Origin of the sequence: Marivirga sp., from assembly GCF_035704835.1 — a bacterium.
Classification (GTDB): Bacteria; Bacteroidota; Bacteroidia; order Cytophagales; family Cyclobacteriaceae; genus Marivirga.
On record NZ_DASSWQ010000049.1, the window covers coordinates 1 to 57,671 of the forward strand.

General features: G+C 33.4%; 44 protein-coding genes (1 of these 44 running past the window's edge). 27 read left to right on the forward strand and 17 right to left on the reverse strand.

What is annotated here, in order from left to right:
- Positions 1-218 precede the first annotated feature (218 nt).
- The 3 genes from VFM92_RS07570 (at position 219) to VFM92_RS07580 (ending at position 2,040) form a co-directional block, all read left to right on the forward strand.
- Positions 219-413, forward strand: a complete 195-nt coding sequence (locus VFM92_RS07570) for a hypothetical protein (protein ID WP_325121596.1) — start codon at positions 219-221, stop codon at positions 411-413.
- A gap of 66 nt (positions 414-479) precedes the next feature.
- Positions 480-1,634, forward strand: a complete 1,155-nt coding sequence (locus tag VFM92_RS07575) for a DUF4221 family protein (RefSeq protein ID WP_325121597.1) — start codon at positions 480-482, stop codon at positions 1,632-1,634.
- On the forward strand, positions 1,621-2,040 hold the full coding sequence (locus VFM92_RS07580) for a hypothetical protein (RefSeq protein ID WP_325121598.1): 420 nt from the start codon (positions 1,621-1,623) through the stop codon (positions 2,038-2,040). The genes VFM92_RS07575 and VFM92_RS07580 overlap by 14 nt, the downstream gene beginning before the upstream one ends.
- Here the strand turns inward: VFM92_RS07580 and VFM92_RS07585 are convergent.
- The 3 genes from VFM92_RS07585 to VFM92_RS07595 all read right to left on the reverse strand — a co-directional run bounded on the left by VFM92_RS07585 (position 2,037) and on the right by VFM92_RS07595 (position 7,689).
- Complete coding sequence (locus VFM92_RS07585; protein WP_325121599.1) at positions 2,037-6,056, reverse strand: DEAD/DEAH box helicase; 4,020 nt, start codon at positions 6,054-6,056, stop codon at positions 2,037-2,039. The two genes, VFM92_RS07580 and VFM92_RS07585, sit on opposite strands and share 4 nt — an antisense overlap.
- 67 nt (positions 6,057-6,123) lie before the next feature.
- Positions 6,124-6,990: a helix-hairpin-helix domain-containing protein gene (locus tag VFM92_RS07590; RefSeq protein WP_325121600.1), complete on the reverse strand. Its 867-nt coding sequence runs from the start codon at positions 6,988-6,990 to the stop codon at positions 6,124-6,126.
- A gap of 156 nt (positions 6,991-7,146) precedes the next feature.
- Complete coding sequence (locus VFM92_RS07595; RefSeq protein ID WP_325121601.1) at positions 7,147-7,689, reverse strand: 2'-5' RNA ligase family protein; 543 nt, start codon at positions 7,687-7,689, stop codon at positions 7,147-7,149.
- A 68-nt stretch (positions 7,690-7,757) separates the two neighbouring features.
- Here VFM92_RS07595 and VFM92_RS07600 point away from each other — a divergent pair, with 68 nt between their 5' ends.
- The 5 genes from VFM92_RS07600 to purE all read left to right on the forward strand — a co-directional run bounded on the left by VFM92_RS07600 (position 7,758) and on the right by purE (position 13,288).
- Positions 7,758-9,332: a hypothetical protein gene (locus tag VFM92_RS07600; protein WP_325121602.1), complete on the forward strand. Its 1,575-nt coding sequence runs from the start codon at positions 7,758-7,760 to the stop codon at positions 9,330-9,332.
- Positions 9,333-9,349: 17 nt separating this feature from the next.
- Complete coding sequence (locus VFM92_RS07605) at positions 9,350-10,777, forward strand: DUF5723 family protein (RefSeq protein WP_325121603.1); 1,428 nt, start codon at positions 9,350-9,352, stop codon at positions 10,775-10,777.
- A gap of 75 nt (positions 10,778-10,852) precedes the next feature.
- A complete protein-coding gene (locus tag VFM92_RS07610) occupies positions 10,853-11,461 on the forward strand; it encodes a SiaB family protein kinase (RefSeq protein WP_325121604.1) in 609 nt (202 codons plus the stop codon).
- 172 nt (positions 11,462-11,633) lie between these two features.
- Positions 11,634-12,770: a 5-(carboxyamino)imidazole ribonucleotide synthase gene (locus VFM92_RS07615; protein ID WP_325121605.1), complete on the forward strand. Its 1,137-nt coding sequence runs from the start codon at positions 11,634-11,636 to the stop codon at positions 12,768-12,770.
- The gene (gene purE / locus VFM92_RS07620) at positions 12,767-13,288 is read left to right on the forward strand and encodes a 5-(carboxyamino)imidazole ribonucleotide mutase (RefSeq protein WP_325121606.1); all 522 of its coding nucleotides are present in this window, start codon (positions 12,767-12,769) and stop codon (positions 13,286-13,288) included. Before VFM92_RS07615 ends, purE begins: the two co-directional genes overlap by 4 nt.
- Here the strand turns inward: purE and VFM92_RS07625 are convergent, their stop codons facing one another.
- Positions 13,289-15,322 (reverse strand): tetratricopeptide repeat-containing sensor histidine kinase, encoded by a 2,034-nt coding sequence (locus VFM92_RS07625; RefSeq protein WP_325121607.1) that lies wholly within the window; start codon positions 15,320-15,322, stop codon positions 13,289-13,291. It abuts the gene before it with no gap.
- A gap of 152 nt (positions 15,323-15,474) precedes the next feature.
- On the opposite strand from VFM92_RS07625, the gene VFM92_RS07630 reads away from it, so the two are divergent.
- Positions 15,475-16,044, forward strand: coding sequence for a hypothetical protein (locus VFM92_RS07630; protein ID WP_325121608.1), 570 nt, complete (start codon positions 15,475-15,477; stop codon positions 16,042-16,044).
- 29 nt (positions 16,045-16,073) lie between these two features.
- Here VFM92_RS07630 and VFM92_RS07635 read toward each other — a convergent pair whose 3' ends face one another.
- The 6 genes from VFM92_RS07635 to mutY all read right to left on the reverse strand — a co-directional run bounded on the left by VFM92_RS07635 (position 16,074) and on the right by mutY (position 23,084).
- Positions 16,074-16,844, reverse strand: coding sequence for a S1/P1 nuclease (locus tag VFM92_RS07635; RefSeq protein ID WP_325121609.1), 771 nt, complete (start codon positions 16,842-16,844; stop codon positions 16,074-16,076).
- A gap of 146 nt (positions 16,845-16,990) precedes the next feature.
- Positions 16,991-19,015: an excinuclease ABC subunit UvrB gene (uvrB, locus tag VFM92_RS07640; protein WP_325121610.1), complete on the reverse strand. Its 2,025-nt coding sequence runs from the start codon at positions 19,013-19,015 to the stop codon at positions 16,991-16,993.
- Between the two features lie 112 nt (positions 19,016-19,127).
- On the reverse strand, positions 19,128-20,102 hold the full coding sequence (locus tag VFM92_RS07645; protein ID WP_325121611.1) for a CNNM domain-containing protein: 975 nt from the start codon (positions 20,100-20,102) through the stop codon (positions 19,128-19,130).
- Between the two features lie 36 nt (positions 20,103-20,138).
- A complete protein-coding gene (gldE, locus tag VFM92_RS07650) occupies positions 20,139-21,461 on the reverse strand; it encodes a gliding motility-associated protein GldE (protein WP_325121612.1) in 1,323 nt (440 codons plus the stop codon).
- A gap of 17 nt (positions 21,462-21,478) precedes the next feature.
- A complete protein-coding gene (gene ssb / locus VFM92_RS07655; RefSeq protein ID WP_325121613.1) occupies positions 21,479-21,934 on the reverse strand; it encodes a single-stranded DNA-binding protein in 456 nt (151 codons plus the stop codon).
- A gap of 103 nt (positions 21,935-22,037) precedes the next feature.
- A complete protein-coding gene (mutY, locus tag VFM92_RS07660; protein ID WP_325121614.1) occupies positions 22,038-23,084 on the reverse strand; it encodes an A/G-specific adenine glycosylase in 1,047 nt (348 codons plus the stop codon).
- 235 nt (positions 23,085-23,319) lie between these two features.
- Between mutY and VFM92_RS07665 the strand changes: the two genes are divergently transcribed.
- The 4 genes from VFM92_RS07665 to VFM92_RS07680 all read left to right on the forward strand — a co-directional run bounded on the left by VFM92_RS07665 (position 23,320) and on the right by VFM92_RS07680 (position 28,608).
- A complete protein-coding gene (locus VFM92_RS07665; protein WP_325121615.1) occupies positions 23,320-23,619 on the forward strand; it encodes an HU family DNA-binding protein in 300 nt (99 codons plus the stop codon).
- An 8-nt stretch (positions 23,620-23,627) separates the two neighbouring features.
- Positions 23,628-24,467, forward strand: coding sequence for a tetratricopeptide repeat protein (locus VFM92_RS07670; protein WP_325121616.1), 840 nt, complete (start codon positions 23,628-23,630; stop codon positions 24,465-24,467).
- Between the two features lie 184 nt (positions 24,468-24,651).
- Positions 24,652-26,205 carry an Rne/Rng family ribonuclease gene (locus tag VFM92_RS07675; RefSeq protein WP_325121617.1) on the forward strand — a complete coding sequence of 518 codons (1,554 nt, stop codon included), beginning with the start codon at positions 24,652-24,654 and terminating at the stop codon, positions 26,203-26,205.
- 351 nt (positions 26,206-26,556) lie between these two features.
- On the forward strand, positions 26,557-28,608 hold the full coding sequence (locus VFM92_RS07680) for an ATP-binding protein (protein ID WP_325121618.1): 2,052 nt from the start codon (positions 26,557-26,559) through the stop codon (positions 28,606-28,608).
- On the opposite strand, the gene VFM92_RS07685 is transcribed toward VFM92_RS07680, so the two are convergent.
- The 3 genes from VFM92_RS07685 to VFM92_RS07695 form a co-directional block, all read right to left on the reverse strand.
- Positions 28,605-30,158, reverse strand: coding sequence for a tetratricopeptide repeat protein (locus tag VFM92_RS07685; protein WP_325121619.1), 1,554 nt, complete (start codon positions 30,156-30,158; stop codon positions 28,605-28,607). The genes VFM92_RS07680 and VFM92_RS07685 overlap by 4 nt on opposite strands.
- A 56-nt stretch (positions 30,159-30,214) precedes the next feature.
- Entirely contained in the window at positions 30,215-31,243 is a 1,029-nt protein-coding gene (hemH, locus tag VFM92_RS07690) for a ferrochelatase (protein WP_325121620.1), read from the reverse strand.
- Between the two features lie 111 nt (positions 31,244-31,354).
- Entirely contained in the window at positions 31,355-33,583 is a 2,229-nt protein-coding gene (locus tag VFM92_RS07695) for a GAF domain-containing protein (RefSeq protein ID WP_325121621.1), read from the reverse strand.
- 111 nt (positions 33,584-33,694) lie between these two features.
- Here VFM92_RS07695 and VFM92_RS07700 point away from each other — a divergent pair, with 111 nt between their 5' ends.
- From VFM92_RS07700 to VFM92_RS07720, 5 genes are all read left to right on the forward strand, one after another.
- On the forward strand, positions 33,695-35,122 hold the full coding sequence (locus VFM92_RS07700; RefSeq protein WP_325121622.1) for a DASH family cryptochrome: 1,428 nt from the start codon (positions 33,695-33,697) through the stop codon (positions 35,120-35,122).
- Between the two features lie 99 nt (positions 35,123-35,221).
- Positions 35,222-35,983, forward strand: coding sequence for a triose-phosphate isomerase (tpiA, locus tag VFM92_RS07705; RefSeq protein ID WP_325121623.1), 762 nt, complete (start codon positions 35,222-35,224; stop codon positions 35,981-35,983).
- A gap of 166 nt (positions 35,984-36,149) precedes the next feature.
- Positions 36,150-36,998, forward strand: coding sequence for a 50S ribosomal protein L11 methyltransferase (gene prmA / locus VFM92_RS07710; protein WP_325121624.1), 849 nt, complete (start codon positions 36,150-36,152; stop codon positions 36,996-36,998).
- Positions 36,995-41,782: a hypothetical protein gene (locus VFM92_RS07715; RefSeq protein WP_325121625.1), complete on the forward strand. Its 4,788-nt coding sequence runs from the start codon at positions 36,995-36,997 to the stop codon at positions 41,780-41,782. The genes prmA and VFM92_RS07715 overlap by 4 nt, the downstream gene beginning before the upstream one ends.
- 31 nt (positions 41,783-41,813) lie before the next feature.
- On the forward strand, positions 41,814-43,196 hold the full coding sequence (locus tag VFM92_RS07720) for a dipeptidase (RefSeq protein ID WP_325121626.1): 1,383 nt from the start codon (positions 41,814-41,816) through the stop codon (positions 43,194-43,196).
- Between the two features lie 56 nt (positions 43,197-43,252).
- Here VFM92_RS07720 and VFM92_RS07725 read toward each other — a convergent pair whose 3' ends face one another.
- Positions 43,253-44,293, reverse strand: a complete 1,041-nt coding sequence (locus VFM92_RS07725) for a sodium:calcium antiporter (protein ID WP_325121627.1) — start codon at positions 44,291-44,293, stop codon at positions 43,253-43,255.
- A 109-nt stretch (positions 44,294-44,402) separates the two neighbouring features.
- Positions 44,403-45,776, reverse strand: a complete 1,374-nt coding sequence (locus tag VFM92_RS07730; protein WP_325121628.1) for a hypothetical protein — start codon at positions 45,774-45,776, stop codon at positions 44,403-44,405.
- Positions 45,777-45,926: 150 nt separating this feature from the next.
- Between VFM92_RS07730 and rbfA the strand changes: the two genes are divergently transcribed.
- The 7 genes from rbfA to VFM92_RS07765 all read left to right on the forward strand — a co-directional run bounded on the left by rbfA (position 45,927) and on the right by VFM92_RS07765 (position 54,048).
- Positions 45,927-46,322: a 30S ribosome-binding factor RbfA gene (gene rbfA / locus VFM92_RS07735; protein ID WP_325121629.1), complete on the forward strand. Its 396-nt coding sequence runs from the start codon at positions 45,927-45,929 to the stop codon at positions 46,320-46,322.
- An 18-nt stretch (positions 46,323-46,340) separates the two neighbouring features.
- Positions 46,341-47,567 (forward strand): ABC transporter permease, encoded by a 1,227-nt coding sequence (locus VFM92_RS07740; RefSeq protein ID WP_325121630.1) that lies wholly within the window; start codon positions 46,341-46,343, stop codon positions 47,565-47,567.
- Positions 47,568-47,672: 105 nt separating this feature from the next.
- Positions 47,673-50,603 (forward strand): DEAD/DEAH box helicase, encoded by a 2,931-nt coding sequence (locus VFM92_RS07745; protein WP_325121631.1) that lies wholly within the window; start codon positions 47,673-47,675, stop codon positions 50,601-50,603.
- A 78-nt stretch (positions 50,604-50,681) separates the two neighbouring features.
- Positions 50,682-52,046 carry a DNA repair protein RadA gene (gene radA / locus VFM92_RS07750; RefSeq protein ID WP_325121632.1) on the forward strand — a complete coding sequence of 455 codons (1,365 nt, stop codon included), beginning with the start codon at positions 50,682-50,684 and terminating at the stop codon, positions 52,044-52,046.
- 104 nt (positions 52,047-52,150) lie between these two features.
- On the forward strand, positions 52,151-52,753 hold the full coding sequence (locus VFM92_RS07755) for a DUF2179 domain-containing protein (RefSeq protein WP_325121633.1): 603 nt from the start codon (positions 52,151-52,153) through the stop codon (positions 52,751-52,753).
- Between the two features lie 197 nt (positions 52,754-52,950).
- Complete coding sequence (locus tag VFM92_RS07760; protein ID WP_325121634.1) at positions 52,951-53,355, forward strand: DUF4783 domain-containing protein; 405 nt, start codon at positions 52,951-52,953, stop codon at positions 53,353-53,355.
- Positions 53,356-53,643: 288 nt separating this feature from the next.
- Positions 53,644-54,048 (forward strand): DUF4783 domain-containing protein, encoded by a 405-nt coding sequence (locus tag VFM92_RS07765; protein WP_325121635.1) that lies wholly within the window; start codon positions 53,644-53,646, stop codon positions 54,046-54,048.
- Between the two features lie 6 nt (positions 54,049-54,054).
- Here VFM92_RS07765 and VFM92_RS07770 read toward each other — a convergent pair whose 3' ends face one another.
- Complete coding sequence (locus VFM92_RS07770) at positions 54,055-54,258, reverse strand: PspC domain-containing protein (protein WP_325121636.1); 204 nt, start codon at positions 54,256-54,258, stop codon at positions 54,055-54,057.
- A 174-nt stretch (positions 54,259-54,432) separates the two neighbouring features.
- On the opposite strand from VFM92_RS07770, the gene VFM92_RS07775 reads away from it, so the two are divergent.
- Positions 54,433-55,740, forward strand: a complete 1,308-nt coding sequence (locus tag VFM92_RS07775) for a 1-acyl-sn-glycerol-3-phosphate acyltransferase (RefSeq protein ID WP_325121637.1) — start codon at positions 54,433-54,435, stop codon at positions 55,738-55,740.
- A gap of 165 nt (positions 55,741-55,905) precedes the next feature.
- Here the strand turns inward: VFM92_RS07775 and VFM92_RS07780 are convergent, their stop codons facing one another.
- The gene (locus tag VFM92_RS07780; RefSeq protein WP_325121638.1) at positions 55,906-57,342 is read right to left on the reverse strand and encodes an SLC13 family permease; all 1,437 of its coding nucleotides are present in this window, start codon (positions 57,340-57,342) and stop codon (positions 55,906-55,908) included.
- Between the two features lie 223 nt (positions 57,343-57,565).
- Between VFM92_RS07780 and VFM92_RS07785 the strand changes: the two genes are divergently transcribed.
- A protein-coding gene (locus tag VFM92_RS07785; RefSeq protein ID WP_325121639.1) for a hypothetical protein crosses the window boundary here: on the forward strand, positions 57,566-57,671 show its start. The gene runs 599 nt beyond the window's last position; the window shows 106 of its 705 coding nt (coding positions 1-106); its start codon is at positions 57,566-57,568; its stop codon lies off the right edge, out of view.

Here is a 57,671-nt window from a genome sequence, read left to right on the forward strand (position 1 = left end):
TTTTTTAATGGGTTTCATGCATCAATATTTGCAAGGTTTCTGTCAGGAAAATACGAAAACTTGCAAAAAAATCAAAGCTTTTTATTAATTAAATAATTGATAATCAATGTATTAAATAGTTTTTAAGGGTCGACTAATTAAGTAAATCCTTTTTTTTTTAATACATATGTTTACGTTTGAATCAACTAAATTATTTTTAACAAATAATTTTAATTCTTATGAAAAAGAAAACCTTAACATTAGCCATGACAATCCTTTTTATGGCTGGATTGTCTTCAATTAATTTGAATGCACAAACAGCAGAACCAACTGGAACCTACAGCGATGACGGATGTGGTAATAGGTCTTGTGATGGTCAAGCTTGCGATTGCAGGACAGTTATTGTTATCATTCAAGAAGATTGTTTAGCATAAATTTATTTTCGAGAAGCTACATATCCGGCAGCTTCTTATTTTTTAATTTAAAGTTAACTCTTTCAAATGAAATCGGCATTTCTATTTTTTATAATATTAGGACTTTACCTAACTGGTTGCCAAAATCAATCTATAGAAAACACAAATAAAAATAAGGATCAAAGTAGTTTAATATTTGATTCCTCGGTTTCCTCATTTATAGTGGATTCATTTAAGATTAAGCTAGATCCAACAACTCCTATCAAATCTCCCAATATTCAGTATCTTGAGGGTAAGAATCAATTGGCCATGATGAATGCTTCCATGAATGAGATTAACTTCTATGATTTGGAGACGACTAAATTAGAAAAAAAAGTTAAGTTAGAAGAAGAAGGTCCCAATGGTGTAGGTAAAGTTAGAATGTTTAGAATTTATGAGGATAAACTTTATGTATTAAATTCTAATCAATTCAAATTTTATGAGCTAGATTTCTCTGGCAATGTAATTAAAAAGTATGATTTAAATAGAGACAATGCACCAAAACCTTATGCCACGACCTGGCAACCGATTATCATTGAATTGCCCTTTGCTTATATGGCCAGTACTCCTTATAGGGATTATAATTCCAAATCATTTTATGAGGCAAATGATTTAATGACTAGATTAAATCTTGAAACGGAAGAAATTGCTTATTCAATCACCTATCCTGATAAAATTAAAGGTAATCTTTGGGGGCCGAATTTATCTGACAAATTTTATACTTATAATTCAGAGCAAAAGAAATTCGTAATTAGCTGGCCACCCATTTCAGATTTAACTGTTGGTGATTTTAATGGTACGAAGCTTATTTCAGCTCCTAGTAAGTATACTATTAAACCAGAACCGGTAGATGAGGTGCCAAGAGATTTTAAAAAGAGTCATGCAATATTTACTACGAATCCACAATATGGTAGAATTTATTATAATAAATATAAAAACGAATATTACCGAATTGTAGAGCAAAGGGTTCCAGAAAGGTATATAGATAGTCAAGATTATGATGAGAAGAACTTAAAACCATTTTCATTAATGGTTTTAGACTCAGATTTAAATGTGAAAAAAGAGATCGAGTTTCCGCATTTGAAATATTATCATTTCATGGTATTTCTAACAAAAAAAGGATTGTATATGGCAAAAATTCCTGAAAATGAAGATGAATTAGTTTTTGATTGTTTCCAATTTGATGATAATGAGAAAGTTTGATTTAGTAGTTGTTATTTGTTTAGTGTTTTTTACTTTCTCTTGTTCAGAAAAAGCTAAAGTACCAAAGTTGATTGAACAAAAAATCAAAAACTATGAGAGAGTTGTTTTTATACCTCATCAAGGATGTCTTGGATGTTCAAGAGAGGCTTTAGAATTATTGGAAAACTATTATAATTATCCCAAAACGCTTTTTGTCATTACTAAAATAGATGAACTAAGAGCTGTGAAGATTGAGTTAAATAGCTCATTTAATTTAAATAAAGCGACAAATGTGATTCTTGATGAAGAAAATGAAATAGTTTCAGAAATTGAGATAGATATTTACCCTACTATTTATAATATCGAAGAGAATAAACTATTTTTTCTAAAAGAAGCTAAAAATGGAATTCAACAATATTTGAATTAATTCCTTTTCACAAATTGCACTACTCTTTCCATCAGTTCTTCTTTATCGTTCCAGAAATTTCGGCTTTTGATTTGAATGTAGGGCCAATTCATTTTGGATAATAGGAAAGGAGTATAAGCAAAAATATCTTTTACTGATGGGTTATCATAAAACAGATTATCATCCGTAAGTAATAATCCTTTGTATTGGTCTTTGTCTTTAAAGCTTAAATCAGCAAATGGTAATTCCTCTTCAGCTTTAATGCTTTTCACAGTGGATTCTAATTCTCCCCTTACTTTAGTTTTCAAGTACCAGCTACCTTGGAAATTATTTGAAGGTTTCGGTTTAGGCTTGAAGTTTCCTTTTGAAACGTCCAAGGCATATTGTAAATATGATTTCAATAATTTCGGGCCATTATTTTTGGCGTCATCTACTTTCAATTGATCAGGATAAAGACTACTTACAATGACCACCTTCTCACGAGCTCTTGTGATTGCTACATTCAATCTGTTTTCTCCTTTTGGGGCATTGATACTGCCAAATTGCATTTTTAATCTGCCCGATTTGTCAGGAGCGTATCCTGTGCTGAAAATGATAATATCTTTCTCATCACCTTGTACATTCTCAATGTTTTTGACAAAAAATTTATCTGGCAATGTTAAATTTCCTTGCGCAATTTGATCTTCCAAAATATCCCAAATTAAGCCTTGCTGAGGGGCATTGAACGTCACAACTCCTATTTCTTTTTCTGGTTCATTGTGTAGGTACTCTTTTATTATATCCACCACATTAAGGGCTTCGATTTCATTGGCGTTTTGCTCCCATATGCCATCTACTTTTATGTAATCAATGCCAGGGTCTGCAGCATTGATATAATGAAAATCGGGTAAAAGTCTTAACCGATCTTTATAAAAATGATGATTGGAAAATTCAATTAGGTCTAAAGATTTACTTCTGTAGTGGCCAGCAAGCTGCAAATTCATTACATATTTATTGGCTAGATCTAGAAGTGAGTCAATTTCCAGATCAGGATGATCCACTTCTTCTTCCTCCCATCTTACTTTATAGAGGTCATTCGGACTCAATTGTTTGTCATCACCCGCCACCACTACTTGTCTGCCCCTATACATGGCCGGAATCCCTTTTTCGACAAAACATTGAGAGGCTTCATCAAAAATGACCAAATCAAAAATTTCCTCCATAGGGAAAATAGCAGAAACCGATTCGGGGCTTGCCATCCAGCATGGAACAAGATCAAATAACTCCTCTTGAAACTCCTGAATTACTTTTCGAATCGGCCAAATTTGACGCTTTTTAGTAACTTGGTGACTTAGGTCTCGATATGAAATTCTGTTATTTAATCGATTGTATTCGACATTAGCAAATGTTTTCTCCCTTAATTTGAGATTTAAAATTTCATTGCTCAGATTTAATTTACCTTCAATGGCTGATTGAAGTTCCTCAGTTTGATTATCAAATTTACGGGTGGAAACTTCTCTTAAAATTGGGTGTTTAGTTTCAATATGATCGATCCACTCTAGGTAAATACTATTTTGAAAAATAGCTTTGATGTTGGTATGGTCAATTGAAATATCGCTATCATTCAAAAGTTTTACAACTTCTCTTTCATAGTCTTCTAGGCTTTCATAAAGCTGATCGAAATGAACAAGCTCGTCAAAATATCTTTGAAATGTTTTGATGTAGCTTGCAGGCAATCTTTCCTGTTCTAATTGGTCTATTTGTTTTCTAGTCAGATATTTTTTCCACTTATTTTTTTCATTTATTGTATTTTCAGAAAGGGAAATAAGTGCTTTAATTTTCGCTAAAAAGTCACCCAGTCTATTACCTTCTGTCAATGAAAACACCTTGAAATTTGTAAAGGATATAATAATTTCTTTTGCTTTAATCGCTTGAATTTGCTCTTGAAACCATTGATTTAAAGCGATTTGATTTTTTGTATCCGGAATTTCTTTGAGCCAAGTTTCTTTTTTAAGTTTAGTAAGATTGTGCTCGAAGTTCAATCTATTATCTAATCTTTTTTCCAATTCTTTTACCCCACCATTATTTACGGGCAAACTGTTGGCTAACAACACCTTTTTCAAAAAATATTTTTCCTTTGCGAAAAGAAGCCAGCGAATCCATTTTGTTGGCTGTTGCCTAGATTGTCTTCTAAGCTGGATGACTTTTTGTAATGTTCCCAGTTCTTTGGATGGCAAACTACTTTCTATTCCACCATCTTTAAAGCAATTATTTATAACCCGTTGTGTATTGCTTAGCCATAGGGCATTGGTGTTATCATCCGAATAATTCAGCATGTGCAAAAAATATTCGTAAGAAGCTGAATCCAGTAATGTTTCTAAAGATTTTAATTTTTTCTTATGTTGAACAACATCCTCAAATTCTTTCAATGACATAGAAGACCCCACTAATTCATTTGATTTAGTGGCAGTTTCTTGAAAATAAGATGGGATTTTTTGTAATAGTGCTACTATTTCACTTTTATCATTTAAACCAAAATCTTTGAAATTTACTCGATCTTGCCAGATGAAATCATCCGTACTAAAATCATCGACATAAGATTGGAAATGAATAAGTTTTGAAGCGAATTCTTCAATTTGCTTTTTATGAAAGTGTCTATGAATCTGTTTTAAACCAATCTTAGGTTGGTTGAAATCACAATTTAGATATAATTCTTTAGCAGAAATACCACATTCTGATTCATCGAATAGAGCCATTCGATATTCCTCTTTTTGCTCAACAATTTGGTCTATTATTCTGCTTAATTTTAAGAATTCTCGTTGAATTTGAACAGAATCTAAGCCATTATTTTTGGATTCATATTCCTCCAGTCTATCAATTTGATTTTGTATTTGTTCAAAAATGGATTTTCTATCATTTTTAAAATCATGAACTAAAGCTGTAAAAGGATGAATGTCGATAGATTTCAATCTATCATAAATCACATCAAGCGCAGCTCTTTTTTGGCATACTACTAAAACTCTCTTACCTCTTGCGATAAAATCAGTGACCAAGTTGCTGATAAGCTGAGATTTTCCTGTTCCTGGAGGCCCTTGAACTACCAAAGAATTTCCTTTTTTAACAGCTTTCAATGCATTTTCTTGATAAGCATCCATTGGGAAAACTGAAAATGTTTCTTCTTCTTTCACGCTCTCAATAAAACGATAGCGTTGAGCATAGTCTGAAGGATCTTCCGATTCTTTATCAGGATTTCTGCTTAGAAAAAACTCCTCAATATCCTGCACTTGCTGCTCTTTTTCAAGCAAATAGGAATAATCAGGTACTAAGTAGGAACCGCTTTGAGGGAAAATCCCTAAAACTGCTTCTGGGAAAAGCTTTAATTCACCTTCCTTTTCATGCTCTTCAAAGTCCGACTTCTTAAAATTTTTAAATGGTCGTAAAACATCCAAGAATGTATCTTGATTAAAATTTATTTCGATGGGACTCTCTTTAAAGATTTGATATAAATCTGTTCTGAAAACCCGGCTATCCGGATCATAAATTTCGAATACTTTTTCTATTAAATCATCGCTAATTTTAACTCCATGAAAATGGGCATAAGCCAAAAGAAAGGATTTGTTAAATGTGATATTAACATCTTCTCTTAATTCCACCACCCATTGGTCATTAACTTCTTTAATCTCAATAGGAAAAAAAATAAGCGGGCAGCGAACAGATGTACCACCATGGAATTTTCCTCTTACAAAAGGCCAGCCTACATACAAATCTTTCGCTCCTCTTTCATCATAAATGAATTTTTCAATTCTTTTTAATTTTTTCAATTTTTGGCTCATGATGTTATTCTGCTCGAGCCGAGAATCAGAAATAGCGGCTAACGGGATGTGTTTTTTTCGTGCAATAAGATCTTCTATTAAAGAAAAAGAGCTTTTATTCAGCAAAAAATCAAAATCATGCAAATCTAAGGTCTGATCAGAAATCAATCGAAGAAGCAATAGTGAGCGGTTACTTCCCGAAAGATTGGTGAGTCTTTTTAAATAGTACCTTAAGATATCATGCATACATTTGTATTTAGCAAAGAATCAATTTATGAAATTATTACATCATTTGTTCATGTTTGGCAAATGCTTAATCAAATGAAAGGTAGGGTGTCACTTTTTTTACCCAATTGCTGTCTAAAACTTTGATTTCATAGAGCTCTTCAGCTGAACTATACGATCCATGTTGATTTCTATAATTAACAATCAAATTTGCTTCTTTGTAGGAAATATAAGGATGTTGTACCAAACTATCGGCTTTAAGTGTATTAACTTTTAGTTTCTTTACATTTAATTTTTCATCAAGAAAAATATACTTTTTCAAAGAATCGATATTTTCTTTTTTCAGTCCGTATACTTCTTCAAGTTGCTGCAAAGAATAAAAACCTCCTAAATACTCTCTATACTTTATTATCCGACTGGAGTAAGCTGGCCCAATACCATATATTTTTCGAAGCTGAAAACTGTCAGCTTCATTTATATTAAAAGGCTGCAGCTTTTCTTTCTTCTTTACTTCAACAAAATCATCACTTGACCTCTGATAATCATTCGAATATTCTTTCTCGGTCTTAATAGTAGTTTTGGGTAATGGCTTTTTTTCCACTTTACTTATTCTAATAAACGGTTCAAGCTTTTGGTAAAGTGCGCTATCAAGACCATAAATCTTTAATAAATCGGTTTTAGAATAAAAAGGGGTTACTTTTTCTCTGAATTTAACTATCCTTTCAGCAAGATATTTTGGAATACCAGCGCTTGCTAACTGTTTTGAGTTATCTTTATTCAAATCGAAGATATTATAACTTGTAGTTTCTGAAGGCATAGTTTTTACTTCAATTTTTGAAGAAATCTCCTCTAACAATAAGCTAAGTTTTCTTTGGTCTTCTTTGGAGCTAAGTTTTTTATCTTGAAGAAGTAATATTTTTTTATTGATAAAAGGCGCAAATAGAATAAGCACCATGAGTATAAGAAGAATGATAAATCCGTTGGATTCTGTTCTCGAAAATCCGAAAAAATTGCGAAGCCAGATAAACAGCTTTTGCATGTTATAACAAGCGTTAGGTTGAAATAAAATTTTATAACTCAATTTAGTAGAGAAAATTCAATAAATAAAATGCTACTGCAATGAAATTTCTTTATAAATATCCCAGCTTACGCCATTATGCTTGAAAATCGTAATTGTATCAGCTCTAAAACTTTTTTTAAATTGAACATTTTCGACTTCATCCCAAATCTTATAAAAGGTTGTTTTTTTTAAATCTCTAAAGGCTACGGTAATATGAGGATGAAATCCATTGTTTTTATGTGTACTCCCAAAAATTTGAAATTTCTTCATGAAATGCGCGAGTGATTTTTGAATAGCATCTAATCTGGGGTTATCAACAACATTTATAAAAATCACCCTAGGTTCAAATTTACCAAAACCATCCAGCTGTATTTCAAATGATTTCATTCCACCAAAAAAATCTTCCAAGCTTTGGATCAATGTTGACTCTTTATTTTGTGAGAATTTAAAGGGCATTTGTAGTGTAATATGGGCTTTTGAACGTAAAGCGCCTTTGGTTTCATGTTTTTGATGAAACGACTCTTTTATTCCATGAATCTCATCAGAAATAGGATGAGATGGGCAAATTCCAATGAAAAACAATGACGATTTCATATTTTTTTATTGCTATATTTTATTAATATCATTCAATTATTAATAGTTTTGGGTATAATTATTGAAATATGAAAAAGATTTCTCGAAAGTATAGGCATTTTATTGCTTTATTTCTGACCATGTCTATGGCAGGCTGCTATTCTGAATTGCAAGATTTAGAGCTAGGCGAAGGGTTTCAGTGGAGCCCTGAATTAGGAGTTCCTTTAGTAGATTCTGAATTTACGTTAAAGGATATTTTAGAAACTGAAGCAGCGGGTATTAATTTTAATACTGATGAAAGGAACACGATTGTTATTAACATCACTGAAGATAGTCTTTTTAGCCAGTCGGCCTCTGATTATTTTTCATTGAATGATGAAACCATAGTTGTTCCGCCATTGATTTTAACTCAAGAGCAGATTGATTTATTCAATGCTAACGGTTCTGTAATCGTTATTCAAGAGGTATTTGTTGATTATCCACAACCAAGTGGTCTTTCTGAAATTGTAATTGATAGAGGTAATTTAGTTTCGCAGGTTGAAGAGAACTTTCCAGCAGATATCGATTTATCGTATTCGTTGGAAGATCCATTTAATAATCCAATTCCAGGCTACAGTAACTTTTTTAATTACAATGTTGGAGAAGATCCAATCTCTACTGCTCAATCAGCAAGTGAATTTAGAAATATAAATTTTCAGTTTGGAGAGGATTCTACTTTATCTAAAGTGAAGGTTTCATTTGAAATAGAAATTACCAGGGTAGATCAGGATTTGGTATTTGGGGAAAATAGTATTGATTTAACTATTAGTTTCCGAGATATGGATTACGGAGCTCTATATGGTGATTTGCCTTCGCAAGATATCAGCACAGAGGAGAATACGATCAATACAGACTTTTTTAATCAGGATGAATTATTAGGTGATATTGAATATTATTTAAATAACCCTCAATTTAAGTTGACTCTTAAAAATTCAATGGGTTTACCCGTTCGATTCGATGTAAATAATTTTACGACCTACAATGATGGTCGGCCATCTCCAGAGCCTATTAACAGTGCTATTTTATTGCCACAGGCAGAAGAAGGTTCTGTTGCAGAATCTGAAACAGATTTTGATTCACAATTTAAAGAGATCGTTAATTCATTACCAGATTCAGTTTCCTTACAGATTGATGGATTAATAGATCCAAATAATTCTCCTCGCAATTATGTAACACGAGATTCTTATATACAAGTGGGGTATGAAGTCAATATCCCTTTAGAATTAAGATTGAGTGGTTTAGAAATAAATGAATCTTTCTCTATTGATGGAATTGATGCTCAAGATACCGAATACGCATATTTCAAATTTACCTCTACCAACTCACTTCCGCTTGATTTAGTATTAACAGCAGATTTATTAGATGAAGATAGTATGGTGGTTAGAAATTTGTTCGATGGAGTGGAGCTTTTAAAAGGAGGCTCTACTACTTCGCCTGAAGCCATCAGCAATATCATTAAATTAGAAGGTAATCTTGAGGATTTGCAGAGAGTTAGAAGGGTCGGAATTAGAGCAACCTTGGCTACAAGTACTCCAACACCGCCTGATGATTTTGTTAGAATCTCTGCTGATGCAGCCGTAAAATTTAACTTAGCTGTTCAAGCTCAATATACTGTAGAGTTTTGATTTAAGAACTTACTATTATGAAAAAAATTATATACACACTACTTTTAATCTCCTTTAGCCTTACAAATACTAAGGTTTTTGGTCAGTCTGACATGATCTCCTACGGATTGATTAAGACTTTACCTCAGGCTAATAATTTGAATCCAGCTATTCTACCGGATTATAAATTTTCAATGGGATTTCCTGGCTTATCAGGCTTTCATACTAATACTGCACAGAATTTCACCAACATGGCAATCCTTTTCTCTAAAGATGCAGAAGGAAATGTTGATACTGATAATATCTTCAATAATTTGAGAAGGAATAATCGTATTTCAACAGGAAATACTGTCAATATTTTTCATTTGGGAGTTAGAGGTACTACTAGTTATACGGCCTTCAGTATTAATACTAAATTTTCCTCCAGGTTTAGTTTACCTCGAGAATTATTTGCTTTACCACTATATGGAAATGCCTCAGGTCAATTAGAGGATGGCTTAGCGGATTTAAGTAGGTTATCTACCAAAACAATGGGGTATACTGAAGTTGGACTTTCTCATGGGCGCGAAATATTAGCAGGAAAAATGACAATAGGTGTTCGAATAAAATATTTGGCTGGTCATGCTTATGCTGATTTAAATTCATTTGATGCAAGCTTGAGAACATTTGGAAACGATGATTTTAGAGGTGATTCTATTCAGGTGAATAGCAATTCCTTTGATATTAGAACTGCGGGAATAGTTGGAGCTTTAGTAAATGAGGATAATGATCAAGAAGATATTATTGGTTCATTATTGGCAAACAGAGGTTTTGGATTGGATTTGGGAGCAACTTATGATTTCACTAAGAAAATTAAATTCTTTGCCAGTTTGAATGATGTTGGTTTTATTAAATGGGGATCCAATTATACGAATCGATTAAATGTTCCTGAATTTCAATATACTTTTAAAGGAGCAGATATAGTTGAACTTATAAATGGAGAAGATTTATCTGTGATAGATGAAATAGATAGCGCAATTAGTGATTTAGACATTCAGAGTATTAAAAATGAGTCATTTTCTACGGCTTTAACAGCAAAGCTTTATGCTGGTGCTTCGTATGAATTAAGTGAAAGACAAACAGCTTCGGCAATTCTCTATTCTGAATTTTTCAAAGGTGCTATTATTCCTGCTTTTACAGCCATGTATAATTTTCAGGGAGGTACTTTCTTTAATTTTGGATTATCGGCTACAGTGATGAATGGAAGAGTAAATAACTTCGGGACTGGTATGACACTTAATTTAATTCCATTTCAGTTAGTACTTGCAACCAATGATTTGGGATCAATTATTAATCCTATTAAAGGGCGTGGAGTAGATTTTAGATTTGGAATCAACCATACCTTCGGAAACGTAAATAAAAGTAAATCCCGAGCTAAAAAGAATAGTGAAAATACAATTGACACAATTGATTTAGGAATAGACTGATATTTCAAAAAAAATCCCCTATTTTGAGGAAAATTTGTATTTCAAGTTGATCCAAAGTATAAAAAATAATTATTGATGATAGATAACACAAATGGAAATAAGATGGATTTAAATGTAAACTTCATCAAATCGGTGCTTAGTCTTTTTTCTGAAATGCAAGGGAATGGTATATCCCTAGTTTATTTGGGAGAATTTAATCACGAAATTACTAAGATGTTTACTTCTATGGCTGAGTCAGACATGGAACGTAAAAAAGAGGATAGATATGTAAAGAAAAGAGTTTATCATGTGATGGTGGAGACACTTCAAAACATGAATAAACACTCAGATGAAATTACTGATGCTCAAATTGGTAATGGATTATTCGTTATTGGAAACAAGGAGGATATCTATTATGTAATCACCAGCAATAAGGTTGCAAGAGATAAAGTGGAAGATTTAAGAAGTGCTATTGATGAAGTAAACGCTGCTAGTGCTGAAGAATTGAAAAAAATGTATATGCAACAAATCAAGCACGGCAAGCTTTCTGATAAAGGTGGAGCAGGTCTTGGGTTAATTGATATTGCAAGAAAAACAGGAGAGAAGTTAGTTTATAAATTCCTTCCTATTGATGAAGAATTTGACCTTTTCATATTGAAAGTCGAAATTAATGCGGATAAAATTAAGGATGATAAGAGCAAATAAATACTTCTGATATTATAAATAATGTTTAGCCCTTTCAATAAGAAAGGGCTTTTTTTATATCCTTATTTTATTGAATTTCTTATTTGCTCGATTTCGCTTTTTCGCAATGATTCTATTTACAGATACCCATTAATTAATATTATATTTGTCAGGTAAATATTCACAATACTATATGAGTTTTAATACAGAATTAAAAGTAGGCGTATTAGGAGGAGGTCAACTAGGGAGAATGTTACTTCAAAGTGCCATCAACATTAATATTGAGTTGAGTATGATGGATGCTGACCCTAATGCACCCTGTTCTAAATTAGTTTCTGATTTTAAGGTTGGTGACTTAGAGGATTTCAAAGCTGTTTACGAGTTCGGTAAGAACTGCGATATTCTGACTATCGAAATCGAAAAAGTAAATATTGAAGCCATGAAAAAGCTTCAGTCAGAAGGAGTAAAGGTTTATCCTCAACCAGAAATCATTGAAATGATTCAGGATAAAAGAGTTCAAAAACAATTTTACAAAGACCATAATATTCCTACTGCTCCTTTTATTCTTACAGATAATAGAGCGGATTTAGAGAAGTTAATTGATAAGTTTCCTGCAGTTCATAAAATTGGAAAAGGAGGTTATGACGGACGAGGTGTGCAAATTATCAGATCCAAAGAAGACATAGCTAAAGGTTTTGACGCCCCCTCTTTATTGGAAGATTTTGTACCATTCAAGAAGGAGTTGGCAGTAATAGTCAGTCGGAATGAACAGGGTGAGGTTAATGCTTTTCCAGTGGTAGAAATGGTTTTTCACCCTGAACATAATTTAGTTGAGTATCTTTTATCTCCTGCAATAATAGATAAATCAGAAGAAGAGAAAGCTAAACAAGTAGCCATAGATATTATTGAGAAATTGGAAATGGTTGGTATTCTAGCTGTAGAAATGTTCCTTACTAAAGAGAATGAAATTATAGTCAATGAAATTGCTCCAAGACCACATAATAGCGGTCACCAAAGTATCGAAGGGAATTTTGTGTCGCAGTATGATCAACATTTAAGAGCTATTTTAAACTTGCCATTAGGAAATACTTCCACTAAGGTAAGCTCTGCTATGGTAAATATTCTGGGGGAAGATGGCTTTACAGGCGATGCAAAATATGAAGGAATGGAGGAAGTTATGAGAATTTCTGGAGCATCAGTTCATTTATATGGAAAAAAATTAACAAAACCTTTTAGAAAAATGGGTCATGTTACTATTACAGATCCTAGTTTAACTTCCTTAAAAAGAAAAATAGAAATTGTTAAATCGACTTTAAAAGTAAAAGCATGAGTAAAGGGAAAATAGCTATAATAATGGGAAGTCAGTCTGATTTGAGAGTAATGAGTGAGGCGGCTAAAGTATTGGAAGAGTTGGAAGTGAATTATGAGTTAACAATTGTTTCAGCTCATAGGACACCAGAAAGAATGATGGATTTTGCTAAATCAGCTCGTAAAAATGGATTTCATGCTATTATTGCGGGTGCAGGTGGAGCAGCTCATTTGCCGGGTATGGTTGCAGCATTCACTACTTTGCCAGTTATTGGAGTGCCAGTGAAATCAAGCAATTCCATTGATGGGTGGGATTCGGTACTTTCAATTTTACAAATGCCTGGTGGCGTCCCTGTAGCAACCGTTGCTTTGGACGGTGCAAAAAACGCAGGTATTTTGGCAGCTCAAATTATTTCCAATTTTGATGATAATGCAGCTAAGAAATTAGAAGTTTATAAAGAGGAAATAAAAGATAAGGTATTGAAATCTGCAGAGCAGGTAGAAGCCAACGGTTGGAAATCAGGAAAAGTAGGATTCTAATTATTCATCAACTCTAGGGAAATATATGGTGAATTCACTGTATTTCCCTATTTCAGTTTCAAGATTAATTCTCCCATCTAATCTATCAACTAGCGTTTTTACAATTGCTAATCCAAGTCCATTAGAACTTTCGCCACCAGTTGGTTTCGCAGTTAATTTTTTGAATTTCTTGAATAAATAGGATTTATCATCGTCTGTGAATCCAGGCCCAAAGTCCTTTACACTGATCCAATAATTTGTTTTCGTTACGCCAGCTCTTAAAATAATATCAGAACCTAATTTAGAGAATTTAACAGCATTAGAAATTAAGTTTTCTAATATTCTATTAATGTGTGTCTTATCTGTTCTTACTATAATTCCAGGCTCACATTCAATCTTGCAATCAATTTCTTTATTTGTTAATTCAATTATAAAATTTGAAGCAGAATCATCCAGCAGCTTTTTAAGGTCTATATTATCAGTTGCAAGCTCTTCTTTATCGACAGACATAGAGTTTACGTCTAACAGGTCATTTATTAAATAAGCACCGTGTTTAGCATTATTTCTTATCATGGTCACATATTGGCTTTGCTCCTCATTCAGTCCAGATAATCTTAATAATTCAGTTAATCCTTTAATTCTATGAAATGGGGCTTTCATGTCATGTGCCACTAAATTTAGCAAAGAGTCTTTCTCATTATTTAAATCATCAAGTTCTTTATTACGGACAATGAGTTCTCCATTTTGCGATTTAATCTCTTTATTTTGAAGCGAGATTTTCTTTTGCTGTTCTTCAATTTTATGGTTTTTAAGCTGTAAAATAGTATTATGCTTTCTTCGTCTATTCGCAGTTACCCATATAATTATTAGTAATGTTATGGTAAGTACAATTACAGCAACGAGTGCAATGTTTAGTGCTTTTTGTTTCTGAATTACTTGCTTATAGGCATCTTCATTTTGTTTTAAAAGTTTGTTTTCATTTTCCTTAGCTTCCAAAGCTAGTCTGCCTTCCAATCTTTCAATTTCGCGGGCTGTATTAACATTTTCAGTTTTCTCCTTTAGGTCAGCGTATTTTTTGAAATATTTTAGGGCTTGATTTATGTCTCCATTCTTTTCATAAATAGTTGATAAATAAAAATAAGCTTTTTGTTCAAATGTAATATCGTTAATGGTGGAAAGGTCAGTTACTTTCAGGAAATAATCTTTTGAAAGGTCGTATTCATTTCTATAAAAGTGAATCTCACCCAAGAGCGAATAAACCTGAATAATAAGATTGATATTTTTAGCTTTTGAGGCAAAATCTAGAGCTTCATTCGCATTTGTTAGTGCAATGGCCAGTTGCCCTCTTTTTGTGTTCATTCTCGCAATAGACAGCTTTATTATAGCCAAATTTGCTTCATCGTTGATTTTAGAAGCTACCTCATAGGCCACTGTGAAATATTTTAAGCTATTGTTATAATTTTCCATTTGACCATAAATACCGGCTATCTCTAAATAGATTGATATTACGCCTGATGGGTCATCAAATGTTTGTCTGAGTTCAGCTGTTTTCAAAGACATTTCCAATGCCTTTTCTAAGTCATTTTGTGATTGGTAAAGTTCAGATAAACTTTTGTACACATAACTCATTGAAACAGCATCATCCAGATTTTTAAAAATCTCTAATGCCATGAAAAAGTTATCGTATGCAGCGACATAATTTCCTTGATTGAAGTATAAACGCCCAATGTTATTGAGGGAGTAACCATATTGAAGAGAATCTCCATAAATTAAGGAGGAATCCTTCGCTTGTTGATATAATTCAAAGGCTTTTATGTTTTCACCCTCATAAAAGTGACCTACTCCCTTAAAATTTAAGGCTTTTACCACTTTTTCATTTAATTCTGCACTTTTTGAAGCTATATCAATGGCTTTTTGACTGAAGAAAACGGTACTGTCAGGGAATGATTTTCTGTATTCCCAAGCTAATTGATTATAAATTTCAATTTGTTGAGAATTACCAGCATCTTTCAAGGTATTTTTTAAACTGTCAATCACTGATATATTTTGACCCATTACCTTTAGAGGTATAAAAAAGATAATGAATAGGTATATGACAGTATTTTTGATTTTCACGTCTATTAAAATTTACGCAATTTAATGGATTTCAACAATAATTTATATTATCGTATTACCTTAATCAAAATTTCTAAAATAAACTGTATTAAATGTCTTCACATCATATCATTAGAGACGAGCAGGAACCACCAATTCTAGTTTTTTCAATTCATAATAATTGGAAGGAATTATCTGAATTATTGGGATGGTCGCCCATTGTATTCATAAACCCTCCTTTACAAGAAATTTTTGACGCTTTGCAAACAAAGATAGACGGGTATTTATTGAATGAAGATTATGAAGCTAAGTTGGCAGAAAACGTATTTATTTATAATGAACATAATTTGGATGAAGTATTATTAAAGTGGATAAATCATAAAAAATGGACGGCTATTAATATCTTTTGTAATGACCAATTAATGAAAAACTTATTTTTTCAGCTGAAAAGAACGCGTTTAGAAATTCCACTTATATTTTTCACGGAGAATGGTAAATCTATATTAAAACCTAGTTCAAAATTTAGAAAATGGTATCCTAAAAAATGTAAATTAGAAATCTTTAATGATGATGTTTTGAAGACTGAAAACCTAGTCTTAAGTGGTAAGGAATTTACTGTTGAACGTGATGGGTTTATTTTAATTGAGGTACAGGGAGATACAATTTTAGTAAAAGAGAAATGAAGCTAGTTGGCTCCATTTCTCCTTACAAATTAACCGTAAATCTCATTTAATAGGCCAGCTAATCTTATGCCCGCCTTTTTAATTTGTATTTGAACAGTCGACCAGTTTTTATAGCTATAGGCGTAACCTAAATACATATCTTGAGGTAAATCATAAACTTGATTTCTCATGGCCATGGCTTCTTTGTACCAATCATCTATAGTATTACTTTGTAGTTCTTTTATTTCGTCTTTAGTAGTGATGTTAACCATCTGAGCCAATTCTGTATAGCTAAAAGCTTTTGAATCAATCATTTCGCTATCCCAAACGCGATGTAGATTTGAATTTTGGCCGAACCACTTTAATTTAACAGCATTTCCACCCATATCTTCTCCATTTCCAACATGGCATGGTTGGTGAATATCCCCTACTAAATGAATAAGCATTTTGAGTTTTTCTTGTTCGCTTTTTGCATCAAGATTGCCTGCTTTTAGTTCTTCGGTGATTTTTTGAATCATCATTATAATGTCTCCATCAGGGCTCTTTTCAGTTTGTTCATATGTCATCCCATCAGGAATGGTTACATAATGCCAAGGCTTTGCATAGTCCCAACTATCATCAGACTTTATATTATCCATCCATACGCTAGCTACTGCTAAAGATTCTCTATTTAAAATCTCGCTTACTCTTTTCTCTACCTTTCTTTTCAAATAGAAAGAAGCTACCTCGCCAACAGCTCTGTGTCCAGTTTGTCCCCAAGCCAATGCTTGTGAAATGGAGAAAATACTTAAAATAAAAACACTTATAATTCTGATTTTCATATTATTAATTGGATTATAAAATTTGGTGACTTTTAAGATATTTTTATATAATATTATACACTCTTAATTCAACAGTTTCTTCATCAAATGCATAATGTCATACGGAAGTTTTTTTGCAAAGATAGTCTTTTAGTATTACCGGAAAGTTATTTTTTATCCCGTAGTTTTTGAAGTTCTTGCCATTCGTCTCTTAATCTTGCAGCTTCAATAAAATCTAGATCTTTTGCGGCCTTTTCCATTTTCTTTTTAGTGGCGGTAATCATTTTATCCAAACCGGCTTTATCCATGTATTGAACCACGGGATCAGCTGCAACAGAGGTTTCTTCTAAACCTGCATAATATTTTTGTTGAGATGTTTTTTTAGAATCGACCGCAACCGTTTGTCCTAAAATGCTTTCTCTAGATTTAAATACAGTTTTCGGGGTAATCCCATGCTCATCATTATATGCTTTTTGGATTGCTCTTCTCCTATTAGTTTCATCCATAGCTCGTTGCATCGAATCGGTAATTTTATCGGCATACATGATAACCTTTCCTCTTTCATTTCTTGCTGCCCGACCAATAGTTTGAACTAATGAGCGCTGATTTCGCAGGAAGCCTTCTTTATCAGCATCTAAAATGGCTACTAATGATACTTCAGGTAAATCTAGTCCTTCTCTCAATAAATTAACACCAACCAAAACATCAAACTCACCTAATCTTAAGTCCCTTAAAATTTCAACTCGATCTAAAGTGTCTACCTCCGAGTGGATATATCGAGCTTTAACACCTGCCCTCCCTAAAAATTTATTGAGCTCCTCAGCCATTCTTTTGGTTAAGGTTGTGCATAATACACGTTCATTCAATTTTACGCGCTCATCTATTTCTTCTAGCAAATCATCAATTTGATTCCCACTTGGGCGAACATCAATAATTGGATCTAATAGCCCAGTTGGTCTAATTACCTGCTCCACTACAGTTCCTTCTGTTTTACGTAATTCATATTCAGCAGGAGTCGCACTTACGTAAACTGTTTGACCTATCAAATTCTCAAACTCATCAAATTTTAAAGGCCTATTGTCCATAGCGGAAGGCAATCGGTAGCCATAATCTACTAAGTTGATTTTTCTTGCTCTATCGCCACCATACATTGCTCTTACCTGAGGGACTGTGACATGGCTTTCGTCAATAACCATTAAAAAATCATTAGGAAAATAATCTAAAAGACAGAAAGGTCTGGTGCCAGGTTTTCTTCTATCAAAATAACGTGAGTAATTTTCTACTCCCGAACAGTAGCCTAACTCCCGCATCATTTCAATATCAAACTCTGTTCTTTCCTGAAGTCTTTTTGCTTCTAAAAACCTTCCATCTCTTTCAAAGAATTTCACTTGCTCCACCATATCATCTTGAATTTCTTTTATGGCCTGGTGCAGAACATCTTTCCCTGTCACGAATAGGTTGGCAGGGAAAATACTTATAATTCTTTCATCAGAAATTTTCTTGCCAGTTTCTGGATCAATTCTTTGGATCGATTCTATTTCATCTCCCCAGAACATAATGCGATAGGCAAAATCGGCATAAGCTACAAAGATATCCACTGTATCGCCCTTCACCCTGAAAGTTCCTCTTTTGAAATCAGCAGTAGTTCTATTATAAAGAATATCTACAAAAGCAAACAGCAATTGATTTCGTGGAACCTTATCACCCTGTTGCAGACGGATTATATTTTTGCCAAATTCTTCTGGATTTCCGATACCATATATACAGGAAACGGAAGCGACTACAATTACATCTCTTCTTCCTGAAAGCAGTGCTGAAGTTGCACTTAATCTCAGTTTTTCAATTTCCTCATTAATGGAAAGGTCTTTTTCTATATAAACGTTACTGGATGGAATAAATGCTTCGGGCTGATAATAATCGTAGTAGGAAATAAAATATTCTACTGCATTTTCAGGAAAGAACTGCTTGAATTCTCCATAAAGTTGTGCAGCAAGTGTTTTATTATGGCTTAAAACCAAAGTGGGCTTTTGAACACGTTCTACTAAATTGGCTATGGTAAAAGTTTTTCCTGAACCAGTTACGCCTAGAAGTACCTGATCTCGTTCGCCATCTTCGACTCCTTTCTGAAGTTCATTGATGGCTCTTGGTTGGTCACCTGTAGGTTGATATTCACTAATGATTTTAAAATCCATATCTACAACAAACGATAAAGGTAGAAAATGTTTAGGCGCAAATATAAATAGATTTTAAGTGCTTTCAGGTGGTATAATAATTTTGATTTAAAGGTATATGAAATGCTTATTTTCAATCAAACTCATCTTCAATATCACCGACTATAGTTTCCACTAAGTTCTCTAATGTAATCATTCCAATAATTTTATCATCTTCAGATTTCACCATGGAGATATGAAACCTATTTTCATTCATTCTTTTCAATAAATTGATGATAGGTGTATTTTCCCTGATAAAAATGATTGGTCTCACAAACTCTTTCAAGCTATTGTTTTCTGAAGATATTTTCTCGTTTAAGGCAATTTCTTTAAAATTAATATAACCATAAACCTCTTCTATAGAATTAGAGCTGCTTATTGGATATCTCGTATGCTTATGCTTTGCCGCTAAATTGAAATATTTATCATAACTTATACTCTCTTCAAAGAATATGATTTTCTCAACAGGGAGCATTATCTCTTTTACAAATCGTTTTTTTAGTGTAGATGTGTTAATGATGATGCTCTCTTGGTCAGTATCAATTATTTTTTCCATTTTAGCCATTTTAGCAATGGTGCGAATATCATCTAAACTGTAAGGATTACTTTTTTTCTTTTTACCCACCAATAGTTTTGTGAATGCTTGTGTTACAAGAATAAAGGGATAAAGTATTTTAATGATAAGTTGGAGTGGCCAAGCCATCTTTTTGGAAATAAGGTTTGCTTTATTTACCCCTATAACTTTTGGTAAGATTTCAGTTCCAAAAAGTATAACTATTGTAAAAATTACTGAAAATACCCAAATATATTCTTCTCCATAAATTTCATCAAATGCACTACCTGCAATTGTGGCACCACCAGTATGGGCAATTGTATTTAAGATAAGAATTGCAGAAATTGGCTTGTCAATATTAGACTTAAGTGTATGCATGATTTTTGCATAGGTAAGTCCTTTTTCTTTATCGGTCGCAATTTTTACTTTATCAACACTAAGCAGTACGGCTTCAGCCATGGAACAAAGGAAGGATACAACTATTGCGACAAGGGTGCTGATTACAAATATAAGCATGGTAATCTAATTCATTCTTGAAGCCAGGGCTCAAGACTAATTTTTAGTAAATACCCTAACTCTTTTAATTCTTTTTTGGTCTACTGCCACTACAGTGAAGGTGAAATTTTTAAATTTAATTTTTTCTCCTGTTCTAGGTAATTTGCTGTTGATTTCAAGTATGAGACCACCTAAAGATTCACTTTCTCCCTTAACTTCGTCAAAGGTGCTAGGCTCTTCATTTATGATTTTGCAGAAATCATTTAAAGAGGTTCTTCCTTCGAAGATATACGTGTATTCGTCTAATTTATTGTAGGCAACATCGATATCCTCATCAAACTCATCATTGATTTCACCTACAATTTCCTCAATTACATCTTCAAGCGTAATAAGTCCTGAGGTACCGCCATATTCATCTACCACTATCGCCATATGTACTCTTCTTTCTTGAAAGTCTTTTAACAGACTATCTACTTTTTTGGATTCTGGAACAAAAAATCCAGGTCTTAAAAGTTCCTGCCATTCAAAATGTTCTAGTTTGTCGATGTAGGGAAGTAAATCTTTTACATATAGAATTCCTTCTATTTTATCAATAGTATCGCGGTAGACGGGGATTCTACTAAATCCATTTTTATTGATTTGATCCATCAACTTATGGTAATCGTCATCAATATCAAAAGCCGTAATATCTAATCGCGATTTCATAACTTGTCTTACGGAAAGCGTACCAAAATTCACAATCCCTTTTAAAATACCTTTCTCTTCCTCTGTGGTATGCTGATCAGCAGTGATTTCGAGCGCCTGGTGTAATTGGTCTATGGAAATGCTAAACCCTTTTTGCTCCACTCTTCTTTCAATAATTCCACTTAGGCTCATTAATGGGATAGAGATTGGGCTAAAAATTTTTGCGGAGAAATTAATAGGTACGGCCATTTTGTAAGCAAAACTCAGATTATTTTGATTAGCGTATACCTTTGGTACAATTTCTCCAAAGAAAACGATGAGAAATGTGATTATAGCAGTTAAACTTACTACCAATAAGCCTTCAGTTTCTTTAGTACCTACTATTTCCCAAGTGACATAAGTGGAAAGCGTTACTATCCCAACATTAATGAAATTATTTAGAATGAGGATAGTGGCTAATAATCTTTTAGGATTTTTTAATAGCTCTAGAATAGTTATGTCTTTAGGCTGATTGCTTGTTTTGCATTTTGCTAAGTCCTCATGAGATAAAGAAAAGAAAGCAACTTCAGAACCAGAAACTAAGGCTGACATTAAAAGTAAAAACATCATCAATAAAGTATTGATGATGTAAAACCAATGATTGCCATTGTCGGCTATGTTAACTAATAAAAATGTACTAGGAAAAGGGTCGTCCAATTTTTATATGAGTTTGTTTAAAATGGTAAATCGTCCATTTCGCTGTTAGTATTCGGGGTTTGGCTTGGTGCTGGTGCAGCCTGATTATTGGACTGATTTCCTCCATAATTATTAGATGATTGACCTGAATCATCCCCACTTTTCTTTCCACCAAGCATGGTTAACTGGTCACCTACAATTTCTGTAGTATAGCGCGTAACGCCATCTTTTTCCCAGGATCTGGTTTTAAGTTTACCTTCGATGTAAACGCTATCTCCTTTTTTTAAGTATTTTTCGGCTATTTCCGCTAAACCTCTCCAAAGCACAATATTGTGCCACTCGGTTTGGTCAATTCGTTCCCCTGAATTTCTGTCTTTATAGGTTTCGGTTGTGGCTATTGAAAAATTTGCAACGGCAGCTCCGTTGTCTAAATGTCTTACCTCTGGGTCTTTCCCCAGATTTCCAATCAAAATGACTTTGTTTACTCCTGTCATAAGTTAAAAAATTTTAGTTCAAAATTAATGTTAATAGTTGAAGTAAACTGCTTTTTTGCAGGAAAATATTTCCAACAGTTTAACTCTTCAACCATAAATTTACCTAAAAATTTTTGCTAGTCAAATAATTCTCAATCAATCTTGGCTTTGGTAATTCTTCGACTTCTTGTTTAGTGTAGTATTGCAAACTGTTATCGTTTAAAAAATTCTCATTACTAGTTTTTAATTCTACAAATACAGCTTCCAACCGTTGATGAGATAAAATGTGTTTGACAGGCTCAGAAATTTCAACCACTTTAACATTAGGGAATTTTTCGTAAATCGCATTAAAAATCTCCTCTTTGGTTAGTGCTTCTTTAGTTTCTATTAAATCAAAGTCGAATAAACCTTGCCAGATATCTTTTGAACCTCTTTTTTTCATGGCTAATTTTTCTTCATTCTGCCAAATCAAATAATGTAAATATCTGTGTTTTACTTTTATTCTTTTTATCTTAACGGGTAACTCAGTTTGCTTGTGATGAATTCTTGCTTCGCAATCATGATTAAGCGGGCAATTTTCGCAGTCAGGTTTTTTAGGTCTACAAATCATTGCACCTAATTCCATTATAGCCTGATTAAACGTATTGGCTTGCTTATCTGGGATTAATTGATTGGCAATATTGAAAAATTTAGAAAAGGATTTTGGCTGTGCAATGTCATCTTGAATAGCAAAATACCTAGCCAACACTCTGAAAACATTTCCATCAACAACGGGAACCGCTTGACCAAATGCAAAAGAAGCAATTGCTGCTGCTGTGTATTTACCAACTCCTTTTAACCTTAATAATTCCTCATAGGTGTGCGGAAATTCGCCATTATAATCTTTTACAATTGATTTGGCACATTCATGAAGGTTTCTTGCTCTGGAATAGTATCCCAAACCCTGCCATAATCTCATAACCTCATCTTCAGGGGCATTTGCTAAATCATGAACTTTAGGATAATGAGTTACAAAATTGATGAAATAGGGTAATCCTTGGTTCACACGAGTTTGTTGCAAAATAATTTCCGAAAGCCAGATTTTGTATGGATCCAAAGTATTTCTCCATGGAAGTTCTCTTTGATTGTTTTTATACCAGTTAATGAGCCTGTTTGAGAAGTTTTGCATCATATAAATGTAAAGATGAAGAATCTTAAAGAAAATAATTAAACAATATAAAGATGAAGTTATTAATTTGTATTTTGCATAAAATATTGAGAATTAAAAAGTTAAACATATTTTTTTTAATTAAAGAGTGGGCATATCTTTAAAAGAATTTACTTTTAAATTCAAAAATGTAAGGTTACCTTTGCAGACCCAAAATAAAGAGGGAGAAATTTTTTAATAATTTTAAATATAAAAACGCGTGACTAAAGCAGACGTTATATCAGAAATTTCTGAAAAAACAGGTATAGACAAGGCAGATGTAACCGCTACAGTAGAAGCATTCTTCTCTGTAGTGAAGGATTCGATGGCTGAAGGCGAAAACATCTATGTTAGAGGTTTTGGTAGTTTTGTTAATAAGAAAAGAGCTAAGAAAATTGCTCGTAATATTTCCAAAAATACGGCTATAGTAATTGATGAACACTTTGTACCTAGTTTTAAACCCTCAAAGGTTTTTGTAGAGAAAATCAAAAGTTCAAATAAAATATCAGAAGAAGTTTAATTTCAGGTATGCTCAAGCCCCGTATCATATTAGCAGTAGTTGCCATTGCATTAGTTATTATATTCTTTAGCTTACCCAAAGCTGTAGTGGATAACGAAAACGACAGTATGGAAAATGGGGTTGATGCTGTTGAAGATAGCTCAAATTCTGAAAGTAACTCAGCAACTTCGGCTAATGAAATGATGTCTGATTTGCACTCAGGTAATATTCCAAAAGAAGTTCGAGAGGATATTGAAAGACTAAGAAATAATTACCTCTTAGCTGAGAATCAAGAAAATAGTGTTATATTTGCCGACTCTTTGGCTAGCGTGTATAGAGATCTTAATAGGTTGGATAGCGCTGCTAAATATATTGAATTGTCTCAAAAAGATAATGAGTTAATAGGAAATGCCTATTACGAAGCTTTCAGTTTTGCTGCAGATGTAGAAAAAGCCGAAAGATTGGCTGTAAAAACTAGAGAATACTTGCAGAAAGTATTAGATAGTGAACCGACTAACAATAGTGCTAAAATAAAATTAGCGATGACTTACGTTTCATCTGATAATCCTATGAAAGGTATTTCAATGTTGTTGGAAGTTGTGGAAGAAGATCCAAATAATGAAGAAGCATTATTCAACTTAGGGATACTTTCAATTCAATCTGGGCAGTATAGTAAAGCAATAGAGCGATTTGAGAAGCTATTAGGACAACATCCTGAAAACGTACAGGCGGAGTTTTATTTAGCTCTAAGTTTAATGAACAACGGACAGAAAGCAAAAGCTAAAAAGCTATTTACTGAAATTAAAAATAAAAGTAATGATGAGCAACTGTTAGCAGCTGTTGAAAGTTACTTAAATGAATTAGAATAAAATTGTTTAACAAAAAAAATTAAAGTTATGCCTTGCGGTAAAAAAAGAAAAAGACACAAGATTTCAACTCATAAGAGAAAGAAAAGACTAAGAAAAAACAGACATAAGACCAAGAAGTAATTATTACTTCTTGTTTGTCTTTTTTATAAGACATTTTTTAGTTTTCACTTAAACTTATAGAGCTTTGAGCAATGAATTAGTTATTAATTCAACTCAAAATGGCAGTCGTATTGCCCTTCTGAATGATAGGAATCTTATTGAGATTCATTATGATAATAAGGAAGAGCAGTTTAGTGTTGGTGATATTTATTTAGGAAACGTCCGAAAAGTAATGCAGGGCTTAAATGCTGCATTTGTTGACGTGGGTTATGACAAAGATGCATTTTTGCATTATCATGACCTTGGACCAAAAATAAATTCACTATTAAAATATACTAAATTTGCCACTACTCGTAATAACACCTCATACAAATTAAGTAAGTTCAAATTAGAGCCTGAGATTGATAAGTTAGGTAAAATCTCGCAGGTGCTCTCTAAGAACAAGCAGGTGTTGGTTCAGGTTATTAAAGAACCTATTTCTACGAAAGGGCCAAGACTATCATGCGAGTTGTCACTAGCAGGAAGGTATTTGGTATTAGTACCATTTGCCAATGGAATAAGCATATCTAAAAAGATATCAACTAGTGAGGAACGGAAACGACTCACCAGATTAATTTCTTCTATCAAGCCGGAAAACTTTGGTGTAATTATTCGAACTGTTGCCGAAGGTAAAGAGGTGGCAGAGCTGGATACAGATCTAAGAAATTTATTAGACACCTGGGAAAGCGGTGTTAAAAAGCTAAAAGACGCTAAACCGAAAGACAAAATAATCGGTGAAGTGGGTAGAGCGTCTTCTATTTTGAGGGATATGATGAATGAATCTTTCGACAGCATCCATGTGGATGATGAAGAGATATTCAAGGAAATGCAAACCTACATTCAGAAAATAGACCCGAGTAAAGAAAAAATATTAAAGCTTTACACAGGAAGAAATAAGATTTTTGAGCATTTCGGAATTGAAAGGCAATTGAAGTCATTATTTGGTCAATCAGTTAACATAAAAGGTGGAGGCTATCTTATCATTGAGCATACTGAAGCTCTACATGTAGTAGATGTTAATAGTGGGAACAAATCTAATAATGAAGAGAGTCAAGAAGACACTGCTTTAAATACTAACCTAGAAGCAGCAAAAGAAATAGCGCGTCAGTTACGATTGAGAGATATGGGAGGGATTATCGTAGTCGATTTTATCGATATGAAAAATCCTGATAATAAAAAACTTCTTTTCAAAAAGATGAAGGAGTTCATGGAAACAGATCGTTCTAAACATACTGTTTTACCATTATCTAAATTTGGACTAATGCAGGTAACCCGTCAAAGGGTAAGACCTGAACTGAATATAGTTACTAAAGAAAGTTGTCCTACTTGTAATGGAACAGGTAAAATAACGGCTTCCATTTTAGTTTCTGACAAAATTGAGCAAGATTTAGATTACTTATTAACAAAGCAGAATGAGAAATCATTAAGTCTTGCTTTGCATCCATTTCTTTATTCACATTACACAAAAGGAATAATTTCTTTGAGAGTAAAGTGGTTTTTTAAGTATGGAAAATGGATTAAATTAGTTCAAGATAGTTCATTAGCATTAACAGAATATCATTTCATGAATGCTAATCAGGATTTGATTGCAATGGAATAATATTTCAAATTAAAATATAATTTAGATAGCTCATATTTTTATTAGTATGAGCTATTTTTTTGGATTCTTCTTTCTAAATCAGAACCCTAAAACTTACTGATATTTTTTGAGAAGGGAAAAATTATCTATTTTAGCAATTATTGGAAATAAATTATGACCTCATTCAAATCACTATTTTTCTTGGTGGTAATAAAACTAAGAAATACATTTCTTTTTTTTATTTTTCTGGAATTTTGTTCATTTAATTTAATAGCCTTTCAAAGTCCTGATTCACTTCAGATTTCCTCCAAAGACTCTATAATAATTCATGACTTCGATGGATCTAATTATCAAGCAAGTTCATACAATTATATGTCAGCTGAAGATGAAGATGGCATAATGTATTTTGGAAATGAAAATGGACTATTAGAATTTGATGGCACCCATTGGGAATTATATAAGACTCCATTTTTTACACCAATTACGGCTTTAAAAATAGTTTGGGATAAGATTTATACTTCTGGAAATAATGAGATAGGATACTTTTCAAGAAATAGAAGAGGAAGAATGGTTTATCATTCTTTAAAAGATAAATTAACTGATGATAAAGAATTCCCATATATCTGGAAAATAATTGAAAATAAGGGAGATGTGTATTTTACTGCGGATAGTTCTGTTATCAAATGGGATGGGGAGATTCTCAAGAGAATTCGTTCTAATCAATATTTGACCATGTTTAAGGTTGAGGATGAATTACTTGTTTCTTTATATGGTAATAACGGGGGATTAGCTAAAGTTGAAAACGATACTTTTCGAATCGTAAATAAAGATTTTAGCTTTGGTAATGATTACGCCTGGGAAATCTTAAAGAAAGAGGAAAATAAATGGTTGATTTTTACTTCTGAAAATGGAATTTTTGAATTGGATCCCAATTCTTATCAAACTAAACCTTGGCAAAATGAAGCAAATCAATACTTTTTGCAAGATAGTACTTATCTATATTATGTAGAGAAGTTCAGAGATTCATTGTTTATTAGTTCAACTTATCAAAAAGGAGTAGTAATTTTTGATAAGAATGGTCAAATAATAAAAAAATTAGACAAGCAATCAGGCCTATTAAGTAATTATTCACCTTACCCAACAGCAGATAGGAGGGGAAATGTTTGGTTAACCTCAGGCTTTGGATTACAATATTTACAATATTTCACTGAAAATGAACAACTCAATTTTGAACCATTAGCTAAAGTAAGATATATAAAAATAGGAGATAGCTCGGTTTATATTAGAGATTCTAGTCATACGATATCCCTTTCGAAAAAGAAAAGTAATTCATTGGATTTATATTTTTCTGTGCCTAGTTTTCTAATGGAAGAAATACAATTTTCCTATTATTTGGAAGGATTTGATGCAGGCTGGTCGGAATGGACCACTAACACAAGAAAGGAATATACAAATTTACCTGGAGGTAAGTATACTTTCCATTTGCGAGCAAGATATATCAAACAAAGTGATCTTAAAATAGCGCCATTTAAGTTTAAATTAGAGATACCGATACCATGGTATCAATATCCTGTCAGTTATGCAGTTTTTATAATCTTATTTGGGCTTTTTATTTTTGGATTTGTTCGTTTTAGAACGCATCGATTGAGTGTTACTAATAAGAAGTTAGAAAATATTGTAAAAGAAAGAACATCAGAGTTAAGGTCTCAAAAGGAGCAACTAAAACAGGCTAATGAAGAGTTAAAAACGATTAATAATGAATTAGATAATTTTGTCTATCGTTCATCTCATGATTTGGTTGCGCCATTAAAATCTTTAAGAGGCTTAATTTCTGTAGCTGGAATGTCTAACGATCCTTATGAAATTAAGGACTATTTTAAATTGATGAATGTTAGCATTACGAAGCTAGAAGAATTTATCAAAAGTATCATGGATTTTTCCACCAATACAAAAAAGCCGCTAGTGATGCAGCGTGTAAAAATGGATACAATAATTGACAGCATTATTGAAGATTTAAAATATTATGAAAATGCTGATAAAGTGGAGTTAATTAGAGCTTACAATTCTGACTTTGAAATCAAGACTGATCCAAAAAGGTTGAATATTGTTTTGAGTAATCTGGTTACTAATGCGTTAAAATACCATGATTTTGAAAGAGGAGATAAACCTTTTATAAAAGTATGTGCCAAAATCGAAAATGATTCTTATGTAATAGAAGTGGAAGATAATGGTTCTGGAATTCCGAAAGAACATCAAGATAAGGTGTTTGATATGTTTTTTAGAGCCCATCAGGGGACGGATGGTTCTGGTTTAGGGCTCTACATTGTGGTGGACACGCTAAATGTATTGAATGGGAAAATTGACTTTACTTCCAAAACTAGAGTAGGAACAACGTTTAGAATTGTTTTACCACTTATTGATTAATTTACACCTTCTTCGATTTCATCATCCAACTCTAGGAGATTTTTCAAATTAAAAATTACTTTGTCCAGCTCCATAGCGCTGGTTTTAAGGTAATTTAAAAGTTGGGGATCTATTTTACCGTCTTTGGCTAATTCCATTACATTAATGAGTCCCAAAACACTTGCCACAGGAGCTCTAAGTTTATGAGAATTGAAATAAGTGAATTCTGCAATTTGCCTATTACGCTCGTTTAATTTTTGGGTGCGCTCCCCAACTCTTTGTTCTAAATTCTTATTAAGGCTATGCAACTCCTTATTTACTCTTGCAAGGTCTAAAGACTTAGAAGATATTTTCCTTTGTTTATCTTCTATTTCCTCTTTTTGCTGTTTGAGCTTAATATGAGCACTTTTTAGTTGATTGCTTTTGTTTCTTAGATAGAGTATCAAGATAACGGCAAAAATTAGAACTACTATTAAAAAGATTAAAAACTGTGTCCTTTTTTCTATTTTATTGGTTAGCTGAGCTTGTTCTAAGGCTAATTTATAACGGTCATTTTCCTTTTCTGCTAAATTGTACTGAATGCTCAATTTGTTAATCTCTGCTCTTGATTCAGAGTTAAAAATTGAATCCTTGATTTCTAGATATTTATCAAAATAATATACTAAAGAATCATTTGAAGCCGTAATTTTAAAGATGTCAATTTTGGTTTGGTATATTTTCAGCAGTAAGTCTAAACTATTGATTTTAATTGCAAGATTCTCTGCTTCATTTAGGTATTGGTTAGCTAATTTGAGATTTTTCTCTTCTACATAAATATTAGCAATTTCTATATTACTTTCAGAAAGCCCTCTATTATAATTAAGCTCATTCCAATAACTCATACTTTGGTTCAGATAATAATGCGCAGAATCGTATTGACCGATTTCACGGTTTAGAATACCTTTATAAAGATTCGTGAATCCTTTTGAATTAGTGCTTGCATTTTCTTTTTTGAGTATCTGATTGAGATAATAATTTGCGCTATCAAAATTTTCCCGAAGTAAAAAAAGTTGTCCTAAATTTACTGTTATCAGTTCGGGAGAAAATCCCTCTATCTCTTTTAGTTTTTCTAACGCTAGCTTAATGAACTTTGCAGATTGTTTGTAATCCTGTTGCTTTTTATAGGTTTCTCCTATATTATTTAAGGTTTTAACTATTTCAAGGGAGTTATTCTCTTCTTTATATAGTTTGAGCGCTTCAAAATATCTTTGTAAGGCAGCGTCATATACTCCTTGAAACCAGTAAAAAGCTGCAATTTGACTTATAATTTTCGCTCTTGCGGTTTGATTTCCTTCGGCATCTAGTTTTTTTTCTAAAGCTGTTACATAAAATAAGGCATCAGTAGGAGATTGCGAATATAACTCCCCTGTCATCTTTAAATATTCAAGTATATCCTCTTTTTGATCAAACTCTGAACTTGTCAGCCTTTCTTCTAGAATGATTTGTAAAGAATCCTGCTGTATTGCATTAGCTGAATGAACAACAAATAAAATTAATAGGGGCGATATAAATTTAAACCAATGGCTTTTCATGCTTTATCAGCCAATAATGTAGTCAAAAATCTCTAACGTTTGGGTTGCTTTGAAATCTAATTTTTAAGAACCAAAGATTTTAAGGTGTCCACCCAGTCTTTATTATCATTTAGACTTTCGACCAAATCCCAACGTTCTCCTCCGGCTTCTTCAAATTCTTCTTTAAACTCCTCGCCTACTTCTATTGTGGTTTCCAAACAATCGGAAACAAAAGCGGGTGAAAAAGCCAAAACTGATTTCTTTCCATTCTTAGCCAAATCTTTCAAAACGTTGTCGGTGTATGGCTTAATCCAAGGGTCATTTCCTAATCGGCTTTGAAAAGTAACAGTATATTTTTCTTCAGGCAGGTTCATTTCATTTGCAATCAGACGAGCTGTTTGAAAGCATTGTGCTCTATAACAAAATCTATTTTTATCATGATAGACATTACAGCAATTACCTAATTTACAATAGTTGTCAACTGAACCTTTTCTGATTTGGCGTTCTGGCAATCCATGAAAGCTGAAGATCACATGGTCGTATTCATGTTTATCCATGTATTTTCTGCCTAAACTTGCAAAGGTTTTATAGAAGCCAGGTTCTTCCACGTAATTACTGATAAAGTTAAGTTGAGGAATAATTTGCCATTTCTGTACAATTTCCATCACTTTATCATGTACAGAACCGCTCGTTGCCGAAGCATATTGAGGAAATAGAGGAACTATGATGATTTTGGCTACTTTATGGTTTCTTAATTCTTCTAGCGCATCTTTAATGCTGGGTGATTGATAGCGCATTCCTAATACTACCACATATTCATCATCCAATTCGCCTTGAAGCATATTTTTCACATCTTCCCCATAAAATTTCAAAGGAGAACCTCTTTCCACAAATAGCTTACGATATTCTTTTGCCGATTTAGGAGCTCTGAAAGGTGCAATAATCAAGTTTACCAACATCCAGCGAAATAAAAAGGGGATATCAATTACCCTCTTATCCATTAAAAATTCTCGTAAATATTTTCTTACATCTCCAGTTTTCGTAGAATCGGGAGTTCCCAAATTCACTAACAATACGCCTGTTTTACCTTGATTTGCTTTTTTCATAATGGGTTGAATAACCTGAAGTGTACTTTATATGTTTTTAATTTCTGAAAAATGGTCATAAGAAAATGCATTAGGCATTTTTATCAGTCTCAAATAAATTTTGAACGAAAATTAAGAAATCCCTAAATCTCTTCTTTGTTTTTCTATAGAAGCTTTTAATTCAGATTCAGTATTTCTAAGTTTTTCTATTAGTGATTCTTTCAGCTCTTTTTGATAGGATTTTAATTCTTGCATTTCATCATTACCAGAGCTTTTAATTTTATTCTCCAACTCATTCAATTGCTGGATTAAAGTATCCTTTTCTTTTTCAAGAAGGTCCAGTTTTTGATAAATTTCTGAAACATCGAAGGCAAATTTGATGATTTTGGTAATCTCATCATTGTGATTTCTTAAAACAGTATAAGTACCTTTTATTTTAATTTTCTGACCATTTTTCCTGAATCGTTCAAATATTCCGCTTTGAATTTTACCAGCCCTTAGATTTTTCCAGAAAGTGTGATAATCATCAGAATTGGCATATTGCTCACTGACAAAAATTCTGTGATGTCTACCTTTCATTTCTTCTACAGTATAGCCAAATAAATCAGTAAAAGTTTTGTTAGCATTAATGATATCTCCTTGGGGAGTAAATTCTACGTAGGCCATTCCACTTTTTTCCATTGCAATTAGACGCTCATTATTTTCCTTTTGAGCACGTTCCATCTCTTCCTGCGTAGCCTGCAATTCTTCCATATTTTGGCGCATCTCCTCTTCCTGAGAACGCATTTGCTCAGTCATTTGCTGAGATTCTTCCAAAAGCTTATTTGTTCTTTCATTAATTTTAACCGATTGCACTGAAGAGGCAATATTTTCTCCTATGTCCTCAATAAACTTTCTTTCATTTTCAGTAAATTCTGTAAAAGTTCCGATTTCGATAACTCCATAAACATTGTTATTGGCAATTAAAGGCACAATAAATATGCTTTTAGGCCTAGCTTTGCCCAATCCGGAAGTGATGCTGACATAATTATCAGGTAGTTCTTTCATATAAATGGATTGCTTTTCAAGATAAACTTGGCCAGCTAATCCTTGCCCAGGTTGAATGGTTTTTTCTAAAAATTTCTTTCTGTCATAAGCATAAGTGGCGGTCAGATGAAGTGCTTTATTTCCATCTTCAGCTTTGTCAACTATAAAAATACTTCCTTGATTGGCATTCAAATAATTGACCATAAATGTGATTACCCGGTCGCTTAATTCACTTATGTTATTATTGTATTTTCTAAGGATATCGCCAAACTCTGCTGTGCCTTTATTAGTCCAATTTCTAATTCTGGCTTCTTCGGAAACATTTTTCAGACTATCTCTCATTTCAGCTAAAGAGGCACCGATATCGCCTTTGTTATTAAATACTGAAATATCACTTTCAAAACTACCTTTGCCGACTTCTAAAGCAAAATTCTTAACATTTGCCAAATTACCGGATAGGGTATGAATTTCCTCTAAAATAATATCAAACTCGTCATTGGTTTTCGCTTTGGTTTGAGGGATATTACCTTCGCTCAATATTTTTACTTCGTCTTGTAAAGTATCTATACTTCCTTTTATTTGCTTGCGAGCGTATCGATAAAGAATAAAACATAAAATGATGGCTATGATGACAATTGAAGTTTCAATGATCAAGAATTTATCTCGAGCTTCGAAGATTTCATCGGCTACCATTAAGGCTTCCTCTTCTAGGTTTGAATATAATAAACCTGCTTTTTCATCAAATTCATTGCTTAATTCCTTTAGATTTTCATCAAATAAGTTTCCATTCAGATTTTCTCCCGAGCTTTGGTTATTCAATTGGTCATCAATCCAACTTTGCAGTTCATAAGTATCAAAAATCGTATCACCGGAAGAAATGGTAAAATCGCTTATCGATATATTTACGTTTCCGCCACCAAATTGAGCCTCATTCAGTACCCCTTTTTGGTTTTGATGAATTCTTTCCGCTAATCTGGTTATCTTTTCATACAGAATAATATTTTCAGGATTAATCCAATAGGTTTTTAGCGAGTCAAGGCTGTCTTTTGCAGGTTGAACTTCTTTCTGCCATATTTCTTCTATTTCTTGTCTCAACCCATCATTTCCAGTTAGCAAAAAGTTTTGTAATTTGATATTAGTTTGACGAACACCACTTTGCATGGCAATTGTATACATTCTGGATGGTTGTTTGTTTTCCAGAACGTCTTCTCCCATCTTGATAATGTTGGAAATTTGAGAGAGCGTAATAAAAACAACAAATACTATTAACAGTGCCATACTGCCATAGCCTATAATCATTTTACTTTTAATAGAATTGAAATTGATTTTTCTCATGTGTCCGCTCGCTGTTTAAAAGTTCAATTTATCTTTTATCAACCTAATTAAAAAGCTTCAAACATAAATTTCCATCAATGGGTTATGATGTCACATTAAAATCCTTGTAAAATGAAAAAAAAGCATCAAAAATCGCTGATTTGGTTCAGAAGAAACTTGAGAATTGAAGATAATCAAGCTTTATTGGAAGGAATACAAAATTCAGATAGATATCTTTTAATTTATATTTTTGATGACAAAGACTGGCAAGAGAATCCTTTGGGAATAAGACGCTCATCTGACTTAAAATTAAATTTCAGATGGCAGTCGGTAATAGACTTAAAACATAATATTGAAAATAAAGGAGGACAATTATTGATTCAAAAAGGCAATGCTAAAATCATTATCCAAGACCTTTTAGAGGAATTCAAATTTGATGCGCTTTATGCTCCAAAGGAATCAGGTACGGAAGAAATTCAAGAAGAGAAGAAGATAGAGGGTCTCTTTATTAAGCAAAAAGCTGATGTCCATTTTTATGCTCAAACTACCCTTTTTCATGAAGATGATATTCCGTGGCCAATCGCAAAATTGCCGGATATCTTCACTCAATTCAGAAAAGAAAACGAAAAGCAAACGGATATCAGGGCTTTATTTGAAGCACCGAAAGAGCTGAATAATTCTATTTTAGTCAAGCAAAATTTTGAATTTACAGATCTAGGAATAGAAAAGGTTGAACCAGAGGATAAATCGGTTTTGGATTTCCATGGAGGTGAAAGCAAAGCTTGGGAACGGTTAAATTATTATCTGTGGGAGAGCGACCAATTGAAAGAATACAAAAATACCCGAAATGGTATGCTAGGAGAAGGTTATTCTTCCAAGTTTTCTCCATGGTTGACTGTAGGCTGTATTTCAGCAAAATCTATTTATTATCAGGTAAAGAAATATGAGAAAGAGCGAAAGAAAAATCAATCTACTTATTGGATGGTGTTTGAATTAATTTGGAGAGATTATTTCCATTTTGTTCTGAAGAAATTTGGTTCGCAACTTTTTCAAAAAGAGGGCATTAGGAGAGAAAAAGTGAGCTGGAATTGGGATTTAGAACTCTTTGAAAAATGGAAAAACGGAGAAACTGGTGTACCCTTTATTGATGCCAATATGAGAGAATTAAACGCTTCTGGTTTTATGAGTAATCGTGGAAGGCAAAATGTAGCTAGCTTTTTAGTTAAGGACTTAGGATTGGACTGGCGAATGGGCGCATGGTATTTTGAGCACCAATTGATTGATCACGATGTGGCCAGCAATTGGGGAAACTGGGCTTATGTAGCTGGAGTTGGAAATGACCCGCGAGAAAACCGTTATTTCAACATTTTGAGCCAAGCCAAAAAATATGATGCTAAAGGAGAATACATCAGATATTGGATTCCAGAATTGAAGGAAATCGAAGGCTTTAATGTTCATAAAATTTCCTTAATGAAGGAAGCAGAATTAGAAAAATTGGATTCGTTTATACCTGAAATATATCTTGAGCCCCTTGTAGATATGGGAAAATGGGAGTATTAAGGATTTCAGCATAAGTTGATCTTAACCTACTATCCCTTAGCTTTATGCTCAAATCTTCTTATTTTTGTTTTTTAGCCTTCAACAAAATTTGAAAATAAGATGAGACAAAAAATAGTAGCAGGAAACTGGAAAATGAATAAAACTTTAACGGAAGCTCAATCTTTAACTTCTGAAATCGCCAATATGGTGGAGGATGAAGGACCTTCTGATGTTAAAGTAGTAATTGCTCCCCCAGCTCTTTTTATATATGCGGTGCAAAATTTAATCCCTAAGATTGGGAAAATAGTTTTAGCTGGTCAAAATTGCCATCAGGAAGATGCTGGTGCTTTTACAGGCGAAGTTTCTGCTCCTATGTTGAAATCTTTAGGTGCTCAGTATGTGATTTTGGGTCACAGCGAAAGGAGACAGCATTTTTCAGAAACTGATGAAGAATTAGCCAAAAAGACAGATAATGCACTTAAAAATGATTTGAAAGTGATTTTCTGCTGTGGTGAGCCTTTGGAAATTAGAGATGCTGATAACCAAAATGAATATGTAACTAAGCAACTGACGAATAGCTTATTCCATTTAACACCAGAGCAATTGAAAAATGTTGTGATTGCGTATGAACCAATCTGGGCCATTGGAACAGGTAAAACAGCTAGTTCACAACAAGCGCAAGATATGCACAAAACTATTCGTGAGCATATTGCATCAAAATTTGGAAAGGAAGCGGCAAATGAAACTTCTATTTTATATGGAGGTAGTTGCAAGCCTGATAATGCTAAAGAACTTTTTTCTCAGCCAGATGTTGATGGGGGACTGATTGGTGGGGCTTCATTAAAGTCTAGAGATTTCACTGATATTATTAAATCGTTTTAGATAGAGCCTATCAAGCAATTACTTGAGAGAATTTTATGGTGATGTCATCCTCAGTAGCAAATGATAAATATTTCTGCTATTAATTATTAGATTTTTAATCAATGTGGTTGAATTTGAAAGCTAGTCCTGTGCAATAAATTTAGCATTCTTAGTGTAAAAATAAATAATGAGTTATATATCTTTAGAAGTAAACTGCCAGGAGGATTTTATTGAAATATTCATGGCAGAGTTGGCAGAAATCGGCTTCTCTACCTTTCAGGAAAAGGAAGAGGGAAACGGACTTTTTGCCTATTCAGAAGAAAATCAAACGATAGAGGCTTCTCAGATTGAGGAGCTTTTTCAGCAATATGAAAGTTTGACTACTGTTTCGTATGAGTTAGGCACAGTTGAGAAAGAAAACTGGAATGCAGATTGGGAAAAGAATTATCAACCTATAGAGGTTGAAGATAAAATCTTGGTGCGTGCAGATTTCCATCCGCCTAATCCCAAATTTCCTATTGAGATAGTGGTGACACCCAAAATGTCATTCGGAACAGGGCATCATGAAACTACTTATCAAATGCTGAATTTGATGCATGATATGGATTTGAAAAATAAGGCAGTTTTAGATGCAGGTTGCGGAACAGGAATTTTAGCCATTTTAGCTGCCATTAAAGGAGCAGAATCTGTGCATGCTTATGATATAGATGAATGGGCTGTTGAAAATACTACTGAGAACTTTTCCTTAAATTCAATCAGTAATTCAAGCTATAAAATTTGGCAGGGCGAAGTGGACACTATTCCTTCTGAAGCGATTTATGAATTGATTTTGGCCAACATCAATAAAAACATTTTGCTTGCAGACATTCAACATTTACAAAAGCATATCAAATCGGAAGGATTTTTGATGTTGAGTGGATTTTATGAAAATGATATTCAAGATATTTTAAATGAATGCGAAAAATATTCGTTAGAGCTTTTCAGCCAATCCGTAAGAAACGAATGGGCGGCACTTTTGCTTAAGAAACATAAATGAGATTTATTTTCATTACCATATCGACCTTTTTATATTCCTTTTGTGCTTTTGCTCAGGATGATGCTGCTACAGAAGAAATTACTAAGCCTGATTTCTTACAGGCAGTTCAATTGGATTTGGCTACACTAAAGTCAGAAAAAGGTGAAGGGGTATCTTTATTTTTCCAAAATTATTGGAATCAAGAAAATCTATTTACTCAATCGAATCGAGAATTGATTAAAGAGATTTATAATCGAATGAAATCGGATAATCTTTCAGTTCGAGAGTACAGATTACCTTTTATAAGTACACTTTCAGGTGCCGCTTCAAATTTGAAAGATCCAGCTAATGCAATAAATTCTTTTCTTGAGATTAGTAAAAAAGCTTATGATGAATTAGATAGAAATCAGTTCAAATCCCTGTTAACAACCACTGAGCAGATCTTAGAGAAAAAAGCCATTTTTTATAGTAGATATTATCAAGTAGTATTTTCTGGTGGAAGCGTAAGTTTTGAATGGAATTCTGAGCCTGTTGCACTCATCGCAGAACAACCTGAAGCGGTGGAAGAAGTAGCGGAAAGTGAATGGGGTTCTGAATCTGATGATACATGGGGTGAAGAAAGTGAAGATGCGTGGGGAGACGATTCTGGCTGGGAAACGGAAGGAAAAGTGGAAGAAACAGAAAATCGGGCTAATCAAACAGTTGATTTATCGATATTTAAAGAACCAATGCCCTTGCTTGAAGGACCAATTGTAAAACTAAAAAATATAAATTTAAAATTTCTCAGTTCAACAGATTCAGTTAAGATTAATGACGTTTCGGGCAGCTTTGAGCTAATCGGAAATACATTCGTGGCTGAAGGTGGAGTATTGACCTGGGAACATCTAGGGAAAGATCCAAACGAGCTTTCAGCACAATTATCAGAATTTACTTTTGAAGTAAATAAAAAGGAGTTTACAGCAGACCAGGTTACACTTAATTACCCTCAAATCATTGAGGAACCAGTGAAAGGATATATTGATTTTAAGTCTGAGAATAGTGGTAAAAAAAGTGCTAGATATCCTTTTTTCCAATCTTACAAGTCTGGTTATGCGTTAAATTTTGTAGATGTAGACGGTCTTTATTTGAAAGGTGGAGTTACCTTAAGAGGAATGTCTTTAGGAACTGCAGCAAATGATAAGAGTCTGAGCATTATGGAATTGCAGGGTGCTTCTGCGAAAAAATTTAGAGCTGAATCTCCTAATTTCATTTATAAAGACAGCACATTTAGGTCTAATGTAAGTAGGGTTTCAATTTTCCAAAGAAAAGATTCCATATACCACCCAGGGTTGAGTTTAACCTATAATGTCAATGATAATACTTTGAATCTTTTAAAAAATAAGGGGAATTTTAAAAATACGCCATTTTATGCTAGCTATTTTAATATGGATTTCACAGCTGATAAATTAAGTTGGGATATGGATTCATCAGTTGTGGATATATCAATCTTGATAGCAGGAAACCGTGTTCCTGCTTTATTTGAATCAGCTGAATATTTTAATGAGTATAGATATAATAGCCTTACTGGTTTATACAGATTTCATCCTTTACAATTGGTAGTGAACCATAGTAGAAAAGCAAATAGTAAATCTTTTTATACAAATGAAGTTGCCGAAAAATCAGGGATTGAAGAACGACACATCAGATCAGCAATGAAGTTGCTGATGCAAAATGGTTTTATAAAATATGAAATTTTTAGTGGTAGAATTGACATGCTAGATAAAGCTTTTCATTATGTAGATTCCAGATGGGGAAGAAAAGATTTTGACAACGTTCAAATCTCTTCTGTATCATCTGGCAAACCAAATGGAAAATTGAACCTGGAGAAAGGTACTTTAGATATTATTGGAGTTAAAGATTTTATAATTAATGATAAGCTTGGAGTGAGAGTTGAGCCAGATAGCGGTCGGGTGGTGTTAAGAAAAAATAGAGATGTCCAGTTTGATGGAACAGTCTATGCAGGAAATTATCAATATAAAGGAGAAGAATTTAAAATGGATTATGATAGCTTCCTAATTTCAATGCCAAAAATTGAGAATATAAAATTTAACTTATCAAAAACTGAAAACAACAAGCAATCAAATAAGGAACAAGTTCAAAATCAATTAGTTGAAACTGCAGGCGTACTCTATATCAACGAGCCGAATAATAAATCAGCCCAAAAGGAATTCCCAAAATACCCTATTTTTAATGCCACCAAGGGAGCCACAGTTTATTTTCTAGGAGAAGAGATTTTAGGAGGCGTTTACGACCAAAGTCTTTATTTTGTCATTCCTCCTTTCGAAATTGATTCCGTTAGTAGTTCAGATCCTAATTCTATCGCTTTTGATGGGGTTTTTCATTCTGATGGTATCTTTCCTGAATTTGAAGAAAAGTTAAGAGTAATGCCTGATAAATCTTTAGGGTTCAATCATCCAGTGCCCGAAGAAGGAATTGATTTACTTAGTGGAGAGGCTAAGTTTTTTGGAAATATCAAATTAGATAATAAAGGATTAAGAGGGGGTGATAAAATCGAATACTTGAGTTCCACTATTCTTTCAGATAACTTTACGTTTTTCAAAGATTCTATAAAAGCATTAGGAAGTTATGCGAAAATAGAACCTGAAGATATTAATAATGTGTCTTTTCCGAATTTAGAAATTACAAATTTTGAAATGCGATGGTTAACCTTAAAAGACAGTTTGTATATGATCAATCAAACTAGTCCTTTTAAAATGTATAATGAAACTGCCTCATTAGAAGGGAGCACCATTTTATCTAAAAAAGGATTGTTTGGATCTGGAATAATTCAAACAAGAGGATCAAATACGATATCTAAAAGATTTAATTTTAGAGAGCACAGTTTTGCTGCAAGAAATGCGGCTTTCAGAATTGAGTCCTCTGATACTATTCCTGCATTATCTGCAGACAATGTAAGGCTCGACTTTGATTTTCAGGCAAACACAGCAACTGTAAATCCTGAGATTGAGGGAGATGCAGCCCTGAATTTTCCGTATGCAAGTTACAAAACCTCTATTCCTTCGGCATTGTGGAAGTTGGATGAGAAGATTGTAGAGATGACTAAACCAGAGAATATTAATATTAATAATTCTTATTTTTATTCGACCAATCCAGATCAAGATTCGTTAGTGTTTAATGCCACCAAGGCGATTTATGATATTGAAAGCCAGGCATTAAATGTGTCTGGAATTCCATACATCACTGTTGCTGATGCCCAAATCACTCCAAGTGGAGGGGAAGTTATTATTGGCGAAAATGGAAAAATAAATAAGCTTTTCAATGCGACTTTATCGCTCGATACTTTAACAAATTACCATAATTTATATAATGCTGAAATTGATATAATTTCTAGGAGTAAGTTCGAGGGAAGTGCAACTTATCGTTACGTAAATTCTGTAGGAGATACCTTTTCTATTAAAATGGGGGAATTTAGTTTAGAGCCAATTCCCAATTCAGAGAAAAGTGGCAAAAAGTTGCGCACTGTGTCTTCTGGTAGCGTGAAAAAGGAAGATCGAATGTTGATAAGTCCTGGGATGTATTACAAAGGAGATGTAACCATGTATGCAGATAAGCCGGCACTTGAGTTAAAAGGATATATACAACCAGACCTACGAGATATTCCAAATTATGACACCTGGATTTCCTACTCCAGTGATGGGAGTGCAAAAGAAGTTGTAATAGATTTTGATAATAGTACTACAGAAATGGGTGAGCCACTTCAGGCAGGATTGCATTTTGATAATGTTAATAATGAGTTATATGCGACCTTTATTAACGAAAAGCGAGATTTCTCCGATGTTGATTTTTTTAAACCAAGTGGATTGTTGACCTATAATGCTGCAAAGAATCAATTTGTGATAGAAGATTCAGAAAGAAAAGCTGGTTTAGGCTATGCTGGAAAATTCTTCGCTTATAATGAAGAAAATAAAAATATAGCCTTTGAAGGACCTTTTAAATTCATGAATAGTAGGAAAGAAGCAGAATTTAAAAGTGCAGGTTCTGGTTCAGGAGATTTACTAAGTCAGGAGTTTATTTTCAATTTAATGATGACACTAGAATTCGAACTGCCAAACGCTTTCACCTCCATTATTGGCTATGATATTCTAGAAGTAGTCCAGCGACTGGGCTTACCAGAATCTACCAAAGATTTGGAGAGGTTATTACCGAAGTTGGCTGAACTGGCAGGAAATAATACAGCTAAACAATACGAAGAGCAAATTTTCAATGAATATATTCCTCTAAATGCATTATCTTCTAATTTTACTAAAACCATAGTGTTGAATAATGTAGATATGAAATGGTCTAGCGAGGAACAAGCCTGGTATAGTGTAGGTAAAATTGGACTTTCAAATACAGGTAATCAGGATATAAATGCTAATGTAGATGGATTTTTTGAGATTAAAAGAAAGGAACTGGGGACTTCTATGAAGTTGTTTTTGCAAATATCTCCATCATGTTGGTATTATTTTCAATATGAGGAAGATCAACTTATTTTCTTTTCTTCTAACCCAGCAGCAAACGATTTAATTGATAAAAAGTCGAAAGCTGAAAAAGCTAAATTTGGAGAGTTTGTTTTTCTTAGTGGAGATAAATCCGAAGTGATTACCTTTATTGAGGAATATCGTAAAAGATATTTTGATATTGACGCACCATATTATTTGGAGATGGCAAATGAAGCAAGTAGTGCTGCAGGCGCACCAGCTAATAATATACCAATTCCAACGCAGGACACTCCAACTACGGATGACGATGACGATGGATTTTAATAATTAAAATAGTACATAAAAAGATTTATCAATGATAACAAAAGAAGAAACTAGCAAATATTTAGACGAAAACAAACAAAGATTTTTAGATGAGCTTTTCGATTTATTAAGAATTCCAAGTGTAAGTGCGGATCCTAAATTTAAGGGTGATGTCAAGAAAGCTGCGGAATTCATGAAGACTAAATTTGAAGAAGCAGGAGCCGAAAATGTAGAGGTTTGCGAAACCGCTGGTCACCCAATTGTTTATGCAGATAAGATTATAGATCCATCATTGCCTACAGTTTTAGTGTATGGACATTACGATGTTCAGCCAGCAGATCCCTACGAGTTGTGGGATTCAGAACCATTTAATCCAGTTATCAAAAACGGGAAAATTGTAGCAAGAGGTTCGGCTGATGATAAAGGGCAGATGTACATTCATGTGAAAGCCTTTGAAATGATGATGCAGAATGGTGGAGTGCCTTGCAATGTTAAATTCATGATTGAAGGGGAAGAAGAGGTTGGATCTGAGAATTTAGAAATCTTCATTGCCGAAAATAAAGAGAAATTAAAATCTGATGTCATAGTGATTTCAGATACTTCCATGATTGCAAATGAGCATCCTTCCATGGCTGTAAGCTTGAAAGGAATAAGCTATTTGGAAGTGCAAGTTACAGGCCCGAATAGAGATTTACATTCAGGGGTTTATGGAGGTGCCGTAGCAAATCCGATAAATGTATTAGCAAGAATGATTACTTCACTTCAAGATGAAAATAGGAAAGTGACAGTTCCTGGTTTTTACGATAAAGTGTTAGAGCTAACTCAAGCTGAAAGAGATGAAATGAATAAAGCTCCTTTCAATTTAGATAACTACAAAAAAGATTTAGGTATAGATGATGTGGAAGGAGAGGCTTCATATAATACATTAGAAAGAATGGGGATTCGCCCGACACTAGATGTTAATGGGATTTGGGGTGGTTATACTGGTGAAGGTGCTAAAACTGTGTTGCCATCAAAGGCGAATGCAAAAATATCAATGCGCTTAGTTCCTAATCAGAATCATCGTGAAATCACCAAGCTGTTTCAACAACATTTGGAAAACATAGCTCCTAAAAGTGTAAAGGTAAAAGTTAAGCCGCATCATGGGGGAATGCCTTATGTAACTCCAACCGATACCGATTCTTACAAAGCCGCAGAAAAAGCGTTCGAAAAAGTTTGGGGTAAAAAACCAATTCCAACCAGAGAAGGTGGAAGTATTCCGATTGTATCTTTATTTAAAGATATATTAGGCCTTGATAGTATTTTGATGGGTTTTGGATTGAATTCGGATGCTATACATTCGCCAAACGAAAGCTTTGGCGTAGAAAACTATCTAAAAGGAATTGAAACGGTAGCTTTATTCCATCAATATTTTGCTGAGCTGGGAAAGAAGTAAACCCTAAATGATAAGTTAAATGGAAGCCTGTTACTCGAAAGATTAACAGGCTTTTTTTATTTAATCACTATAGAAGTAATCCCTAGCGTTTCGAATATCATCCATACTACAAATAGAGCATAGAGCACTAAAAGGACTATTCCTTCCCATCTGACTAAAGCCAGGTTAGTTCGTAAAAAGACGAACATAATAATAGTGATGATTCCTAAAAAAAGTATTAGAGGTGCAGCAACTGTAAAATTCACTACCGCAGAGCCAGCTATCAAAACACCTACAGGAACAGCTACTAATAAGTCAAAAATATTACTACCAATTACGTTACCTAGACTGATGGAACCCTTAAATTTTCTAGCAATTTTTATACTAACAACAGCATCAGGAATGCTTGTTGCTCCTGCTACAATGGTTATACCCCATATAAAATCAGGTGTATTGAAAAATTCCCCTAAGAAGATGGCACCACTTACTAAACCTTCCACACTGGCTACGATGAGTACCAGACTAATTATGAGTTTAATCCATTCTTTTCTGATGTTTACACTTCCTTTATCAACACCTAAAACTGCTTGTTTTCCATGGTCTCTTCTATAATCTCGTGTTTCCATCCCCTGAATGAAAAGATATAAACCATAGAATACAATTGGAATAAAAGCAATCCATCTTGTCATAGTGCCTTCCATATTTCCTGGAGTAACTACTATAGGATAATAGATATAAGCAAGTGCAAAAGAGATAAAGAGAATGAAAATTGAAATGATATAATATTGTGTGTCTTTATAAATTAAACTTATTTCTGCAGGCATTCGCTTTACTAATACGGCAGAAATTCCTGGAATTACTAATATGTTGAATATAGCAGAACCAACAATAGCAGAAACCCCTAAGTCGAATTTACCATGTAATGAGGTAGATAGTATGGTTGCGGCTAATTCGGGAAAGCTTGATCCAACAGCTGTTATTATTGTTCCTTGAATAAGGGGTGGTAATCTATAGTAATCTGATAATTTCTCTGAAGATTCTTCAAGGAGACTCCCGCCTTTCCAAACGGCCCAGGTAGAAATTGATATTATTCCAATATATAATAATAGTTCTCCCATATGAAGCTTCAAATATGATTAAAATCAATTTCTAAAACAATAGCACATGTTCATTTCCTGAACAACAAGTGTTTAAACACTTGCAATTTAATAAGTGAAGTGTATTAGTTCATTTAATTTTATCTTTATTCGTATTTCTTACATAAAAATTAGTACTTTTTTGCTGATAACTCACTTTTGTAAAGTTCAGTTCTTGATGATTTTTTTGAAAAAATCCTGTGAAGTCTAAAATAACCTCAGGTTCGTTTTTTTGGATGTCATCAAAAAGCGCTATCAATCTTTCTTTTTCAGTCATTTCCTCTAAGAGAACTTGACTGAGCTGAGGATGATAATAACGAGTAGCAATTTTTTCAGCTCCAGCATAATTAGAAGTCTGCCCACCTAAAATCATTGTTGATTTTCCATTAATCACCTTTTCATAGATAGACTCTTGTTTTTTTAGCTTGTTAAAATCTCCATAAGAACATATAGGACTATTTTGGTAAAATATGGTGTAAGTAATGCTGATAATGATGATACTAAAGCCAATTGAAAATATTTCGGCTCTAATTCTCCTTTTTATTTGGAAGACAAAATGGATGATGAAAAAGGAAAAGGAAGGAATAAAAACCAATAATTCGAACGGTGCCTGTTGTTCAGAAAACCACCAGCTTCCGCAAGCTGCTAAAAACATAATGAACATTACTTGTTGAACTCTCACTTGATAGTTTGTAAATCTGGATGCACTAAAAGTCTTGTAAAGAGCGAATACAAATATTATCGTTGGGAAAATTGCAATAATAAAAATTGACTGAAAATCTAATATTGGGTCTATAGAATGAAAAATGTTGAAATTTATCCATTGAGAATAAAGTGAAGTCAAACCATCTTTCCAATAAAAGTAAATAAGAGTACCAATAATAGGGAAAGAAAAACCATAAATAAACAGTAAATATCTTCGTAAAACCAAGCTTGTTAATAATGCAAAAGACAATAAAGTGGCAATTAAAAAGAATATAGAGGGCAGATAGAATAAAACCGCTAGCCCCATATATATGCCTGTTTTTAGAATAGTTGCATCTTGCAATTTATTTTCAATTCTTAAGTAAATATTATCCAATACTAAAAGAATAAAGGTTAGGCTAATGAGTGCAGGTGAAAAAGTGAAAAAATCATAAAAAGTAAACATCATCAGTGCATAAATCAAGGCAGGTATGTACGAATTTTCATTATAGGCCTTGTTTCTTAACATAATGTTGTTGAAAAGGGAAAATTGATAGGTTACGAGTAGAAGAGATAAAATATGAAGTACTAAAATTGATTTTCCAAATATAAATTCTATCACCATATAAATCCATCCTGCTAATGGTGCAATTGGGCTTACTAAGTCTTTATACAAATCTTTTCCAGAGTTGAGAGCTTCACCAATCAAGAGCCAATTGGTTTCGTATATCAATGGCTCTGACCCAATTAAGTAAGGTAAGCGAATCAGCAATACTGCCAAAAAAAGTATTAGTAAGCGGTAAGGGTCGTTTATTCTGAAAAAACCTAACAATAGTCTTCGGTGTTGTTTAAAATTCGATTGCTAAATTAGGCGATAAACCACAAATTGTATAAAATATCATGCATATTTGTAAAGAAATTAAAGAATAAGATGGCTGCAGGTTCAAGACAAAAAAAATATTCCAGTTTATTACAGAAAGATTTAAGCGAAATTTTCCAAAAACAAATGGCTAATGCTTTTGGAAAAGCTTTTATTACCATCACTGAAGTGGAGGTTTCTCCTGATTTAAGTTTTGCTAAAATTTACTTGAGTCTGATGCTTTCAGAAAAGCCAAGTGAAACTTTGGAAATGATAAAAGAAAGAAAAAGTGAAATTAGAAAACATCTTGGTAATAGAATCGGAAAACAAGTTAGAATTGTACCTGAAATTGCTTTTTTTATGGATGAAACCTTGGAAAGAGCAAATCGAATTGACAAGATTTTGTCCAAACTTGACATCCCACCAGAAGAAAAGGACGATAATGATGATGAAGAAAATAACGATTAAAACCTCAGCTTTATAATTTTGAAAAACCTCTCATTTTTCATAGCAAGAAGATATTTCCTATCTAAAAAGAAAAAGGGATTCATAAATGTTTTATCCATTATTGCCATGGTGGGTGTGGCAATTGGTACTGCCGCATTGGTAATCGTGCTTTCTGTTTTTAATGGTTTAGAAGACTTAATTCGTTCCTTATACAGCTCTTTTGATGCAGATATCAAAATAAGTTTGAAGGAAGGGAAGTTTTTCGAGTATGATGAGGAACTAAAGCAAAAAATTGAACAAAATGAAGGGATAGCAGCTGTTGTTCAGGTGGTAGAAGATAATGTGTTAGTTCGGTATAGTGATGGGGAATCAATCGTGCGGATGAAAGGCGTAAGTCCTGAGTTTGTAGAAAATAGTGATTTGAAAAATCATATCACAGAAGGGCAATTAAAGTTGACCGAAAAGGAACAAAATTTTGGGGTAGTTGGTCAAGGGATTCGCTACGATTTATCCATTAATTCTCGCAATGACTTTTTAGCATTGCAGTTTTATTATCCTAAAAACATTAGTCCAGGCAGAACAAATCCTTCTAGCATGTACAATTCTGGTATATTAATGCCTGCAGGAGTTTTTGCCATCGAAAAACAATATGATGAAAAGTATATTTTTGTACCCTTGCGATTTGCAAGGAAATTAATTGGAAAGAAAAATGAATGTACTTCATTAGAAATTAATTTGGAAGAAGGTGTTGCGGTAAACGAAATACAAAGTTCACTTAAGCAATCATTAGGTGATAGATTTGAAGTATTAAATTCCGATGAACAACATGCCTCCTTGCTAAAAGCAATCAAGATTGAGAAACTGTTTATCTACATCACGTTTAGCTTCATTTTAGCAGTGGCTTCATTCAATATCTTTTTTGCCCTTACTATGTTAGCGCTTGATAAAAAAAGAGATGTCAGCATTTTATTTGCTATGGGAACTCCAGTGAAAACCATCCGAAATATTTTCCTGAAAGAAGGAGCCATTATATCTTTATCTGGCGCTTTGACTGGAGGTTTATTTGGTTTTATAATTTGCTATTTGCAGCAGGAATACGGGCTAATTTCAATGAACATGGCTTCAGCAGTTCAAGAAGCCTATCCCGTGAAAATGATTGCCACTGATTTTATTTTCACCATGCTTACAATTTCTTTAATTACCATACTAGCCTCCTTCAAACCAGCTCAAGTGGCAGCTAAATCAGTAGAAATACAACGATTGTAGTAATTTCTTCAAAAAAATAATACGAGTTCAATCCTAATTCCTTAAATTTCAATTCTGATTTTTTTTAAAAACTGACAAAAACTGTTTGATTGATAAGTTTTATCCATGAAGGTATTTACCACTCAACCATTTCAATTAATATATTCACTCTTTGAGCATGAGCATTTAGGCTACACCTTTGAGTCTTTTGTGGTGCAAAAAAATAGCAGAGGTGAATTAACCTTTTCACATCAAAATATTTCTGCTAAAAATGCGAATGAATTTGAGAAAGGGCTTGATGATGTAGATTACGAGCTCATCGAGTTGATGGATGAAATGCAGCAAGATGTAGTAGTAAGGAAATTCGCTAAAAAGAAAATGAAGCCTGCCGAATTCTTTGACAAGTTTTATAATCTGGATGGAGGAAATGAACTAGTAATGAGCGAAATAGAACGCTACATGGAAAAAAGGCGTTCTGAAATATTGAGTCGCATAAAAGGTAAGATGCTTTTCGAAATGGGCAATGATGGTGAGCCCGCCTGGCGAAAAATTGATATTATGGAGGAAAAGGCCACAATCCTTTTTCATTTTGTTAAAAACGAAGACAACACACATTACTTCCCCACCATAAAGCATAATGGAGAAAAGTTAGAATTTCAGTATAAAGGTGCATACCTAATTTGCAATGAACCCGCATGGTTAGTGGTGGACCAAAAGCTCTATTCTTTTGAAAAAGACCCAGAAGGAAAGAAAATTAAGCCCTTTTTGAATAAAAAATTTATTGCGATTCCACAGAAAGTAGAAGAGACTTATTTTAAAAAATTTGTTGCTCCCCTAGTGGCCTCATTTGATGTTTTCGCCAGAGGTTTCAAAATTAAAACTTTCAGGGAAGAACCTTTTCCTAAGCTGAAAATTTCAGAACTGGTCTCCACATCAGGTAAAAATCTGGATTTATTCAGTAATGGTGACAAGGAAATAGAAGATGAAGGTAAATTATTACTTGAATTGAAATTCACCTATGGAGACCACACCTTTCCGCTTGGAAAAGGAGAAGGGGTTTCCGTAAAAGTTGAAAAGGAAGATGGGCAGTTTGTATTTAAGCGGTTGGTTAGAAATATTTTGAAGGAAAAAAGTCTTCGAGATGCCATGGTGGCTAGAGGCTTGAATATTCTGAAAGGAAAATTAACCGCTCCTAAGACACAAGCATTTAGTTGGATTTCGAAAAATGTAGAATGGTTAGAAGAAAACCAAGTAGAAATACTGCAGGAAAAGCTTAATAACGATAAAAATTATTTTGTAGGGAAATCCACAATTGAAATTGATATTTCAGAAGGAATCGATTGGTTCGATATTAATGCTGTCATAATGTTCGGTGACTATGAAATTCCATTTAAAGAGCTCCGAAAGCATATATTAAATAATCAAACTGAATTTCAATTACCTAACAATCAGATAGCTGTAATTCCTTCTCATTGGTTTGAAGATTATTCTGGACTATTCAGCTTCATGGAAAATGGTGATGAAGATGCCATGAAAATGAGGAAGCATCATCTGTCTTTGGTTAGTGAAATGGAAAAAAGCAATTTGGCCAAAGTCCAAATGGATAGAAAAATGGCAAAGCTGAAAGATTTCACTCAAATTGATGACCATCCTATGCCTGAAGATTTCTCTGGAGAGCTTCGACCATACCAAAAAGAAGGCTTCAACTGGCTGCAATTTTTAAATCATTATAATTTTGGCGGTTGCCTTGCCGATGACATGGGTTTGGGAAAGACAGTGCAAACCTTGGCTATGCTTCAATCCGAAAAGGAAAGTGGCAGAACAGCTGCTAGTCTTTTAATAATGCCTACTTCTCTGGTCTATAATTGGCAATCTGAAGCACAGAAATTTACGCCAGAACTGAAAATTTTTGTTTATACCGGAACCAATCGAATTAAAGATAGCAAGCAATTCGAAGATTATGATCTGATATTAACTTCCTATGGAATTACACGTCTGGATATTGATGTTCTATCTGGATTTTTATTCAATTATATTATCTTAGACGAATCTCAAGCCATTAAAAATCCTGATTCTCATATTGCTAAAGCCGTAAAAAAGTTAAAATCAAGGAGAAAATTAGTTTTGACTGGAACTCCAGTGGAAAATAGTACGATGGATTTATGGTCTCAAATGTCATTTGTAAATCCTGGCCTTTTAGGTAATAAGAAATTCTTCAAAGATGAGTTTGTAACTCCCATTGAGAAAAAGCGAGATGAACAAAAATCTCAAAAATTAGCCACCCTGATTAAACCATTTATTTTAAGAAGACATAAATCACAGGTAGCAACTGAATTGCCTGATAAAATTGAAAGTGTTCATTATTCTGGCATGACCACCATGCAGGAAGAAAAATATGAGGAGGTAAAAAACTACTTCCGAGATATGATTTTAGATGAAATTGAGAAAAAAGGAATCCGTAGCTCTCAGATGATTTTGTTGCAAGGATTAACTCAATTAAGACAAATTGCCAATCATCCTAAAATGGTGGACAAAGAATATCAAGGTGACTCCGGAAAAATGGAAGATGTGACACATATGTTGAGTTCCATTATTTCAAAGGGGCATAAAATTTTGGTATTTAGCCAGTTTGTGAAGCACTTGAGCCTTTTCAAGGATTATATGGAACGAAGTCATATCAAGTATGCTTATTTAGATGGCACCACCAAAGACCGTCAAAAGGAAGTGAAATTATTTCAAGAAAATAAGGAAATATCGGTCTTCTTAATTTCTTTAAAAGCGGGTGGTTTAGGCTTGAACCTTACTGCAGCTGATTATGTGTTTTTACTTGATCCATGGTGGAATCCTGCTATTGAGCAACAAGCAGTAGATAGAGCACATAGAATAGGTCAAAAGCAGCAAGTTTTCACCTATAAGTTCATTACCAAAAATACGGTAGAAGAAAAAATATTAGCGCTTCAAGAGAAAAAACTAACCCTTGCGAGAGATTTAATCAGCACGGAAGAAAGCTTTATGAAAAGCTTAAGTAAGGAAGATATTCAAGGGATATTGTCATAAGATTTTTAATTCTATAATTAATTTCAGACTCCAAGACTTTCTTTAGTTTTATAAATAAATTGTAGGATAAATTATTTTATGGCAAAAGTTAAATCAGCGTATTTCTGTCAGGAATGTGGACACGAATCCCCTAAATGGGTTGGGAAATGCCCTTCTTGCGGACAGTGGAATACTTTCGTGGAAGAAGTAGTTGCTAAAGAAAAATCCTCAAGCGGCTATCAATCTACCAATAAGAGAGCTAACAAACCCATTGCAATTCAAGAAGTAGAAAGTACCAATGAAGCCAGAATAAAAGTGGCAGATAGGGAACTAAGTAGAGTTTTAGGTGGAGGGATTGTGCCAGGATCCTTAGTTTTAATCGGAGGTGAACCAGGTATAGGGAAGTCTACTTTAATGCTTCAAATAGCATTGCAACTATCAAATCTTAAGGTGCTGTATGTGAGTGGGGAAGAAAGTGCTCAGCAAATTAAAATGAGAGCGGATAGAATGGAACATGATTCTAAAAACTGCTTCATCCTTACTGAAACTCATACAGCTGATATTTTCAGAGAAGTAGAAGCTTTAGGCCCCGATTTATTAGTGATTGATTCCATTCAAACTTTACACTCTCCAAAAATAGAATCAGCTGCAGGAAGTGTGGGTCAGGTTAAAGAGTGCACTGCAGAGTTGATGCGCTTTGCAAAAGAAAATAAAATCCCTGTCTTTTTAATCGGTCATATCACTAAAGATGGAGCAATAGCAGGTCCTAAAGTTTTAGAGCATATGGTGGACGCAGTGCTGCAATTTGAGGGTGACCGCCATTTGACTTATCGAATTTTAAGAACCACCAAAAATCGTTTTGGTTCTACCAATGAATTGGGCATTTATGAAATGATGCAAAATGGTCTGCGACAAGTGAGCAACCCTTCCGAAATATTAATTTCTCAGAAAGATAAAGACAGCAGTGGGACAGCCATTGGAGCAACCTTAGAAGGCAACCGCCCTCTTTTAATTGAGATTCAAGCATTGGTAAGTGCCGCGACCTACGGAACGCCTCAGCGTTCTGCTACGGGCTATGACAGCAAAAGATTGAATATGCTATTGGCGGTGCTCGAGAAAAGAGGAGGCTTTCGATTAGGTGTTCAAGATGTATTTTTAAATATTGCAGGCGGTGTTCGTGTAGAAGATCCTGCAATTGATTTGGCAGTATGTATCGCAATCATATCTTCTTTGGAAGAAATTCCATTGTCTTCTAAAACATGTGTTGCTGCTGAAGTGGGGTTGAGTGGTGAAATACGAGCAGTAAATAGAATAGAAAACCGTATAGCTGAAGCAGAAAAATTAGGTTTTACAGAAATTCTGGTTTCTAAATTTAGCATGAAAGGAGTTGATATTTCTCGTTATAATATAGAAATTAAAACTTTCAGCCAATTGGGAGAAGTAGTGAGTTATTTATTTGGATAAGGCTGTAGGCTTATTCGGGGAAAAATTCAAACTTTAGTATTCATTTTTCATACTAGAATTATTTTCGGATATTTGTAGCGTCCCTTCAAATTCCAGTTTTTATTATGCAAGAGTTTTTTACAGAATTAGGATTTTCAAGCAACATTTTTGCCTTTGTTATTCTACCACTTTTAATTTTTATGGCGCGTGTGGCGGATGTTTCGATAGGGACTATGCGTGTCATCTTGGTGATGCAGGGTAAAAAAGGGATTGCTCCTATTTTAGGTTTTTTTGAATCTTTGATTTGGCTATTAGCAATTGGTCAAATATTTAAGCACATTGATAATCCTGTAAGTTATATCTCTTATGCTACAGGATATGCTTTCGGTACCTACATTGGAATAATTGTGGAAGAAAAAATGGCTATTGGAAGAGTGGTGGTTAGAGTAATCACATCTCTCCCAGCACATGACCTGATAGAATATTTGGAAAGGAGAAATCACAGATATTCAAATATTGAAGGAACCGGAAATGACGGTAAAGTGAATATTATTTTCACGGTAGTGAAAAGAAATGTTTTAAAAGAGCTAATTCCGAAAATTCATGAATATAATCCAAAAGCTTTTTTTACAATTGAGGGGGTGAAAAAGGTAAGTGATGAAGAAGTTTCTTTTAAGGAAAATAAAGGGATTCTTATAGGGAAAATGCTGGATATTCGGAGCAAATAAAATTTAAGTTCCTATCGTTTATTTATAAAATAAATGATTGCTTTTTGCATACTCAGATCCATTATGCTAATTTGTAGAATATTATGTTTGATACTTGAGCGTAATGCTAAAAACTTTAATATGAAATAAAAAGTTTTTAATAAATGTATGGCATAATTTTAGCTTAATTTCATATTCAAATTGAATTATAAATCCGAATGAAAGGAATTGCTATAAAATTTTTCTTAATATTAATTGTTTCGGTTCTAAGCCTTTCTTTTGCTCAAGCTCAAACCAAATCGCTTTTTGCAGATGTACGGTCTGCGCTAAAGGCTGGCAGTTCAAAAGAATTATCACAGCATTTCCATGATAATATAGAATTAAATATTAAAGGGGAATCAGGTAATTATAGTAATGTGCATGCTGAGATATATCTAAAAGAATTCTTCAAAAAACACGAACCTATAAGTTTTGAATATGCACATCAAGGCAGTTCTAATGAAGGGTTGAAATATGCGATCGGAAATTATGTCCATTCAGAAGGTACTTATCTAGTTCTTATAAGGGCAAAGAAAATTGATGGCAAAGAAAAGATATATATTATTGATTTCTCAGAAGAGTAAATAAGCTTAAGTTTTCTTCTGTGATTGCAAGCTCAATATAATCTACTGGCTGGTAAGGATGCGCTAGATGCCAGAATTAGAGTATAAAATAACCTTAAATTTCCTGTATTTCTGCCAACTTATTTTGCTTTTCCTTCGAGATCTCTTTTTTTTCTTGAATACCATTTCCTATTCAAATCAATCTGAAATTATAGATAACAGCTTTAATCAATAGTAAGTAAATTTTATGTTATAAGGTATGGCATAATTTTAGCTATCTCACTTCTTTAAATCGAATCATAAAATCCAATGAAGGGAATCGGCATAAAATTTTTCTTTTTCCTATTATTTTCAAGCTTAGGCAATTGCAATATTTATGCCCAAGATAAGTCACTTTTTGCTGATGTTCGCTTAGCCTTAAAAGCTGGGAGCTCAAAGGAATTGGCCCAGCATTTCCATGATAATATCCAACTCAATATCAGAGATGAATCAGCTAATTATAGTAAAGTTCATGCCGAAATTTATCTAAAAGAGTTTTTTAAAAAGCATGAACCTATCAGCTTTGAATATGTCATTCAACAAAGTACAAATGAAGGTGTAAAATATGCGATCGGAAATTATGTCCATTCCGAAGGCACTTACCTAGTTCTCATAAGAGCTAAAAAAATTGATGGTAAAGAGAAAATCTATATCATAGATTTCTCAGTTGAGTAAAAAATTTTATCTTTTCCAGCTCAATTTTTCTTCAGGCATCACAAACCATAAAATAATGTAAACCAATATTCCAGGAAAGGCTGCGCTGAGGATTGAAATTAAAACATATAGTAATCTTACTTTACTGGCATCCCATCCAAAATATTTCGCTAATCCTCCGCATACTCCTGCGAAAACTCTTTTTCTCGTTCTTTCTAATTTCTTTTCCATATTTTCTGTTTTATTATATCAATTCAATATAAGTGCCCAAAGTTATAAATGACCTTTAATGGCAGTATTTTGAGTTTTAGTATTTCTCTTGTGTTCATTATCGCACACTGTGTTTGCTATATTGTACACTAATCAAAATCATTATATTTGTGCCTTTACTATTTAAATGCTAGAATGTACACTATTGCAAAGTATATAATCTATTCCTTTTTGCGCAAATTGATGGATGCGAGTTTATCCTTTAGTTATCGAAATATTATAGTGACAGGTTATGATAAAGTTAAAAACAGAAAACCATCATTATTTGTAAGCAACCATCAGAATACCTTTATGGATGGACTCGTGCTAATAAAAGTAGCAAAAGATATTCAGCCTAATATTCTTGTAAGAGCCGATATTTTCAAATCGAAATGGGCGGCAATAGCTCTCGATGTGATTCGTCTCATTCCAATTTACAGAAAAAAGGATAATATGGGGAGTGTGACTCAAAATAACGAAATTTTTAAGAAGTGTATTCATTTATTTGAGAAAGGAGAATCGCTTTTAATTTTCCCGGAAGGAAATCATGCAATAAAAAGGTATTTAAGACCGATGCAAAAAGGTCCTGCCAGAATCGCTTTTCAAGCGGAGGAGGAGAATAATTTTCAGTTAGGCTTAAATGTGATACCATATGGAGTGCATTATGAAAGTCACCCAGAGAGATGGCATGATCTACACCTTCATTTTGGAGATGCATTTCAAGTGCAAGAATACAAAAATGAATTTGATGAAAATCCCAGTAAAGCACAAAAACAATTTACAGATAGAATTAGTAAGGAGATTTCTACCGAAATGCTAGATATTAAATGGCATTCTGAATATGAATTTATGGAGCAGGTGCGAACACTGCTAAAGCCATATGCCTTAAAATGGATTCATAATAGGAAATCAATTGTACACGCAGAAAATGAGCTAATCAACAAAATAACCAGCAATCTTCAAGAAGATGAGGAAAAAACACGTCTACTAAAAGGTAAGCTACAGTCTTATTTTGAAGAGGTAAAGAAAAGTAAATTATCAAAAGATTATACTGCCAGAAAACAGTGTGTTGTTAGTTTTATATTAAAAGCTATGGGAGTTTTAATTGGATCCCCTTTCTGGTTAGCAGCTAAAGTCATTAATTTTATTCCTGAGTACATCATTGAAAAGAAAGTAATTGCAGGTGTAAAAGACATTACTTGGCATATTTCACTGAGGTCGGGAATTTCTTTATTCATCTATCCATTATATTATTTTTTAATCTTTATTATACTAGGTATAAGTTTTGATTGGGTAATAGCAGGGATTGTAGTTTTTACCTTTCCATTGATTTCAGTTGTGATGTATGAGACTCAGTATCACTTTAAGAAATTAAAAAACGCTTTCATTCTTTTTAAAAACCCTAAAATAGTAAATCAAGAAAAAGAATTGGTAACGGAATTTAAAACCTTAGCAGTAAAATAAAACTTATAAATTCACAAAGATTGAAATGAAACTGAACGGTGAGAAATGTCTGAGTTATGTAGTCAATAGTTTACATCTCTGTGTTCTTAAAGAAATTCTAAATGAAAACCTGTGATTAAAATTAAAGCAGCCTTGGGCTGCCCCAATATTTTTTTAGAAAGGTAGTTAGCCGCCAACAAAAGGTGCCAGAAAAAAACCAGCCACAACTAATACAATTACAGCAATTAAATTCAATAGTATTCCAGCTCTTACCATCTGTTTCATGCTAATATAACCACTTGAAAATACGATAGCGTTTGGTGGCGTACTAATTGGCATCATAAAAGCACAACTTGTAGCCATTGCAACAGGAATCGCTAATAACAGCGGGTCAACATCTAAACCATTTGCAATACTTAGAACCATAGGAATTGCGATAGTGGTCAATGCTACATTACTCATTACTTCCGTTAAAAAAAGAGCCAGAGTGGTTAAAATTAATAATAATAACCATAGCGGAATATCTTTGTATTGACTTATTGCCACGCCAATCATTTCAACAAAACCAGCTGTTTCCATTGCTTTGGCTAATGCCATTCCTCCTCCAAATAAAATTAGAATTCCCCAGGGAAGATTTTTCATGTCTTCCCAGTTCATTAGCATTTTACCTGATCTGCTAATTGGGATTAAAAAAATGGCTAAACCACCAGACATGGCAGTTATGGTGTCATTTAATATATCTATTCCAAAAAGTGAATTTATTTGAGATTTGAAAATCCAACAAATGGCTGTAAGTCCGAAAATACTTGCCACCCATCTTTCTTCTTTACTCCATTCACCTAAATTTTTTAATTCTTGACTTATATAGAGCTCTGCTTTTTCAATCGTACTAATGCCATGACGGAAAAGTACCTTCGTCAAAACTTGATAAATAATGGCTAGCATAACGACAACTGTTGGGATTCCAATAATTAACCAACTAGCAAAACTGATTTCTTTTCCCAAAATATTCTTTACTAATCCAACCAGAACTACATTAGGAGGAGTTCCAATAATAGTGGCCATTCCTCCAACATTTGCAGCATAGGCAATTCCTAAGAATAAAGCTGTTTTAAAACGATTGAATCCTGAGAATGAATCATCGCTTCCTTCTAATAATTTTACTACTGAGAGTGCGATAGGCAACATCATAACAGCCGTAGCGGTATTACTAATCCACATACTTAGAACGGCAGTTGCTAACATAAATCCTAATATAATTCCATTGGCATTGGTGCCTGTTAATCGGATTAAATTCAATGCAATTCTTCTGTGAAGCTGATGTTTCTCCATGGCTAAAGCCAACATAAACCCGCCCATAAAGAGGAAGATAATAGGGCTTGCATAAGGTGCGGTAGCTTCTGTCAGATTAAAAACCTCAGTACTTGGAAATAATACCATCGGCAAAAGAGCCGTAGCAAAAATGGGAATAGCCTCAAAAATCCACCAAATGATCATCCATAAAGCAATAGAAAACACATCCCATCCAATTTCAGGAAACCAAAATTGGGGGTTTGTCCATTGGATTAATAGGAATAATAATGGACCTAAAGCTAATGCGATATATTGAAGTTTAACTTTCAATGATTTTTTTCTAAGCTGAAATTATCAAAATTTTAGCTAGAAGAATTAATATTTAAATTAAATAAGAATATTTTCCATTGATCATGAACTGTTTACCGACTTCAGTTAAGCTTAAATATCCAGTACAAAAGTTTTTATTACAACCCTTTTTAAACAGTTTGTGTCAAATACCTAAGAAGATAAATATCCCGTTTGATTCTATAAATAATTTAAACAGAACTAAATGTCAAATATTATTAAAAACTATCAACCTTATTTACTTTTAAGTATATCCTCATTTTTAATGCTCAGTTGTGTGGCTTATCAACCCCAAATGGCGGACATCCCCT

Excerpts from the sequence above, each read along its gene's own strand:
- VFM92_RS07570 (WP_325121596.1), top strand. The coding sequence starts at position 219 with ATGAAAAAGAAAACCTTAACATTAGCCATGACAATCCTTTTTATGGCT.
- VFM92_RS07575 (WP_325121597.1), top strand. The coding sequence starts at position 480 with ATGAAATCGGCATTTCTATTTTTTATAATATTAGGACTTTACCTAACT.
- VFM92_RS07580 (WP_325121598.1), top strand. The coding sequence starts at position 1,621 with ATGAGAAAGTTTGATTTAGTAGTTGTTATTTGTTTAGTGTTTTTTACT.
- VFM92_RS07585 (WP_325121599.1), bottom strand. The coding sequence starts at position 6,056 with ATGCATGATATCTTAAGGTACTATTTAAAAAGACTCACCAATCTTTCG.
- VFM92_RS07590 (WP_325121600.1), bottom strand. The coding sequence starts at position 6,990 with ATGGTGCTTATTCTATTTGCGCCTTTTATCAATAAAAAAATATTACTT.
- VFM92_RS07595 (WP_325121601.1), bottom strand. The coding sequence starts at position 7,689 with ATGAAATCGTCATTGTTTTTCATTGGAATTTGCCCATCTCATCCTATT.
- VFM92_RS07600 (WP_325121602.1), top strand. The coding sequence starts at position 7,758 with ATGAAAAAGATTTCTCGAAAGTATAGGCATTTTATTGCTTTATTTCTG.
- VFM92_RS07605 (WP_325121603.1), top strand. The coding sequence starts at position 9,350 with ATGAAAAAAATTATATACACACTACTTTTAATCTCCTTTAGCCTTACA.
- VFM92_RS07610 (WP_325121604.1), top strand. The coding sequence starts at position 10,853 with ATGATAGATAACACAAATGGAAATAAGATGGATTTAAATGTAAACTTC.
- VFM92_RS07615 (WP_325121605.1), top strand. The coding sequence starts at position 11,634 with ATGAGTTTTAATACAGAATTAAAAGTAGGCGTATTAGGAGGAGGTCAA.
- purE (WP_325121606.1), top strand. The coding sequence starts at position 12,767 with ATGAGTAAAGGGAAAATAGCTATAATAATGGGAAGTCAGTCTGATTTG.
- VFM92_RS07625 (WP_325121607.1), bottom strand. The coding sequence starts at position 15,322 with ATGGGTCAAAATATATCAGTGATTGACAGTTTAAAAAATACCTTGAAA.
- VFM92_RS07630 (WP_325121608.1), top strand. The coding sequence starts at position 15,475 with ATGTCTTCACATCATATCATTAGAGACGAGCAGGAACCACCAATTCTA.
- VFM92_RS07635 (WP_325121609.1), bottom strand. The coding sequence starts at position 16,844 with ATGAAAATCAGAATTATAAGTGTTTTTATTTTAAGTATTTTCTCCATT.
- uvrB (WP_325121610.1), bottom strand. The coding sequence starts at position 19,015 with ATGGATTTTAAAATCATTAGTGAATATCAACCTACAGGTGACCAACCA.
- VFM92_RS07645 (WP_325121611.1), bottom strand. The coding sequence starts at position 20,102 with ATGCTTATATTTGTAATCAGCACCCTTGTCGCAATAGTTGTATCCTTC.
- ssb (WP_325121613.1), bottom strand. The coding sequence starts at position 21,934 with ATGACAGGAGTAAACAAAGTCATTTTGATTGGAAATCTGGGGAAAGAC.
- mutY (WP_325121614.1), bottom strand. The coding sequence starts at position 23,084 with ATGATGCAAAACTTCTCAAACAGGCTCATTAACTGGTATAAAAACAAT.
- VFM92_RS07670 (WP_325121616.1), top strand. The coding sequence starts at position 23,628 with ATGCTCAAGCCCCGTATCATATTAGCAGTAGTTGCCATTGCATTAGTT.
- VFM92_RS07680 (WP_325121618.1), top strand. The coding sequence starts at position 26,557 with ATGTCAGCTGAAGATGAAGATGGCATAATGTATTTTGGAAATGAAAAT.
- VFM92_RS07685 (WP_325121619.1), bottom strand. The coding sequence starts at position 30,158 with ATGAAAAGCCATTGGTTTAAATTTATATCGCCCCTATTAATTTTATTT.
- hemH (WP_325121620.1), bottom strand. The coding sequence starts at position 31,243 with ATGAAAAAAGCAAATCAAGGTAAAACAGGCGTATTGTTAGTGAATTTG.
- VFM92_RS07695 (WP_325121621.1), bottom strand. The coding sequence starts at position 33,583 with ATGAGAAAAATCAATTTCAATTCTATTAAAAGTAAAATGATTATAGGC.
- VFM92_RS07700 (WP_325121622.1), top strand. The coding sequence starts at position 33,695 with ATGAAAAAAAAGCATCAAAAATCGCTGATTTGGTTCAGAAGAAACTTG.
- tpiA (WP_325121623.1), top strand. The coding sequence starts at position 35,222 with ATGAGACAAAAAATAGTAGCAGGAAACTGGAAAATGAATAAAACTTTA.
- prmA (WP_325121624.1), top strand. The coding sequence starts at position 36,150 with ATGAGTTATATATCTTTAGAAGTAAACTGCCAGGAGGATTTTATTGAA.
- VFM92_RS07715 (WP_325121625.1), top strand. The coding sequence starts at position 36,995 with ATGAGATTTATTTTCATTACCATATCGACCTTTTTATATTCCTTTTGT.
- VFM92_RS07720 (WP_325121626.1), top strand. The coding sequence starts at position 41,814 with ATGATAACAAAAGAAGAAACTAGCAAATATTTAGACGAAAACAAACAA.
- VFM92_RS07725 (WP_325121627.1), bottom strand. The coding sequence starts at position 44,293 with ATGGGAGAACTATTATTATATATTGGAATAATATCAATTTCTACCTGG.
- rbfA (WP_325121629.1), top strand. The coding sequence starts at position 45,927 with ATGGCTGCAGGTTCAAGACAAAAAAAATATTCCAGTTTATTACAGAAA.
- VFM92_RS07745 (WP_325121631.1), top strand. The coding sequence starts at position 47,673 with ATGAAGGTATTTACCACTCAACCATTTCAATTAATATATTCACTCTTT.
- radA (WP_325121632.1), top strand. The coding sequence starts at position 50,682 with ATGGCAAAAGTTAAATCAGCGTATTTCTGTCAGGAATGTGGACACGAA.
- VFM92_RS07755 (WP_325121633.1), top strand. The coding sequence starts at position 52,151 with ATGCAAGAGTTTTTTACAGAATTAGGATTTTCAAGCAACATTTTTGCC.
- VFM92_RS07760 (WP_325121634.1), top strand. The coding sequence starts at position 52,951 with ATGAAAGGAATTGCTATAAAATTTTTCTTAATATTAATTGTTTCGGTT.
- VFM92_RS07765 (WP_325121635.1), top strand. The coding sequence starts at position 53,644 with ATGAAGGGAATCGGCATAAAATTTTTCTTTTTCCTATTATTTTCAAGC.
- VFM92_RS07770 (WP_325121636.1), bottom strand. The coding sequence starts at position 54,258 with ATGGAAAAGAAATTAGAAAGAACGAGAAAAAGAGTTTTCGCAGGAGTA.
- VFM92_RS07775 (WP_325121637.1), top strand. The coding sequence starts at position 54,433 with ATGTACACTATTGCAAAGTATATAATCTATTCCTTTTTGCGCAAATTG.